The following is a 57,671-nucleotide window of genomic DNA, read 5'->3' as shown; positions in this document are numbered from 1 at the left end:
CAGCAACACTTGTTATGTTACTTGGAGCTGCTGTTGCTGAAACATCAGGGATTTTCTCACTTGTTATTGCCATTATCATGTTATTTGCCAATCCGCTTATTAACAAAGGCGGTATAGCAATCGTTCTTGCAGCATCAGCAATTGGTGCAGGTTTTGCAATGATTGCAGGTATTGGACCTGGTATTGGACAAGGTTATGCAGCTGGTAAGGCTGCGGAAGCAGTAGGTAAAAGACCTAAGCTTCAAAGTGCTATAGTAAGAACCATGCTTCTTGGTCAAGCAGTTGCTCAAACAACAGGTATTTACGCACTTATTATTGCATTACTATTATTATTTGTAAACTTATTCGCATAGGAATATAAGGAGGAATTTAAAATGGAAAACCAAATCGATGGAAGAGCTTTAATTTTAGCATGTTCAGCAATTGGTGCTGGTCTTGCAATGATCGCAGGTATTGGACCTGGTATTGGACAAGGTTATGCAGCTGGTAAAGGTGCAGAAGCAGTAGGTCGTCAACCAGAAGCACAATCAGACGTAGTACGTACAATGTTACTTGGTGCAGCCGTAGCTGAAACAACAGGTATCTATGGTCTTATCGTAGCTATCATTCTTTTATTTGCTAACCCACTTATCTCAACATACATGAACTTAATTGGTTAATTAAATAAAAGGCGCTATAAAGACTATAGAAAGGAGGGACTTTCCCTTTGAGCTCAAAAATTATTGAATTCTCCATGCAAACAGGATGGGAATGGTTTGTACAGCTTCTCGCGTTAGGCTTAATTATCTTTATTCTTGCTAAATTATTATTTAAGCCAGTAAGTGAATTTTTAGAAAAACGTCAAGCGATGATTGCTGCTGAAGTTAATGATGCAACAAATGCTAAAAAAGATGCAGAAGGTCTTAAAAAGGATTATCAGGCAAAACTTACTAACATTGAGGCTGAAGCAAACGAAATATTAAAAGAAGCCAGAGCTAAAGCTCTAGCACGTGAAGAAGAAATCATCAGAGCAGCTAGAGAAGAAGCCGAAGTCATTAAAACTAAAGCATTTAAAGATATCGAACTTGAAAAAGAGCGTGTACAAGCTGAAATGAAAGCTGAAATGATCGAAGTAGCTAGCCTTATGGCAAGCAAGTTTGTAGCAGCTTCTATGGATGAAAATAAACAAAATGAATTAGTAGATGAAATGATTAAAGAGATGGGGGATGTACAGTGGCTGAGATAATCGTAAACCGCTATGCTACTGCCCTCTTTGATATTGCTTTTGAAAAAGGAGCAATGCTTAAATTTGAAGAAGAGGCTAGGATGATTCTTAAAGTACTTGCTGATGAAGCAGATTACCTTAAATTACTTAGTCATCCAAGTATTACAGAGGAACAAAAAATTGAGCTTGTAGAGAAAGCTTTTGCAGGTCAAGTATCTGAAGAGTTTGTAGGTCTTATAGCTCTTGTTATTAAAAAAGCAAGAACTGAGTATCTTGTACGTATTCTTGAAAAATTTATTTCTATGGCAGAAGAAGCAGCAGGAGTTTTAAAGGCAACTGTTATTTCAGCTAAGCCATTAACAAATCAGCAATTAGCGCAAATTAAAGCACATATTGAAAACAATACAGGTAAAACAGTCGTTATAGAAGAGCAAATAGATGCTTCTATTATTGGAGGTCTTATCGTACGTGTTGGTGATAAAGTGGTAGATGGTAGCATCAAAGGTCAAATGGATGCACTTAAAGCTGAGCTTAATAGTTTGCGACTTGCATAATAAAAGGGGTGTAATGATTTAATGAACCTTAGACCAGAGGAAATCAGCAGCGTTATTAAAAGTCAAATTAATAACTATAAAACACGCCTTGAAGTATCAGAAGTAGGAACTGTTATTACAGTAGGGGACGGTATCGCTCGTGTACACGGACTCGAAAAAGCAATGGCAGGGGAACTTCTTGAATTCACTGGCGGCGTATACGGAATGGTTCTTAACTTAGAAGAAGACAACATTGGGGTTGTTCTTTTAGGTTCAGACCAACATATTAAAGAAGGTAGCGACGTTAAATCAACAGGACGTGTAGTAGAAGTTCCAGTTGGTGACGCACTTTGCGGACGTGTTGTTAACCCTCTTGGCCAACCTATCGATGGTAAAGGCCCAATCAATACTACAAATTTCCGTCCTGTAGAGCGTATTGCTCCAGGGGTTATCGAAAGAAAATCAGTAGATACACCACTTCAAACAGGTGAAAAAGCTATCGATGCCATGGTTCCAATCGGACGTGGACAACGTGAGCTTATTATCGGAGACCGTCAAACAGGTAAAACTGCAATTGCTATCGATACAATCATTAACCAAAAAGGTCAAAATGTAAAATGTATCTACGTTGCAATCGGACAAAAAGCATCAACAATTGCTCAACTTGTTAAAACACTTGAGAAACATGATGCAATGAGCTACACAACAGTAGTAGCCTCAACAGCAAGTGATTCATCACCACTTCAATACCTTGCTCCTTATGCAGGTGCTGCTATTGGTGAAGAATGGATGGAAAACGGTGGAGATGTACTTATCATTTATGATGATTTATCTAAACACGCTGTTGCTTACCGTACAATGGCATTACTTCTTCATAGACCACCAGGTCGTGAGGCTTATCCAGGGGACGTATTCTACCTTCACTCAAGACTTCTTGAGAGAGCAGCTAAACTTTCAGATGAAAGAGGCGGCGGTTCTATGACTGCTCTTCCAATCATTGAAACACAAGCTGGGGATATTTCAGCATACATCCCAACAAACGTAATTTCTATCACAGATGGTCAGATTTTCCTTGAAACTGAACTTTTCAACGCAGGTGTAAGACCAGCGGTTAACCCAGGTCTTTCAGTATCACGTGTTGGTGGTGCAGCTCAAATTAAAGCGATGAAACAAATCGCAGGTCCAGTCCGTGTGGAACTTGCTCAGTACCGTTCTCTTGCAGCATTCGCTCAGTTCGGTTCAGACCTTGATGCAGCTACTCAAAATGCATTAGCACAAGGTGAACGTATTATGGAAGTTTTAAAACAACCACAGTACAAGCCAATGAGTGTAGCAGAGCAAGTAATCGTACTCTTTGCAGCTACAAGAAAATATCTTCTTGATATTCCAGTATCAGCAGTAAAACAATTCGAGAGAGAACTTCTTGAAACAGTAAACACTAAATACCCAGAACTTCTTACTGAAGTAACAGGCAAAGCTGGTATTACAAACGAACTAGATGAAAAACTTAAAAAAGTTATTAGTGAATTTAAAGCTGGCTTTAAAGCTGAATAATTTAGAAAGAAGAGGTGCGGTAAATGGCGTCTTTACAAGCTATCAAAGGACGAATTAAAAGCGTAAGCAGCACCAAACAAATTACTAATGCCATGAACCTTGTAGCAACAGCTAAGCTCACTAAAGCTAAAGAATCGGCTCTTAAATCAAGACCGTTCTTTACTGAAGTACAAAAGGTTATTAAATCTATTGCTAAAAACTCAGAAAACCTTAACTCACCACTTCTTAAACAGAATGGGTCAAGTAATAAAGGTTATGTTATTTTAGCAGCAGATAGAGGTCTTGCTGGTGGTTACAATGCCAACGTTGGTAAATTAGTAATGAATCATATAACAAATAAAGACGAAGCTCGTCTTATTACAGTAGGTAAAAAATCAAGAGAGTTCTTCAGAGCAAGACATTTTGATATCCAAAAAGAAATCACAGGTATTTCTGCTGACCCTACTTACAATGATGCAAAAGAGATTGCACATTATGTTATTGATTTATTTAATAAAGGTGAAGTTGGAGAAGTTTATTTAGCTTATACAGCATTTAAATCTACTATCCAACAAGAGCCTACTATGATTCGTCTTTTACCAGTAGATATATCAGAAATTGAAGAACCAGAAACAGAAGGACCAAAAGATTTATTAATCTATGATCCTTCTCCAGAAGCTGTATTAGATTATCTCATGCCTCGTTATGTAACAGATGTTATCTTCGGAGGCCTTGTAGAGTCTAGTGCAAGTGAACAAGGTGCCAGAATGACAGCTATGGATTCTGCTACAGAAAATGCAAACGAAATGATTGCAAAACTTGAAATCGAATCTAATAGAGCACGTCAAGCAGCGATTACACAAGAATTAACTGAAATCGTAGCTGGAGCTGGAGCCCTTAAGTAATTAAATTAAAAGGAGTGAAGAGTTAATGGCACAAAACATAGGACATGTTGTTCAAATTATCGGTCCTGTTTTAGATATAAAATTTACGCCAAATAACCTTCCTGCACTTTACAACGCTATTGAAATCACAAGAGAAAATGGAGAAAAACTTGTAGTAGAAGTTGCTCAACATCTTGGTGATGATGTTGTAAGATGTATTGCTATGTCTGCAACAGATGGTTTAGTGCGTGGAATAGAAGCAGTTGACACAGGTGCACCAATTAGTGTACCAGTAGGTACAGCAACACTTGGACGTATCTTTAACGTAACAGGAGATGCAGTAGATGGTAAAGAAAATCCAGATGTAGAAAAATGGCCTATTCATAGAGCAGCACCTACATTTGAAGAATTAGCTACAGAATCAGAAATTCTTGAAACAGGGATTAAAGTAGTTGACCTTCTTTGTCCATACCTTAAAGGTGGTAAAATCGGTTTATTCGGTGGTGCTGGTGTAGGTAAAACTGTACTCATTCAAGAGCTTATCCGTAACATTGCTACAGAGCATGGTGGTTTCTCTGTATTCGCAGGTGTAGGTGAGCGTACTAGAGAAGGTAATGACCTTTTCCATGAGATGACAGATTCAGGCGTTATCTCAAAAACAACAATGGTGTTCGGACAAATGAACGAGCCACCTGGTGCCAGAATGCGTGTTGCACTTACTGGTCTTACTATGGCTGAATACTTCCGTGACCAATCAGGACAAGACGTACTTCTGTTCGTAGATAACATCTTCCGTCTTGTTCAAGCTGGTTCTGAGGTATCTGCCCTTCTTGGACGTACTCCAAGTGCCGTTGGTTACCAACCAACACTTGCAACTGAAATGGGTGCACTTCAAGAACGTATTACATCAACAAACACAGGGTCAATCACATCTGTTCAAGCGGTTTACGTTCCAGCCGATGACTTAACTGACCCAGCTCCAGCTACTACTTTCGCCCATCTTGATGCGAAAACAGTACTTTCACGTGCACAAGTAGAACAAGGTATCTACCCAGCAGTAGACCCACTTGAATCTACATCACGTATCCTTGACCCACAAATCGTAGGTGAAGATCACTACGAAGTAGCTCGTGGCGTTCAAGCTATTCTTCAAAGATACAAAGAACTTCAAGATATCATCGCTATCTTAGGTATGGATGAACTTTCTGAAGAAGATAGAGTAGTTGTAAACCGTGCTCGTCGTGTTCAGAAATTCCTTTCACAACCATTCTTCGTAGCAGAAGTCTTCACAGGTAGCCCTGGTAAATATGTACCAATTAAAGAAACTATCCGTGGCTTCAAAGAAATTCTTGAAGGTAAACATGATGACCTTCCAGAAAATGCATTCTTAATGGTTGGTTCTATTGAAGAAGCAGTAGAAAAAGCAAAAACATTGTAGGTGATAGCTATGGCAAAAAATAAATTACGCCTTCAAATTATTACACCAACTCGTTCAGTGTTGGATTCAGAAGTAGATTCAGTTGTACTTCGCACAGCAGAAGGCGATATGGGTGTGTACTACGACCACGAACCAGTCGTTACGCTATTAAGCTATGGCGTACTTCGCTACAAAGTAGAAGGCAAAACTTACAACGTAACAACGATGAGTGGTTTTGCAGAGGTAACAGAAGATAAAGTTGTGGTGCTTACAGATGCAGCAGAACTTGAAAATGAAATTGACTTTTCACGTGCACAGGCAGCAAAAGAACGTGCAGAAGGAAGAGTTTCAAATGCAGATTATGATGTGGCAAGAGCACAAGTTGCCCTTCGTAAAGCACTTGTACGCCTCAGCTTAAATAAATAAGAAAGAGGAGACTGCTTAAAAAGCAGTCTTCTTTTTTTGTACATTTCTAACAGGACAAGGCTAGACAAAGTACCCCACTTAACCGTTAAGGTCTTATGGTATATCCGATAAGAAAGGGGAGTAGGAGGGGTTAATTTGAAAAAGAAAAGGAATAAAGTATTTCCTGGGAATTATATGTCGAGATAGAGAGATTAGCTTAAGTAAACTGTTCGACATAATTATTGATGTCTTATAAGAGGTTATGATAGAATAGAGAGATATTTTATAAATAGATAAATTAGAAGTTGGAGTATACACTATGAAGATTAATGAAAGTAAAAAAACAAAACACAACCATACTTTGTTAATGATAGTATTGGGAGTTTATATTCTTATTTTATTTGCATATTTATTTTTAAAAGCAAGTTCGTTTCAATCTGTAAGTCTTATACCGTTCCATACTATAACAGAGTACTTATCTAATGGCGGCTTTTTGTCATTCATTAATGTATTAGGTAATATTGTTTTATTTATACCATTAGGTATCTATTTGATTTTCTTCAATCACAATAAAGGGATATACATTAACACTTTGTGGGTCGTTCTTATTAGTGTGGCAGTTGAAATCTTGCAGTACGTATTTAAAGTAGGTGCTACTGATATTGACGATATTATTTTAAATGGATTAGGTGGATTCCTTGGGATTATGATTTATAAAATTTTACATAAAATTTTTAAAGATAAAGTTGGATATGCTATTGAATTAGCTTCACTTATAGTAGGAATCACTTTCTTGATTTTGAATATTTGTCTTTCATCAGGTGTTTTCGGTATTAAAATTCGTATTCTTTAATTTGTAAGTATATATTATAAATATGTAGTTACTGAAAAGTAATTATAAGCTACAGGAATAAAAAGAGTAATAGGATAAGTCTTTGGCTAAAGATTTAAGATCTATTACTCTTTTTATTTTCTTGAATTTACAATCTAAGTGCAACACCTAAAAAAAATATGACTCATAAGAGAAAATCCTAGTAAAATAGTGTTTGCGAAGACTACTATTGAAAGGATTAATCTTATGAGCCATTACACACATTTTACCATAGCTGAGCGAGAAAAAATATTATTTTTCCTTGCTCAATCTAAATCTTTAGGTTTTATCTCAAAGGAACTTAATAGAAGCAAATCATCTATTTCTAGAGAAATTAAAAGAAATTCAGATGCTAACGGGATATATTCTCCATCTGATGCTCAAAGAAAATATCTAAAAAGACGTGAAAATTGTAGGGCTAAAAAGATGCTAGTGGATGAATTGATTCATGATAAAGTTCAGGAACTTTTTCTTCAGCACCAGTGGTCTCCTGAACAAATTTCAAATCGATTAAAGTTAGAGAACAATCCTATAGCCATTAGTTATTCAACTATCTACAGAGGCATATATGCTGGTCTTTTAGAGGAAAGTCCTCTGCTAAAAGGTCAACGAGGAGTTGCTCGTAAACTTAGGCATCGTGGAAAAACACGACATACAAAGGGGCATGTTGAAACACGTGGAAAAATTCGTATCAGCTATCCTATAGAAGAACGTCCTGAGATTGCAAATAATCGTGAACGTATAGGTGATTGGGAAGCTGATACTGTTGCTGGTCAAACAGGTAAAGCTTGTCTTGTAACCCTCACAGATAGAAAAAGTAGGTTTCTCTTATGTGAAAAAGTAGCTAAAAAAGCTTCTCATGAAGTATCTGATAAAATGATAAAAATGCTATCAAGTCAACCTAAAGAAACAATTACACCAGATCGAGGCAAGGAGTTTGCCCAACATAGCAAGATTACTAATGCGTTAGGAGGCATTCCTTTCTATTTTCCAGCACCACATCATCCATGGGAACGTGGTACAAATGAAAATACGAATGGACTTCTACGAGAGTATTTTCCTAAAAGTATGGATATAACGGATACTCCCGATAATGTCATTCAAGAAAAAGTATTAGAGTTAAATAAACGACCTCGTAAATGCTTAAACTGGAAAACACCCTATGAAGTATATTATGAAAAGGTGTTGCACTTAACTTGACAATTCGCCTTATAAAAAAACCTCCCTTTTCCTAGGTGAGGTGAATCATATTATAAGTTCTTTAAATTTAAAGTTTATTTTTCAAATCAAGAAAATAGCGCTCAATCTTTGGAAGGATAGTCTCTTTGAGAAATTTTATGGAGAAGTGGAGCAAGAAAGTAAAACTGTTGAAAAGAAAATGATAATAGACCTCCTGAAGCAAGATAATATGTTATAATTCAAGAAGTTTTTAGATATATGAAAATAATAGATAGGTCAAATAGGAGAGAAAAGTGTGACAGGGAACTTTGTTGGAAATTTACTTAGGATGGAACGGGTGAGACAAGGAAAGGGACAAAAGGAAATTTGTTATGGTATTTGTGTCACGAGTTATTTGTGTAAGATTGAAAAGGGGCAAGTCAGAGCAGATGAAGCAATCATTAAAAAATTATTTAAACAGTTAGGTATAGATTATTGTCAGGATGCGCAGCTATTAGAAGAAGCAAGTATACTTATAAAACAGTATTATGAGCAAGTTCATTATAACCTTCCAAGAACTGCTTTTGAAGGATTAAAGCAATTAGAAGATAGGCTTAAGTATAGTCCATTAGGTTTGGATTATAGGTTAATTTGTGGTATGCAGGGAGAAGCTGTTTATGAAATGGTGAAAAGTTGCGAAGGCTGTATGACAGATGAGCAGTTAGGAATATTTTACCTACTTACACCTACGGATAGGTCTTGGGAGGAGTTATTAGAGGCTTATGAAAAAGCCTATAAGCTTTTGGGGACAAGTGCAAGTTATTATAATATTATGATAGCACTGTTGCAGCTTGGACGTTATGCTGAAATACATAGAAGAGCTAAGATTTGTAGAGAACTTGCCATAGAAGAAGGCAATACTTATATATTAGCAGCTACTTTTTTGATGCAAGGACATGCTTATGCTGTTTTAGATTTAGATGAATTTATGATGGAATATTATGAAAGAGGCCTTAGACTTTTACAAAATACAAATTGGATAGAAGATAAGGAACTTGAGAGTGTTTATTATAATATGGGTTCTGTCTTTGTAACGACAAAAGACTATCAAAAAGCACTGGATTATCTAGATAAAGTGACTGTAGAAACCTTTATGCTATGTCAGAAAAAAGCACTTGTACATATTCGAACAGGTCATGTGGAAGAAGCACAAATTTACTTAGAAAAAATGAAAGATTATATGAATGAGGGAGAGGATGCCAAGGTCTATTCAGTCATGTATGAGGAAGCTGTGATGGAACAAAAGAAAGATTATCTGAAGGATCCAGCTTATTTGGAGATACTAGAAAGGCTTCAAAAAGTGATTAAAGAAGAAAGACATTTTGGTTATCTCTATTTTTATAGGGAACAAATAATAGAAGCTTATAGTGCACAAAAAAAATACAAGAAAGCTTTAGCATTCCAAAAAGAAATTTCTTCAAAAGTAGTTGTGATGTAAGTTAAAGTAGGAAATTTGCCTCTAAATTTCTCAGAAAATAGTATTGGATTTTGCGCAAATCGTATCGTATGCTTTTATTAAGAAGAAATAAAAGTATAAGGGGTAAAGAATGAGAAATAAAAAAGAAACGTTATGGACAAAGGATTTTTCGTGTATTACAGTGGCAACCATATTATCTACAATTGGTGGAGAAGCGATGAATTTGCCACTTAGCTTACTTGTTTTTGAGGAAACACAGTCCACTTTTCTTGCAGCACTTTTATTAATATGTGGTATGCTACCGGATGTGATCTTACCTATATTGGTAGCACCCGTTATCGATAGGGGGACTAAGAAAAAATGGATTGTAGGACTGGATGTACTCATGGCACTTTTATATGTAGCAATTGGAGCATGGGCGGGGCAATATGGATTTAATTATGGTATTTACATATTATTTGTATTCGTTGTAGGAACCATTTCTGTATTTTATAGGCTGAGCTTTTCGGCGTGGTACCCAGATTTGATTCCTGTAGGATTTGAGCAAAAAGGTTTTGCAGTAAGTGGGACAATTTATCCAATTATAACCATTTGCATGGCGCCTATTGCTACTTTTCTCTATGAGAAAATTTCTATAAGTATACTATTTTATCTAGTAGCAGGGCTTACCCTACTTTCAGTGTTAGTAGAGCTTTGTATTAGAGAAACTCAAAAGACAACATCTGAAACATATACCTTTTTTAGGTATGTGGCGGATATAAAAGAAGGCTTTATGTATCTTAAAAAGGAGCATGGAGTTAGGAATATTTATACCTATATGAGTATTACAAGTGGGGCCTCAGAAGGAGTAGCAGTTATGGCGCAGGCGTATTACCAGACACAGCCATGGCTATCTGTGACTATGTTAGGGTTTTTAAAGAGTGCTGAGATGATTGGTCGTGTTATTGGAGGAGCAGTACAGTATAAATGGGAAATAGCACCCAAGAAGCGTTATGCTTTTACCAAAATGGTCTACAGTGTGTATGATACAATGGATGCTTTTTTGCTGTTTATGCCTTATCCACTGATGCTATTGAATCGCTTTTTATGCGGGACATTAGGAAGTATGAGTGCGACTATTCGTTCTGTAGCTATACAGTCTTATTTGCCAGCTCATATGCGTGCAAGAGTACAAGCTTTATTTGGCGTTATCTTTGCTATTAGTGGAATCTTTTTTCAGTTAGTAGCAGGTATACTAGGGGAGATGATACCGTATCGAATGGTGGCCTTTCTACTTGGTATGCTTACCTTTACTAGTATGATTTTCCTTATTGTCATCCCAAAGAAAGACAATACGCCAATCTATGCTGCGCAGAGAATAACGGAAGAACAATAGACGTTAAAGAAATTATGGTAATAAACTTGTGAAATTCTTTTTTGATAACAAGTGTGTGAAAGTTGTGGCATGATCAAGAAAGAGCTAGATATAAGATGATGAAAGAAGAGGTGGAGCTAAAGTGACTATAAGAATAGCGAATAAAAGTGATCTAAGTATTCTAGTGCACTATGATAAGCATATTAGTGCAGATGAACTTGTCTATAGTATGATGAGGGAGCGCATATTAATTATAGAAGAGAATAATCATTTAATTGGGTGGCTGAGATATAATTTATTCTGGGATAATACGCCTTTTATGAATATGCTTTATATCTTAGAGGATTATAGGGGAAAAAGATATGGGAAAGTGCTCACTTTATTTTGGGAGGAGAAAATGAAGTGTTTAGGTTATGAACTTGTGATGACCTCTACATTATCTAATGAAGGTGCACAGCATTTTTATAGAAAGTTAGGGTATAGAGATGCAGGTTCATTACTTCTTCCACAGGAGCCTTTGGAAATTATCTTTATAAAGTCTATATAATTTAAAAATAAATTTTAGTTTTTTTACATATTAAAAATCAAAACGGATATAATAATAACATACACAGAATGCAGCGCATCCTTAAAAAGATATGTTACATTAAGTGTATAAAACGATCATGGAGGGGCTGATTCCCTTGGAGAAGTGTAGATTTATCTAAACAGAAACTAAGCGAAGAAACACCAAAGTGACCAAAGTCTAAGAAAGGCACTTTTTAAACGTTAAAAACTGAAGTTTTTAAAGAGAAAAAGTACGCCGCTTAGCAAAAGTAGTAAGGACAGCGAAAGTTGTTCTTACTACTTTTTTTGCCTTAAAATATAAGTCATAGTAAAAATTATAGTTGGATATTACGAGAAATAGAGAATGCGGTAGTGACTATACTGTAAGAGGTATGCCACTACCGCATATAGGAAGTAAAATTCTCTATATTATTTTTAATAGTACCTCACATTCATAGATCTCCTTTATAACGTAGCAGTGCGCTTGACTAATTAGACAGAACGCTGTAGTAGTCTAAGTCACCAGAAGCTTCTGTAATAAACCAATAGTCTTGTTCATCACATGTATATTTCTTGGTGGTAAGTGTCTGGTGGATTTGGGAGTTTTCATGAATGCCATTTCTTTCTTTAAAGGTGACTTTATAGATTACCGTAGAGTCATCAGGAGAGGAGATAGCATCAATAGCGGCTTGTTCTAATGAAGGGCTTGAGCTGCCCGTTACCCAGCCTTGTTTATGAAAAGAGGTAAGGGCTTTTACTTTAAGTTCTGGAGAAAGGGCAGCATATTGAAGCGCACCATTACGATTTTGCTGACCGTGAATCCATAGTGCTATGGCTTCTTCCGCTGAAAGGGGCATAGTAAGTTCTGATAAGGCAGCAATATCTTGGTCTAGCACTTCACTTGTAGGATAAGTAATAAGTAGGGAAGTAGGTGTTTGTTCAATTTGGGCTAAGAATAAGGTGTTGAGCCAATCTATACCTACATAAAGGGTGCCGTTTTGAACTTCATAGTCATACACGGACCAAGGCATGGTAAGTTCTCCAGAAACAATATTAAGACCAATAGGATTTGAGTGAAACATAGGGGGAGTCTTGTTATAAAGAGGATAGGTAGGTAGATTGAGATTTTGTAATCTAGGAGGAAGAGGATAGTCATTTTGAGCAGATTGTAAGCCACTTAAAAAAGATAAATATTCATGAGCTTTAAAAAAGTCGTCTACTACCACTGTAACTGTATGGTGAGAGTCATCCCAAGTAATAGAAGAAGCACCCATAGCACTAGCAAATTCTCTAAGGGGAATAAGAATATTACCTTTTTCTTCTATAAGAGGCATAGTAGATGTTACGTACTGCTCATTTAAAATGATTTCGTATCGAATAGATTTAGGTGAAGCTAGAACAGGGAGAGCAAGAGTAATTAAAGCGCATGAAAGTAGAAAAATTAAAGTTAGCTTTCGCATGGTGGACCTCCTTAAATGAATCATCTATAGGTAAAGGGTAACATAGGAGCTTAATAGCTCATAGATTACCCTTTTATTTTTATTGAAATTTCTAGACTAGTGATATTTGTCATAAAGTGCTAATAAGAGATTGACCATTTCGCCGTAGCTTTCTGTTCCTGATTCAACACCATTAGATTGTAAGTAAGCATTATTGATCTGCTCAGCAGTTTCTTTTACACCTCCTTTGTAACTATCCCAGAATTCATTAATATTGACTAGGTCTTTATACACTTTATCAGACATAGTGGCATTTATAGAGAGGAGAATCTCCCTATCTGCCTGAGCAAGCGCATTACTTGTATAGGAGATAGCCATAATATAGGCAGAGTACTGGAAGTCTAGATCAGGGTTAGCCATAGAGGTAATATAGGCAATAAAGTTACATTCACTTTCAAAACCGTAGCCACGTTGGTGAGCCATTTCGTGACAGGTAGTAGAAGGAATAGTAATAGGTGGTATAGCTATATTGATGTTAGGCTCACCTGTAAAAGGTGAATAAATACCGGTGATACCTGTATAGTTCATAAGTGGTGAAGCGAAGACTGCTTTAGCTTTGCCATAATGGCCATTAAGCGCTTCAAAAGCTTGCCCTGCTATATCATAGCCTGCTTGAGCTCTTCTAAAGATATCTTGATGGTCTCCATAAGGGATAGCATTACCATTCTCATCTTCGGGAAGCTCTTCACGTATTTTACCAGCTTGGTCTAGGAGATAGCTATAAAGTTCACCTAATTGCTCTGGTGTATAGTCAGCCATAACAATGCCGTATTTCTCACTAAAGTGTGGACGTTTATAGTTAGCTGCCCAGCCTACAATGAAAATAAAGAATAAAATAGAAGCAGTTACACCTAGATTAAGGAGATAGTTGAAAAAGATTTTAAGTCCCCTATCTAGATGTGTAAAAATCCTAAAAAAGGTATATAGGGTATAACCAATAAGAGTTATAACACCTATATAAATACCCCATTCAAAGAGTGAGAAGGGAAAAATTCCTGTAATAGAACTTAGAATCTTAATAAACCATTTATTAATACCTAAGGAATAAAAGCGCTCCCAGCTATCAGGAAATAAGCCATATAAATAAGAAACTAAAATAGCAATAGGAATAAGGAGTAAGGTTAATAATTTTGTACGTGTTTGCAAATAAAATCCTCCCTTAAATAAAGTAAAATACTACTAATGTTTAGTTTTACCGTACTTACTGTTTTTATTTATTATAGCCTTATAAAGTGGTGCAAATATAGAATAAAATCGTTATAAAATGCCTATAAAAATTTATAAGTATTAAACAGTGAAATAGAGAGTCATTGAATAAAGTAATCAAAAGTTCTCCATACTCTATAAAAAGAGCAGGAGGTTTTTTTATGAGGGATAGAAAAAATATTATTATTATTGTAACTACTTTAATGATTGGAGCAGTGTGTATTATGGGACTAGACCTGTTCTTCTAGGAGGCATAAACTTGTCTACTTTTCAATATAATGTATTAGGCATAGGCGTGAGCCGAAAAGATAAAGGAGGCAGGTATGAAACAACTAGGGATATGGTGTCTGATTATTTTAGGAATGTTATTGGTAGTCCCCATGGTAACGGTATTTGGGGGAGGCTTTTATGATGCATCCTTACTTGCTAATGTGCAAACTATGAATACAGGCGGGGAAGATATAGAGAGTAAGGAAGATGAGAAAGAACTCATCAGCGCACTTGCCAAAATGGTATCAGCAGATGAACAGGAAGAAGTGCTTAAAGCTCATGCAGTCATGATTCGAACTTATAGGATGAGAAGGAAGCTGGGCATAGTAAGTGAAGGTGAGCTAAGCTATATGACACAGGAAGAGATGAAGACGCTATGGCAAAAAGACTATGATAAGAATTACAAGCGTTTAGAGGATGCAGTCAAAGAGACATCAGGGCTTGTCATGTATTGTAATAATGAACTGATTGAGCCTATTTATCATAAGGCAAGTGCAGGTATGACAAGAGATGCTAAAGGCATATATAATATGGATATTCCTTATCTAAAGCCTGTAGTTAGCGAGGATGAGGCAGTAGAAGACATTATTGTCACAAAAGAAGAAGTTGTGACTACACTCCAAAGCGTATATCCTACACTTGTTGTGCAACCTAGCTTCTTAGAGCAGCAGATTCAAATTATTGCCAAAGATCAAGGGGGCTACATAGAAAGTTTACAAGTAGGGAACAGCATTATAGATGGTGAGAGCTTTAGAAAGCTTTTTAAGCTTCCTTCAGCTTGTTTTACTATGAGTTATGATGATACATCCATACAGTTTCGGGTAAAGGGGATTGGGCATGGTGTAGGACTTAGCCAAGAAGGGGCTATTCGAATGGCTAAAGCAGGTGCTACCTATGAGGAAATCTTAAAATATTACTATACAGGCATAGAGATTAAAAATTTTTAATTTTTACTGAATAATAACAAATTCCTCTGGCGATAATTTAGACGTCGGAGGTGTAAAGAATGAATAAACTTAAAGACTTTACAAAAAAATATGGTTTTTATTTAGCAGTAGGTGTCATCAGTGTAAGTGCTGTTGGAGCAGCTATCGTACTTTCTCAAAATACTACACAGGTAGATAATCCAAATGGTGCATACGTAGAAGATGTACTTGACCAGAATGTAGACGTAGAGGAAGATAATCTTGAAGATGTAGGTCTTACAGAAGATGAAGCTTCTGAAACTTTAGAGCCTTCTACATCAGATGAAATCATTGAAGTAGAAGAAGGAAATGTAGATGAGAGTGTAGATGTAGCTTCTAATCCAGCAGAAACTCCAAAAGAATCAGAAGATGACCTTGTAGCAGAAACCTTCAGTTCTACAACAGCAGACCCAGAAGAGACACCTTTCTTTGCAGAGGGAGATAATATGGTATGGCCAGTAGATGGTGAAGTTATTGTACCTTTCAAAGATGATAGTACAAGCCATTGGTATAGTACAGCTTTAGAACAAACGATGCGTACTTATGGTATTTGTATTTCTGCTGATGAAGGTGAAGCAATCAAAGCACCAGCTAAAGGTGTTGTTGTAGACATTATCGATGATGCTACCACACTTGATAGCATGAAACTTGTAGGTAATGTTGGACAGGTTATCGTTATTGACCATGGTAATGGTTATACAACAGAGCTTGGTATTCAAGAAGGTACAGCAGATATGGATTTATTAGGACAAACTGTAGATGCTATGCAGGTTCTTGGTGAAGCAGGTAAAGCTACAGGTCCATTTGCAGACTTAGGTACTAACGTATATATGCGTGTTAAACATGGTGATGACTATGTAGACCCAACAACAATCTTAGGAATGAGAGAAGAAGTTGCTGGTGTAGATATGGGGCATACAGCTGACTAAAATAGTCCATGTGAAGTTAATAAAGGGTGGTTGCAAAGGTAGATGTTGCAACCACCTTTACATATGGTAAGGGATAACTTACATTTTAAATTTCGACTTAGTCTTAGAGAAAAAATAAATTCCTTATTGGTTTCGATTGAGAGTTTCTATAGAGAGTAAGCTTATGGGGAAAAATGAACTTTAATCAAATTGGCTTGTCCCTCGTCAAGTTTTTCGGCATAAAAGAGGACTTCTTAGCATATTTATTAATCAAGAGTTGTGTTAAGGGGGGCCTTTTCTTGAAACCTTATATCGAAGAAAGAGCCATAGAAGCTGCAAAATTTATTATCAATTCTAACGCTACAGTAAGGGAAACGGCCAAGAAGTTTGGTATCAGTAAAAGTACAGTGCATAAAGATGTTACGGAACGATTAGAGAAAATTAATCCAAAACTTGCTATGGAAGCCAGAAGGGTGCTTGAACTTAATAAAGCTGAAAGGCATCTAAGAGGTGGATTAGCGACGAAAGAAAAGTACTCAGGATTAATGAAATAGATAAAAGAGAAGGGGCTACTGCAAAGTAGCCCCTTTTTACATGAGAAAAAACATTTTGCACTAGAAATTCTTTTCTAGTATAATGAAAGTAATTTTATGATGAAAAATAGCAGAAAAGTAGGAGAAATGAGAGATGTTTGGAAGCGGAGCAGATATAGGCATTGATTTAGGAACAGCATCTGTTCTTATCTACATAAAAGGTAAAGGCATCGTTTTGCAGGAACCTTCTATTGTAGCCGTTCATACTAAGACCGGCGAAGTCATTGCAGTAGGAGAGCAGGCACGTGCTATGCTTGGGCGTACACCACAGAGTATTACAGCTATTAGACCACTTAGACGTGGCGTTATTGATGATTATGAAGCAACAGAAAAAATGCTGAAATATTTTATTCATAAGGCAATTGGACCTAGGCTGATTAAACCTAGAATTGCTGTATGTGTACCGAGCGGGGTCACTGAAGTAGAAAAGCGTGCTGTAGAGGATGCTACAAGGCAAGCAGGTGCAAGAAAAGTAGATATTATAGAAGAGCCGATAGCAGCAGCTATTGGTGCGGGGATAGATATTAGTAGACCGTGTGGGAGCATGATTGTAGACATTGGGGGAGGAACAACGGATATTGCTGTTATTTCATTAGGTGGAACGGTTGTTAACAAGTCTATTAAAACGGCGGGAGACAATTTAGATGATGCTATTGCATATTATCTAAAACGTAAACATAATATTTTGATTGGGGAAAGAACTGCGGAAGAAGTTAAAAAGACAATAGGATGTGCTTTTAAACGAGAGGTACCTGTAGAGATGACAGCAAAGGGGCGTAACCTTGTTTCAGGTTTGCCTAAAAATGTTGTGCTATCTTCAGATGAAATATTAGAGGCGCTTCGTGAACCTATTGATGATATGGTTGAAGCTATTCGAGATGTGTTAGAAATGACACCACCAGAGCTTGCAGCCGATATATCTGATAGAGGAATTGTACTCACAGGTGGCGGTAGCTTAATCTATGGATTAGACAAACTTATTACAGAAAAAATAGGTATTAATGCAGTTATTGCAGATGAAGCTATTTCTTGTGTGGCTGTGGGAACAGGTTTATTTGTAGAGTATAAATATTCTAAAAATAAGAAAAGAAATCCTTATGTATAAAGCATTTAATAAAAATACTAAAAATTACGCTTGACAAATAATAAATCTTATTTATAATAATAAATTGTAAATTAAATATTGATGAGTAATTCTTATCCAGAGAGGTGGAGGGACAGGGCCCTATGAAACCCGGCAACCAGCGTATAGCGGGTGCCAATTCCCACAAGTACATAATGTACTTGTAAGATGAGGATGTATCACTTAGTGATTATGTAGACAGGGCCTCATTCGTGAGGCCTTTATTTTTTTATCTAGATCGCATTTATACATCTTTAAAACAACTTTATTTAAAACAATTTTAAGGAGGATTTTGAAATGGCAAGAAGACTATTCACATCAGAATCAGTAACAGAAGGACATCCAGATAAAATTGCTGACCAGATTTCAGATTCAGTATTAGATGCTATCTACGCACAAGATCCACAGGCGAGAGTTGCATGTGAAACAGCAGTTACAACAGGTCTCGTACTTGTAATGGGAGAGATTACTACAAGTTGCTATGTAGACATTAATAAAATCGCACGTGACACAATTAATGAAATTGGCTATAACAATCCAAACTTTGGTTTTGACGGTAATACATGTGGCGTAATTGTAGCACTTGATGAACAATCACCAGATATTGCTATGGGTGTTGATACAGCTCTTGAAAATAGAAAAGGGGATTTAACAGAAGAAGGTATTGAAGCTACAGGTGCTGGGGACCAAGGTATGATGTTTGGTTTTGCTTGTAATGAAACACCAGAGCTTATGCCAATGCCAATTTCTCTTGCACACAGACTTACACGTAGACTTACAGAAGTACGTAAAAATGGTACACTTCCTTACCTTCGTCCAGATGGTAAATCACAAGTAACAGTTGAGTATGATGGAGATAAAGTAGTAAGAGTAGATGCAGTTGTTATCTCAACTCAACATGCGGAAGAAATTTCACAAGAACAAATTCATGAAGATATTATGGAACATGTTATTAAACCAGTTATTCCAGCAGAACTTCTTGATGCAGAAACAAAATATTTCATCAACCCAACAGGCCGTTTCGTAATCGGTGGTCCAGTAGGGGATGCAGGTCTTACAGGCCGTAAAATCATCGTAGATACATACGGTGGATATGCAAGCCACGGCGGTGGAGCTTTCTCAGGAAAAGATCCAACAAAAGTAGACCGTTCAGCAGCATACGCAGCAAGATACGTTGCAAAAAATATTGTAGCAGCAGGACTTGCTACAAAATGTGAAATCGAAATTGCTTATGCAATCGGTGTAGCACATCCAGTATCTATCCTTGTAAATACACATGGTACAGGCGTTGTAAGTGATGAAAGACTTGTAGAAATCGTAAGAGAAAACTTCGACCTTCGTCCAGCAGGCATCATTAAAATGCTAGATCTTAGAAGACCAATCTACAAACAAACAGCTGCATACGGACATTTCGGTCGCACAGATGTATCTCTTCCATGGGAACAAACAGATAAAGCAGAAGCGCTTAAAGCTGCTATTCAATAAAGTTATTTCATAAAAGGCTTGCCCAAAAGGGCAAGTCTTTTTATCATAGAAGTATCATCATAATAAAAAGGAGAATACATGAAGACAGTCAAGATTACCAGAAGAAAAAAAGTTTCCAGTAGAGTCATGTACAGAGTACTGTATATTCTACCTTTGGCAATGTTGCTTTATGCATTTTTGACTACCAACTTAAGCGAGCTTTCGCAGGGGTTTCAAATCATTTTAAAATCAAATGATGTACTTCTTACAGATTATTTAGCTATAGCAGGAGTAGGACCTACCCTAGTCAATGCAGCTTTAGTATTACTTATTAATTTATGGTTAATAAAAAAGTTAGATTTAAAGCCTAATGGGATTATTATTGCAGCTTTATTCCTATTAGCAGGGTTTAGTTTTATGGGAAAAAATATCTTTAATATATGGCCTTTTTATTTTGGGGGCTTTATATATAGTAGGTATCATCAGATTCCTTATAAGAACGTTGTATTAATTAATATGTTCTCCACAGCCTTTAGTCCAATCAGTAGCCTTATTGCAGGGGCTATGTCTGACCATTTAATGCTTGTGATAGTGATGAATGCTGTAGTCGGTGGATTTATTGGATTTATTATGCCAACTATTTCTGCCCATATACTTACTCTCCATTCAGGTTACAATCTTTATAATATGGGTACAGCAGCAGGCTTGGTAGGGATGCTTGTTTATTCTATTTTAGATGTCTCTAAGGTGAATATTGAGGCAAATAGTCTTTTGTTGCAAGAAAACAATCCAGCTGTTATTATCTTTTTTGTTTTATATAGTATAACTTTAATTATACTGGGCTGGCGAATTAATGAACGAAGTTTTAAAGGCTACAGAGATGTTATGAAACATACGGGGCGTCTTGTTACAGATGTGATAAAACAGGATGGTTTTGGTTTAAGTATTATGAACATGGGCATATTAGGGCTTTTAAGTATTGCCTTTGTCCTTGTAGTAGGTGGCGTTATGAATGGACCAACCATAGCAGCTGTCCTAGCTGTAATGGGATTTGGAAGCTTTGGTAAGCATCCTAAAAATACATGGCCTATTGTATTAGGTGTATGTTTAGGGTGGGTCATGTTTGGGATTGATAAGCCTATCTCTACATTAGTCATGTCAGCTTTGTTTGGGACAACACTTGCACCTGTTGCCGGCGAATTTGGCGCGTTATGGGGTATTGTAGCAGGGATGCTCCATATGGCTTTTGTTGTTAATATAGGAGCTATGCATGGTGGACTTATGCTTTATAACAATGGATTATCTGGTGGTATTGTAGCAGCTGTTTTAATCCCTTTAATTGATGCATTTAAAAAGGAGAAGAAGAATGAGACATGAGATAAAAAAAATAGCTAAAATGGTGGATGAGTTAACAACATTTTTTATGGAGCATCATCCAAAGAGCTTGAATATAAAAATCAATGACTTGCCAGATCGAGAAGTCATTACAGTAGAGGCTGAGGCATTAGATTATATAGAAGAATGTATTAATGATTTAAAACAGTTTTTAAGCTATCCGAGAGAGCGTGAGATGGAAGAGTATTACTGGGAGTTAGCTGGTGAGACAGACAGCTCAGAAGAACTTGGACTAGTAGGAACAATGATAGATGAAGCTACGATTGGGTATGATGAAGAGAAGGTTGTGATTGAACTCATTCGTAATAAATGAAAAGGTGAGTAGAGATGGAAGAACAATTAGTAGTAGAGGGCATTGTAGAAGATATTATTTATCAAAATGAAGAAAATGGCTATACAGTTTGTACCATTGAATATGAAGGTGAAGAAGTATCTTGTGTAGGCATGATGCTAGGTGTTCATCCTGGTGAAGAGGTGCGTATTGTAGGGGAATGGACCACGCATCCTATATACGGCAGACAGCTTAAAGTAGATACCTTTGATAAAAGTATTCCAAAGACTGTACAGGGGATTGAAAGGTATTTGGCTTCAGGTGCCATTAAAGGGATTGGGCCCAAGACAGCACGTAAAATTGTTAAGCACTTTGGTTTAGATACTTTTAGAATTATAGAAAGTGAACCTACAGTGCTTTCTCAAATCCAAGGAATTAGCGAGAAAAAGGCAAAGGAAATTAGCGAAGTCTTTAGAGCGCAGCATGAGCTAAGGACAGCCATGATGGTTCTTCAAGAGTTTGGTATTACACCGACTTATGCTATTAAGATTTATAAACGCTATAAAGATCAGACAGTAGAAGTGATTAAGACTAATCCTTATCGATTAGCAGAGGATATCTTTGGTATAGGCTTTAAAAAGGCTGATGAAATTGCTATGCAGATTGGTATTGCGCGCAATGACCCACAACGTATTAAGACAGGTGTGTTATATCTCCTTAATAATGCTTCTTTAGAAGGGCATACTTATTTACCACGTGACCTACTTATTGGGCGGGCAAGAGAATTGCTTACGGTGCCAGAAGAAGCCATTATGCTTATCGAGAATGCTTTAGACGAGTTGAGTATACAACGTACGATTATTGTCAAGAATTATGATAATAGGATTTGTGTATTCCTTAAGTACTTATTTGACAGAGAGTTGCAGATCGCACGTAAGCTTATTGACTTAGCAGCTCTTTATGAAAAAGATATGCCTTTTGATTTTGAAAGAGAGCTGAAGCAGACAGAGAAAGAACTTGAAATTAAGCTAGTAGAAGAACAAAGAGAGGCAGTAAGACACGTCCTTCTTAATGGGGTAACGATCCTAACAGGGGGGCCGGGTACAGGTAAAACTACAACTATTAAAGCTATTTTGCATATGCTAGAGAAGGCTGGAGAGGATGTACTTCTTGCAGCACCTACAGGAAGAGCTGCAAAGCGTATGAGTGAAGCAACTAACATGCAGGCTCAAACTATCCACCGTTTACTTGAAATAGGCTACCTTAAAGAAGATGACCAAAGACAGATGTTTAATCGTAATGCAGAGAATCCTCTAGAAGCAGATGTTATTGTTATTGATGAGATGTCTATGGTAGATGTGAACCTTATGTATGCCTTAATGCAAGCAGTGCAAGAAGGGCAAAGAGTTATTCTTATTGGGGATGCTGATCAGCTCCCTTCAGTAGGAGCAGGAAATGTTCTTAAGGATATGATTCGTAGTGAACGCCTTCCAGTGGTAAGACTGACTCAGATTTTCAGGCAGGCACAAGAGAGTGCTATCGTTATGAATGCCCATCGTATCAATCAGGGAGATGAGCCTGTTTATAACGAGAAGAATACAGATTTCTTCTTTATGGCACGTAGCGTACAGCAGCAAGTACAAGATACCATTATTGAGCTCATTACAACACGTATTCCTAAGTTTCAGAAGGTAGACCCGCTAAAGGAAATACAAGTACTTGTACCGATGCGTAAAGGGCTCCTAGGTGTGAATGAGCTCAATAAGGTGCTTCAAAAAGCCCTTAATCCTCCAGCGCTTACAAAAGTAGAGAAGGAGTATCGTGACACCATCTTCCGTATAGGAGATAAAGTTATGCAGATTAAGAATAACTACAATACGCCTTGGAAAATTCTAGCACCTACAGGTTATCCTTTAGATGAAGGGATTGGCGTATTTAACGGCGACTGTGGTATGGTGAAAGCCATTGACTTACAGAGGGAAGTACTTACTGTACTGTTTGACGACCACAAGACGGCGGAGTATGAGTTTAATCAGCTTGATGAACTTGAGCTCGCTTATGCAGTTACCATCCATAAGTCACAAGGGAGTGAGTACCCGGTAGTCATCTTACCAATTCATAGTGGCCCACCGATGCTTTTAAGTCGTAATCTACTGTACACAGGAGTTACAAGAGCGAAGAAAATGGTTGTTGTAGTAGGGCTTAAAGATACAGTTTCGCGTATGATTGCAAATAACAGTGAACTTGAACGTTATACAAATTTAATGACACATCTTAGACAGTTAATTTAGCTTGGGATCATTTAGGCAAAGGGGTACAAAGGTGTTAAAGGCTATTTTAAAGGAAATGATATGTCCGGATAAGTGTATAATCTGCTCTAAGATTTTAGAATCACCTATAGAAAGCTTGACTTGTAATCAGTGTAAGGTACAGCTTTTAGAGAGGGATATATGTAATAGATGTGGGAAACCTTATGCATTTCATGAGGAAACATGCATTTACTGTAATGAGGAGCCTTTGCGTTTATTGCGCGTAAGGGCTCTTTTTCCTTACAGAGATTTATATAAGGAAAGTGTTCAAAGATGGAAGTACACAGGAATTAGAAAATATGCTAAGGGCTATAGTGAACTCATGATAGAAAGTTGGATGGAGGAATTAAAGAGGGAGCTAGATGTTTTAGTACCTATTCCAATTTCTAAGAAAAGGTATCAGAAAAGAGGTTTTAATCAGGCACTAGATTTGGCTAATGAGCTTAGTTATAAAACAGGTATCCCTGTATATGACGTATTAGAAAGATGCAAGGAAACTAAGCCGCAGTCATCTTGCAAGAAAGAAGAACGTGCTACCAATATTAAAGGAGCTATAAAAGTAAAAGAAGTAGTACCTTTTAATGAAGGTATTACTATTGCTTTTATAGATGATATTTATACAACAGGTAGCACTGTCCGTGAATGTATGCGTGTATTAGAGGAAGAAGCTGTGAAAATAAACAAAGCTTATATCCTAACAGTATGTCTAGCACTATAAATAAAGACAGCAAAAGCCCAGCTAAGCGCAGTTCCCCCTTAAAATAACTGCATTTAGCTGGGCTTTTATATGTGGCAAAATCACTTTGCCTTACTGTATACCAATATATAGGCTTTAGATTGGAAAGGGCAAGGAGATCCGTAAGCTAGCATAGGTACTAGGTGGGTGTTTGACGCTACTATAAGTGAAAGGGATGCTACTACATTTATCACGGCAAGTAGGACAGTAGCACTTAGAACATATGGATCTGCGGTAGGGATTGGCTTGCGCTTTCTACAAAGAAAGACTATAAATTTTGTATAAGTATAGCATTTATGTGATGGGTGCCTTAAAGTACTAGTGCCACATCTAGTATTTAAGGTTAGTAGGCAGGGTCTAAAAAATCTAGAAGGGGGAACTAGATTTTTTAGCTTGTCTACTAAGATGTAAGTAGTACACTACCTAGGATTTGTTTGACTACTTACATAAGATATATAGTCCTTTGTAGGTGAAATTCCCTGTTTTTATTGAGAAAAATTTTAGAAATTTTATTTTAGGTTAAAAAGGGGTATAATAAAAGGATAGATTATTGGCGAGGAGAAAAATATGTTAACGCTAGAAGAGATTAGAGATTTATGTCCTAACGTAGTTACCTTCAATAATGCAAAGCGTCTTTATGGGCTGGGGAGTATTAAGCATATGAGTGCCTTTAAGGAAAGGGATGGCTATGAGGTACATGGAACAATAGAAGAAGATAAATATCATCAAGTAGAGACAATAGTACGTATATTTGATGATGGACGTGTAAGAGTAAAGTGCGGCTGTCATCCGCCTTATGGCTATTGGTCTATTTGTGAGCATGGTGCAGCGCTGCTTATGGAATTTTGGGAAAGACTTCAGACAGGGACTATTAAAATTCAACCTATTGAGCAGATTTATGGCATGGAAATGCTAGCCTTTTATGAAGAGGAAGCTATACGTAAGATGCAAAAGAATAGAGAAGGGTATATAAGAGTACAGCCTAAACTTTATAAAGTTTGGGAGAATGTATATGGGGTAGGTCTACAAGTGGGGGAAGATCGCCTTTACATTGTAAAAGATATAATGGAGTTTGTAGATGCTATTTTAAAAGAAGAACAGCTAGGTTATGGAAAGAATTTGGCATTTATCCACCATGTAGGTGCATTTTGTGAACAAGATAGGCCACTTATTGAGTGGATTGTGGATGAAGCAGTGGCAAGGCAAGCTACATTAGACCAAATGTCAGGTAGACTTACTAAGTTAGACAAGAAATATATTGCACTGACTCCAGGCGGCTTTGATAAGTTTTTTGAACTTATGGAAGGTAGAACTATTTCTTATTACGATGATAGTAATGAAGAGATTACATTAGTAAAAGATAATCCAAAGCTTTACTTTGATGTAGCTAAGGAAGAGGAACAGTTTGTTCTTACTTCTAATTTGAATCAATATAGCCTTATTGAGTATCCTAAAAATAAGTACATTATAATAGAAGATAAACTTTATAAATGTAATAAAAATTTTGCAGATAACGTTATGCCTATACTAGATTATATGAATCAGATGCATACAAGACAGTTTTATTTTGATGAGAGAGGCTGGCAACGTTTTGTTCTCACAATCTTACCGCGTATTAAACGTTATGTAGAGCTTCATATAGAAGAAGGTTTATTAGCACGTTATACGCCACCTGAACTCGTTATTAAAACTTACTTAGATAAAGATGGGTCTAATAATATTGTAGAAAAAACGACCTTTACTTATGGCGTTACGACTTTTAATCCTTATGATACACATGGGGGAGAACCTGTAGACCTTGCTAGAGATATTACTAAGGAGCATGCTTACACCAATATACTGGAGAACTACCAGTTCAAAAATAATAAAGGACAACTTCACCTCGATGATGAAGAGAGCATTTACAACTTCCTTACTTATGGGATAGATGAACTTTTGCCTATAAGTGAAGTGCATATTACAGATGAGCTTAAGGCTATGAAATTTAGAAAACCGCTTATTGGTAGTGTGGGTATTAAGATAGAAAGTGATTTGCTTAAGGTGAATTTTGAGGAGATTAATTTAACACCGGAAGAAATTGATGCCATTATGGAGGCGTATCACCTTAAGAAGAAATACTATAGGTTACGTAGTGGTAGCTTTATAGATGTAGGAAATCGTGAGGTAGATCAGCTAGCTCAGATTATGGAAGGGTTAAGACTCGGTAGTGATGCAATCAGTAGTGGAGAAGTTACTTTGCCTAAATATAGAGCCTTATATCTAGACCAGATTACGAAGCAGAATGAAGACTTAAGTGTAGAACGCGATAAGTACTTTAAGCAGATTATTCGTGATGTAAAAAATGTGGCAGATGCAGATTTTGAAGTGCCAACTTTTTTAAAGAAGACTTTAAGAGGCTATCAGAAGGTAGGTTACAGATGGTTAAGGACTATGGCAGCATATGGATTTGGCGGTATACTAGCTGATGATATGGGACTTGGAAAGACCTTGCAGGTGATTACCCTATTAGCAGCGCAGCAGAATAGGGGCTATAAGCAGAACTTAGTTGTAGCACCTACGTCACTTGTACTGAATTGGCAGAAAGAAATCGAAAAGTTCACACCTCATCTTAAAGTATTAGTATTAAATGGTACTATAGAAGAGAGAAAAGAGAAGCTTAAACATATAGAAGGCTATGATATTCTTATTACTTCATATGATTTATTAAAGCGTGATATTGAGCTTTATGAATCTCTTCATTTTAAATATTGTATTGCAGATGAGGCCCATTATATTAAAAATCCCAACACACAAAATGCTAAGGCACTGAAATGTGTTAGAAGTGAAGTACGCTTTGCTTTAACAGGAACGCCTATAGAAAACACACTAGCAGAGTTATGGAGTATCTTTGATTTTATTATGCCGGGTTATTTATTTAGTTATCAGCAGTTTAAAGGTAGCTTTGAGACACCCATTTTAAAGTTTGAAAGTGAGCGTGCAACCAATCAGTTACGGACTATGGTAGCACCATTTATTTTACGACGACTAAAAAAAGATGTCTTAAAAGAGCTCCCAGAGAAAACCGAAACCATTCTCTATAATGAAATGACGCCAGAGCAGGAAAAAATTTATAAAGCTAACTTAGCGCTCTTACAGCAAGAATTCCAAAAGGAAATGAAATTAAATGGTATAAGTAGAAGTCATATTAAAATACTAGCTATGCTTACGAGACTTAGACAGTTATGCTGCCATCCAGGGTTATATCTTGATGAGTATGAAGGAGGAAGTAGTAAACTCGACCAATGTATAGAGCTTATTGAAGACAGTATTGAATCAGGACATAAGATTTTGCTCTTTTCACAGTTTACAACCATGCTTGATAAGATTGCTTATGAGCTACAAGTAAGAGGAATTTCTTATTATATGCTGACAGGTGCAACCAAGGCAGAAAGAAGAATTGAAATGGTAGAGCTTTTTAATAAAGATGCAACACCTATATTCTTGATTTCACTTAAAGCAGGAGGAACAGGGCTGAATCTTACAGGAGCAGATATTGTTATTCATTATGACCCTTGGTGGAATGTATCAAGTGAAAATCAGGCAACAGACAGGGCACACCGTATTGGGCAAAAGAACAATGTACAGGTCTTTAAGCTTATTACTCAAAATACGATAGAAGAAAAAATCAAGAAGCTTCAAGATAAGAAGATTGGTTTATCTGATCAGGTATTAACAGGGGAGCAGACCTTTATTAGTCATATGAGTGAAGAAGAAATAAAAGATTTATTTAAACTAGATTAAAAATCGATTTAACAGGCTTAGCTTATAGTCCATGGGCTAAGCCTTGATGATTTGGATGGATATTCCTATTGCTAACTTTATAAAGAAGTGCTAATCTATGACCATGCCGAAGGAAGTACAGACGCTTTTAGATTAACAAGAATTGATAAAATTTAACAAAGAAATCTTGTATAATTAGCTTGACGATAAGATTTCGGGTGTGATATATTAAACTTGTACCTAAATAGGTCTTTTTTTTATGGCAATTTTTAAGAGCTTTAACTCAAGTGGAGGTGTCGATCGTGAGAGTACAAATTACTTTAGCTTGTGAGGATTGCAAGCGTAGAAACTACACCATGACAAAGGATAAGAAAGCACATCCTGATCGCATGGAAACTAAAAAGTATTGCAAATTCTGCAAAACACATACACTTCACAAAGAAACTAAAAAATAAGAGTGTATGAATCGGTATACCCAGGGAGGAATATGAAGATGGTTGAATTTTTTAAAGACTTCATAGCAGAAAGTAAAAGAATAGTTTGGCCAAGCAAATCAGAACTTATGACAAAAACTACAGATGTCATTTTATTTTCACTTGTGGTAGCTGTTATAATTTTTGGTATGGACTTTGTATTTAGTTACGGAATGCAACTATTACATCAACTAGCATAATTGGAGGCACAACAATGGATGAAGCAAGATGGTATGTGGTACACACATATTCTGGATATGAAAACAAAGTAAAAGCTAATATTGAGAAAGCTATTAAAAATCGTAATATGCAAGACTTAATCCATGTGGTTGAAGTTCCTATGCAAGATGAAGTAGAGGAAAAGAACGGGACTAAAAGAACTGTTCAGAGAAAGACTTTCCCTGGATATGTACTAATTAAGATGGTTATGACTGATGATACTTGGTATGTTGTGCGTAACACACGTGGGGTTACAGGTTTCGTTGGTCCTGACTCTAAACCAGTATCTTTAACTGTCGATGAAATCAAAGGCATGGGAATTGATCTTGCAGCATTACGTCCACATGTAGAAATTGGCGACCCAGTTAGAATTCTAGCAGGAGCTTTCCAAGATTCTGAAGGGATTGTAAAAGAAATCCATGAAGCAAAAGGTGCAATTATTGTATCTGTTCAAGGATTTGGGCGTGAGTTCCCAGTAGAGGTAAGTTTCGAACAAGTTGAGAGTCTTATCTAAAATTTCAGCTTCGAGTGTGTAAATTACACACGGTATTTAGTAAAATATTTAAGCAACGCGCGAGTGGGAGGGAATTCCCCGCGAATACCACATTTTTTTAGGAGGTGCCTAACTATGGCTAAAAAAGTTACAGGAATGATTAAATTACAAATTCCAGCTGGAAAGGCAACACCAGCTCCACCAGTTGGTCCAGCACTTGGTCAACATGGTGTTAACATCGTTGGCTTCACAAAAGAATTCAACGAGAGAACAGCAAAAGATGCTGGTCTTATTATTCCAGTAGTTATCACTGTATATGCTGACAGAAGTTTTTCTTTCATCACAAAAACTCCACCAGCAGCTGTATTACTTAAAAAAGCAGCTAACATTCAATCTGGTTCAGCAGTACCAAACAAAACAAAAGTTGCAAAAATCACTGAAGCAAAAATCAGAGAAATTGCAGAACTTAAAATGCCAGACCTTAATGCATCAAGCATTGAAGCTGCTATGAGCATGATTGCTGGTACAGCACGTTCAATGGGTATTGTTATTGAAGGTTAATTCAAAACTAGTATTTTAAATTATTTGAGCGCGTATATAGTACGTGGGAGGGCGTAGTCCCCGATAATACCACAAGGAGGTAACGTTATGAAAAGAGGAAAAAAATATATCGAAGCTGCTAAACTAGTAGATCGTGCAAACTTATACGATGTTGCTGAAGCTTTTGATTTAGTAGTAAAAACATCTAGTGCAAAATTCGACGAAACAGTTGAAGCACACATCAAATTAGGTGTTGACAGCCGTCATGCTGATCAACAAGTACGTGGTGCGGTAGTATTACCACACGGTACTGGTAAAACTCATAAAGTACTTGTATTTGCTAAAGGTGCTAAAGCTGATGAAGCATTAGCTGCTGGTGCAGATTACGTAGGTGCTGAAGATTTAATCCCAAGAATTCAAAACGAAGGTTGGTTCGATTTTGATGTTGTAGTTGCTACACCAGATATGATGGGTGTTGTAGGTCGTCTTGGTCGTGTACTTGGACCAAAAGGCTTAATGCCAAACCCAAAAGCTGGTACAGTTACTATGGATGTTACTAAAGCAATCAATGATATCAAAGCTGGTAAAATTGAGTACCGTCTTGACAAAACAAACATTATCCACGTTCCAATTGGTAAAGTTTCATTCGGTCAAGAAAAATTACAAGACAACTTCTCCACATTAATGAGTGCAATCATAAAAGCTAAACCAGCTGCTGCTAAAGGTCAATACCTTCGTAGCATCTCTGTTTCTTCAACAATGGGTCCTGGCGTAAAAGTTAACCCAACAAAAGCTGAATAATTAACAGAAACTGGTAGCTAAATAAATGTTGACAATCTAAGGTGGACATGTTATCATCTTAGTTGTTGAAAATGAATACTGTACCGCAGACAGTAGGTGCCACAAGGCATAACGTATACAACCTACCGAGGTCTATATCATAGATGGACGGATGTATCACCACTTTGCCTGCGGAAAGAAGCAAAGTGGTATTTTTTTGACATAACCTGGAATTAGGAGGTGTAACAATGGCAAAAGTTGAACAAAAACAAGTTGTTGTTGATCAAATTAAAGCAAAATTAGAAGGCGCAAGTTCTGTTCTTTTAGTAGACTATCGTGGTCTTACAGTAGAACAAGATACAACTCTTCGTAAAGAACTTCGTGAAGCAGGTGTTGAGTACAGAGTATACAAAAACACTATGGTAAACTTCGCAGTTCAAGGTACAGAGTTCGAAGCTATTTCTAAACATCTTGAAGGACCTACAGCTATCGCAATCAGCTACGAAGATGCAACTGCTGGTCCTAGAGTATTAGCAAAAGTTGCAAAAGCTAACGAGAAGTTAGAATTCAAAGGCGGCGTTGTTGAAGGTACTTACTATGATGCAAATGGTATGTTAGCTATCGGTAATATCGCTCCAAGAGAAGAATTACTTGGTCGTTTACTTGGAAGCTTCAAATCACCTATTGCAAGCTTTGCACGTGTTATTAAACAAGTTGCAGAAAAAGACGCAGAATAATCTAAAGAACGTACAGTTCGCTATTTAAATTAAAATTTACGGAGGTGCTTATCATGGCAAAATTATCAATCCAAGAAATCATGGAAGCTATTAAAGAATTAACAATTTTAGAATTAAACGATTTAGTAACAGCTTGTGAAGAAGAATTCGGTGTATCAGCAGCAGCAGGCGTTATGGTAGCAGCAGCACCAGGTGCAGCAGCAGAAGAAAAAACAGAATTCGACGTTGAATTAACAGATGCTGGTTCAGAAAAAATCAAAGTAATCAAAGTGGTTCGTGAAATCACAGGTCTTGGCTTAAAAGAAGCTAAAGAAGTAACAGAAGGAACTCCAAAAGTTCTTAAAGAAGGCGTAGCTAAAGAAGAAGCTGAAGCAATCAAAGCTAAATTAGAAGAAGTTGGCGCTAAAGTTACATTAAAATAATTTCGGTTATGTTTAAAAGGCAGCTCATAAGGCTGTCTTTTATTTTTCCTAAAAAGGGTAAAAAAATAAGTAGTTCCCCTTGAAAGAAACTACCATGAATGCTATATTTAAAATGCTTATCCATAAAATAAGAAAAAAGGGTTGACTTACCCTTTTTTTTCTGATAGCATATTAGAATGTGTCAATATGTAAATAATTATGCTAGTATTATAGCATATGCCTATCAGCTTGACAATACATAATCTTACTTTAATGTATGACAATGCAAAATTTTAATATTATTAAAGTAGATTATGATTATTATTCAACTCGAAATAATGCAGCTTTTGTTGCATGATTTATAAATTTTGCAAGGGGTGAGAGAACACATGCAAAAATCTAAAATTCGTCCTATTAATGTGGGCAAACAAATTCGTATGAGCTATGCAAGCACAGACGAAATCTTTGAAATTCCAAACCTTATCGAAGTACAAAAAGATTCTTACAACTGGTTCCTTAAAGAGGGACTAAAAGAAGTATTCCAAGACATTTCACCAATTACAGATTTCAATGGTAACCTTAGTCTTGAATTTGTAGACTTTGTTCTAGACAGCAAACCTAAATATTCAGTAGAAGAAGCGAAAGAAAGAGACACTAACTATAGTGCGGCTCTTAAAGTAAAAGCGCGTCTTCATAACAAAGAAACAGGAGAAACAATCGATAACGATGTGTTCATGGGTGATTTCCCACTTATGACAGAAAACGGTACTTTCATTATTAATGGTGCTGAACGTGTTATTGTTAGCCAGTTAGTACGTTCTCCTGGTATTTATTATGCTATTGATTTTGATAAAATCGGTAAAAAACTCTTCTCAGCAACAGTTATTCCTAACCGTGGTGCATGGCTTGAGTATGAAACTGATTCAAACGATATTTTCTATGTAAGAGTAGACCGTACACGTAAAGTTCCTGTAACTGTATTATTACGTGCATTAGGTCTTGGTAGTGATGCAGAAATTCTTGAAACATTTGGGGAAGAACCAAAAATTCTTCAAACAATCGAGAAAGATACTACTAAAACTTACGAAGAAGGTCTTTTAGAGATTTATAAACGTATTCGCCCGGGTGAACCACCAACTGTAGAAAGTGCTCAAACACTTTTAGGCAATATGTTCTTTGACCCTCGTAGATATGACCTTGCTAAAGTAGGTCGCTATAAATTCAACAAAAAACTTGCGCTTAGAAACCGTATCACAGGTGCTAAACTTGCTGAGGACGTTGTGGATATGTTCACAGGTGAAGTTGTTGCAAGTGCAGGAGAGAAAGTATCTCTTTCTTTAGCAGATAAGATCCAAAATACTGGTGTAGCATATGTATATGTTTCAGTACCAGAGACAGATCGTCCTGTTAAAGTACTTACTAACCAAACAGTAGAACTTTCACACTTCTTCCCTACTATTGATGCTGATGAAGTAGGTATCAAAGATACTGTATATTATCCAGCATTAGTACGTATTATTGAAGAATTTGATGATGAAGAGGATATCAAGAAAGCATTAATCGAAAGACATAATGAACTTGTACCAAAACACATTACATTAGAAGATATCTTAGCTTCTATCAACTATAATATTCACTTAGAATATGAATTAGGACATAAAGATGACATTGACCACCTTGGTAACCGTCGTATTCGTGCCGTAGGAGAACTCCTTCAAAACCAATTCCGTATCGGTCTTGCTCGTATGGAAAGAGTAGTGCGTGAAAGAATGACAGTTCAAGATTCAGAAGCTATCAGTCCACAAACATTCATTAATATTAGACCTGTAACAGCTGCAATCAAAGAATTCTTTGGTAGTTCACAGCTTTCACAGTTCATGGATCAAAATAACCCTCTTGCTGAACTTACTCACAAACGTAGATTATCTGCGTTAGGACCAGGTGGTCTTTCAAGAGAACGTGCAGGGTTCGAGGTACGTGACGTTCACCATTCACACTATGGTCGTATGTGTCCTATCGAAACTCCTGAGGGTCCAAACATCGGTCTTATTAACTCACTTGCTACATTCGCACGTATTAACGAATATGGCTTTATTGAAGCACCATACCGTATCATTGATAAGAGCACAGGTGTGCCACGTGTAACAGATGACTACATCTATATTACAGCAGATGAGGAAGATAACTACACAGTATGTCAAGCTACAGAAGAGCTTAATGAAAATAGAGAATTTGTAAATAAAAAGGTAAGAGCACGTCGTCGTGAAGAAATCCTTGAATTTGATTATAAAGAAATCGATCTTATGGATATTTCTCCAAAACAGATTGTATCTGTTGCGACAGCAATGATTCCTTTCCTTGAAAATGATGATGCTAACCGTGCCCTAATGGGTGCCAACATGCAACGTCAGGCAGTACCACTTATCCGTACAAATAGCCCAATTGTAGGTACAGGTATGGAACATAAGGCTGCAGTAGACTCAGGTGTACTTGTAATTGCTAGAGAAGACGGTATTGCAGAAAAAGTAACATCAGATGAAATTATCATCAAATCAGAAGATGGTAAAAAACACGTTTATAAATTAACTAAATTCTCAAGAAGTAACCAAGGTACATGTATCAACCAAAGACCAATCATCAACAAAGGTGATGTGATCAAAAAAGGTGATGTACTTGCAGATGGTCCTTCAACAGATCATGGTGAACTTGCTCTTGGTCAAAACCCACTTATTGGTTTCATGACTTGGGAAGGTTACAACTACGAGGATGCTATCCTTTTAAGTGAAAGACTTATTAAAGAAGATATCTACACATCTGTTCATATTGAAGAATATGAAGTAGAAGCGCGTGATACTAAAGTAGGTCCAGAAGAAATTACAAGAGATATTCCAAACGTAGGTGAAGATGCACTTAAAGACCTTGATGAAAGAGGTATTATCCGTATTGGTGCTGAAGTACGTTCAGGCGATATCTTAGTAGGTCGTGTAACACCAAAAGGTGAGACAGAACTTACAGCAGAAGAAAGACTTCTTCGTGCAATCTTCGGTGAGAAAGTACGTGAAGTAAGAGATACATCTTTACGCGTACCTCATGGTGAAGCTGGTATCATTGTAGATGTTAAAGTATTTACACGTGAAAATGGTGATGAATTATCTCCAGGTGTAAACAAAATGGTTCGTTGTTATATCGCTCAGAAGAGAAAAATCTCTGTTGGGGATAAAATGGCGGGTCGACATGGTAACAAAGGGGTTATCTCAAGAGTACTTCCAGTAGAAGATATGCCATTCCTTCCAAACGGTAGACCTCTTGATATTGTACTTAACCCACTAGGCGTACCATCTCGTATGAACATCGGTCAGGTACTTGAAGTCCATTTAGGTCTTGCATCAAAAGCTCTTGGCTTTAAGATTGCAACACCAGTATTCGATGGTGCTAACGAATATGACATCATGGATACACTTGAAATGGCAAATGACTATGTAAACCGCACATGGGAAGAATTCACAGAAAAATGGAAAGATCGCATTGATGAAAGTGTGTATAACTATCTTGAAGAAAACTTAGACCACCGTAGTGAATGGGAGGGCGTTCCTATCGATCGTACAGGTAAAGTACAACTTCGTGACGGTAGAACGGGCGAACCATTTGATAACCCTGTAACAGTAGGGTACATGCATTACCTTAAACTTCACCACTTAGTTGATGATAAGATGCATGCGCGTTCTACAGGACCATATGCAACAATTACACAACAACCTCTTGGTGGTAAAGCACAATTTGGTGGTCAGCGTTTCGGTGAGATGGAGGTTTGGGCACTTGAAGCTTATGGTGCTGCGTACACATTACAAGAAATTCTTACTATCAAATCTGACGACGTTGTTGGACGTGTTAAAACTTACGAAGCGATCGTTAAAGGTGAAAATATACCTGAACCAGGTATTCCAGAATCATTCAAAGTTCTTCTTAAAGAACTTCAATCTTTAGCACTTGATGTACGTGTATTAACTAGCGATATGACTGAACTTCAAATCAAAGAAAGTGTTGAAGAGGGAGAAGGTCTTGCTGTTAACATTGAAGGCGTTGAAGGTGCACCACAAAATCCAGAATTCATTGATGAAGATGTTGAATTAACTGAAACAGATTTATTAGAATCAGAGTCTGACCTTGAAGAAGAAGCATTAGACTTTGACTTTGATGATGCAGTTGTAGAAGATTTATTTGAAGATTCATTAGATGATTTGGATTTATAAAAGCTTAGAAGGGAGTAAAGGTCATGACTAATATGGATCAATCAATCCTATTTGAAGCAATAAGAATTGGATTAGCTTCCCCAGATAAAATCCGTGAATGGTCTAGAGGAGAAGTAAAAAAACCAGAAACAATTAACTACCGTACACAAAGACCTGAACGTGATGGGCTATTTTGTGAAAAAATATTTGGACCTAGCAAAGACTGGGAATGTCATTGTGGTAAATACAAACGTATCAGATATAAAGGTGTAGTTTGTGATCGTTGTGGCGTTGAAGTTACAAAAGCAAAAGTACGCCGTGAAAGAATGGGACACATTGAGCTTGCAGCTCCTGTGTCTCACATCTGGTACTTTAAAGGTATACCAAGTAGAATGGGACTTATCTTAAATCTTTCACCAAGATTATTAGAGAAAATCCTTTATTTTGCATGCTATATTGTGACAGACCCTAAAGATACAGGTTTATCATATAAAGAAGTACTTACAGAAAAAGAATTTAGAGAAGCAGAAGAAAAATATGGTTGGGGCTCATTTACAGCTGAAATGGGTGCTGAAGCTATTAAAAAACTTCTTCAAGATATCGATCTTGAGGCTGAAAGTATTGAACTTAAAGCTGCTCTTAAAGATACTACAGGACAAAAACGTATTCGTATCATTAAACGCTTAGAAGTAATTGAAGCGTTTAGAATTTCTGGCAATAAACCAGAATGGATGATTCTTGACGTTGTTCCAGTATTACCACCAGATTTAAGACCTATGATCCAGCTTGATGGTGGACGTTTTGCAACATCAGACTTAAACGACCTTTACAGAAGAGTAATCAACCGTAATAACCGTTTAAAACGTCTTCTTGATCTTGGTGCTCCTAATATTATTGTTCGTAACGAAAAACGTATGCTTCAAGAAGCTGTTGATGCGCTTATCGACAATGGTAGACGTGGTAGACCAGTAACAGGTCCTGGTAACCGTGCACTTAAATCTTTATCAGACATGCTTAAAGGTAAAGCAGGTCGTTTCCGTCAAAACTTACTTGGTAAACGTGTTGACTACTCTGGACGTTCAGTTATCGTAGTAGGACCATCACTTAAACTTTACCAATGTGGTTTACCAAAAGAAATGGCTATCGAGTTATTCAAACCATTCGTTATGAAAAAACTCGTTTCTGATGGATTAGCACATAACATTAAAAATGCCAAACACATGATTGAAAGACTTCACCCAGAAGTTTGGGATGTACTCGAAGAAGTTATTCGTGAGCATCCAGTTATGCTTAACCGTGCCCCTACACTTCACCGTTTAGGTATTCAGGCATTCGAACCTGTATTAGTTGAAGGTCGTGCACTTAAACTTCACCCACTTGTATGTACAGCTTACAATGCTGACTTCGATGGTGACCAGATGGCGGTTCACGTACCATTATCTGTAGAGGCACAAACAGAATGTCGTTTCCTTCTTTTAGCTCCAAATAACTTACTTAAACCTTCAGATGGTGGCCCAGTAGCAGTTCCATCTCAGGATATGGTTCTTGGTACTTACTACTTAACACTTGATAAAGAAGGCGAAGAAGGCGAAGGTAAATACTTCAAAGATGAAGCTGAAGCGATTTTAGCTTACACAAATGGTGTTATTACACTTCATGCTCGTATTAAAGTGCGTCGTACAATCGAAATCAATGGAGAAATGAAAACAGGTATTACAGAAACAACAGTTGGACGTATTATCTATAATGAAGTAATTCCTCAAGATCTTGGTTTCGTAGATCGCAGTAAACCAGAGAATGAATTCAAATATGAAATTGATTTCTTAGTTGGTAAAAAAGAACTAGGTAAATTAATTAAAAAATGCATTAATACACATGGTGCAACTGATACAGCTATCCTGCTTGACAACATTAAAGACTTAGGCTTTAAGTTCTCAACTCGTGGATCTCTTACAGTATCAGTATCTGATATGGTTATTCCAGAGAAAAAAGGTGAATATTTAGCTGAAGCAGATAAAGCAGTAGACCATGTAACAAAACTGTTCAAACGTGGTCTTATGACAGATGAAGAACGTTATAATAAAGTAATCCAAGCATGGAATACAGCCAACGATAAGATTACTAAAGCTCTTCTTGATGGACTTGGAAGATACAACCCTATCTACATGATGGCTCACTCTGGTGCCCGTGGTTCTAACAACCAGATTAAACAGCTTGCAGGTATGCGTGGTCTTATGGCATCTCCATCAGGACGTATCATCGAGCTTCCAATCAAAGCTAACTTCCGTGAAGGTTTATCTGTACTTGAATACTTTATTTCTGCCCATGGTGCTCGTAAAGGTCTTGCCGATACAGCGCTTCGTACAGCCGATTCAGGATACCTTACACGTCGTCTGGTAGACGTATCTCAAGATGTTATCATCAGAGAGAGAGACTGTCGTCATGATGATGATGCAGCGATTCCAGGTATGTGGGTAAAAGCATTCAAAGATGGTGCAGAAGTAATTGAACCATTAAGTGAAAGAATTACAGGTCGTTTTGCAGCAGAGCCAGTTGTACATCCAGAAACTGGTGAAGTAATCATTGAAGCAAATAAAATGATTAGACCAAATGTTGCAGAATACATTGATGATCTTGGTATTGAAAAAGTTAAAATTAGAACAGCACTTACATGTAAATCTAAGATTGGTGTATGTGCAAGATGTTACGGTGCAAACATGGCATCTGGCAACGAAGTAAGAGTAGGGGAATCAGTTGGTATTATCGCTGCTCAGTCTATCGGTGAGCCAGGTACACAGCTTACAATGCGTACATTCCATACAGGAGGTATCGCTGGAGATGATATCACACAAGGTCTTCCACGTATCGAAGAGTTATTCGAAGCACGTAAACCAAAAGGTCTTGCAATCATCGCAGAGTTTGGTGGTGTTGTAACAATTACTGAAACTAAGAAAAAACGTGAAGTAACAATTACTGATAACGAGAGTGGTCAGTCAAAAACTTACCTTATTCCTTATGGATCACGTATTAAAGTATTAGATGGTACTTATATTGAAGCGGGTGATGAGCTTACAGAAGGTAGTGTAAATCCACATGATATCCTTAAAATTAAAGGTGTTCGTGGCGTACAAGACTATATGCTTCAAGAAGTTCAACGCGTTTACCGTCTTCAAGGGGTAGACATCAACGATAAACACGTTGAGGTTATCGTTAGACAAATGCTTAAAAAAGTTAAGATTGAAGAAAATGGAGATACAGATCTTCTTCCAGGTAGCTTAGTAGATATCCTTGAATTTGAGGATGTAAACAATCAAATGGAGGCAGAGGGCTTAGAACCAGCTACAGGTAAAACAACTTTACTTGGTATTACTAAAGCATCTCTTGCTACAGAATCATTCCTTTCAGCAGCTTCATTCCAAGAAACAACAAGAGTTCTTACAGAAGCAGCAATTAAAGGAAAAATGGATCCACTTATCGGTCTTAAAGAGAATGTAATTATTGGTAAACTTATCCCTGCGGGAACAGGTATGGATAGATATCGTAAGATAAATATCGAAGTAGCTGATTTTTAAAGGGTTTTAGAAAGCCGCCTTACCTAAGGCGGCTTTTTTATTCCAAAAAATTTCAACCTTGACATTTGCATTGTAGAATGATAAAATCGTTCAGTGTGTGATATATTCCACAGTACAAACTGCAATAAGCAGTAATTATTCATTTAAGCGAGGAGGTGCCAGAATGCCTACATTTAATCAGTTAGTACGTAAAGGCAGAAAATCAATCGAGAAAAAATCTACTGCACCAGCGTTACAAAAAGGGTTCAACTCTTTACAAAAACGCGCTACAGATATCTCAGCTCCACAAAAAAGAGGTGTTTGTACAGCAGTAAAAACAGCTACACCTAAAAAACCTAACTCTGCTCTTCGTAAGATTGCCAGAGTACGTCTTACAAACGGGATCGAAGTAACAGCTTACATTCCAGGTGAAGGACACAACTTACAAGAACATAGCGTTGTTCTTATCCGTGGTGGTAGAGTAAAAGACTTACCAGGTACACGTTACCATATCGTACGTGGTACTTTAGATACAGCTGGTGTTGCTAAAAGAAACCAAGCTCGTTCTAAATACGGTGCAAAAAAACCAAAACAAAAATAATTTCAAGATAAGTGCTTAAACTTATCGGTGCCCGCTTATGAATATAAACTGCTAGAGAGCGTTTAATATAGATGAGATTAGGGCACGCACGATCCCCCAAAGGGGGGACGAGTACCGATGATTTATCACAATATTAGTTAAGGAGGGAAGACCGTGCCACGTAAAGGACATGTTGCAAAAAGAGACGTATTAGCAGATCCATTATACAACAGCAAGCTTGTTACTAAACTTATTAATAACATCATGCTTGATGGTAAAAGAGGAACTGCACAAAAAATCGTATATGGTGCGTTTGACATCATTGCAGAAAAAACAGGTAGAGATGCTTTAGAGGTTTTCCAAGAAGCTTTAGAAAACATCATGCCAGTATTAGAAGTAAAAGCACGCCGCGTAGGGGGTGCTACTTACCAAGTACCTATGGAAGTTCGTCCAGAAAGACGTCAAACATTAGGACTTCGTTGGTTAACAACTTACACACGTAACCGTGGTGAGAGAACAACAACAGAAGCATTAGCTGCTGAAATCTTAGATGCACTTAATAATACAGGTGGATCAGTTAAGAAAAAAGAAGATACACACAAAATGGCAGAAGCAAACAAAGCATTTGCTCATTACAGATTCTAGGTTTTATAACCTTAAGGAGGCATTACCTTGGCAGGAAGAGAATATCCACTTGAGCGTACCAGAAATATTGGTATCATGGCTCATATCGACGCTGGTAAAACAACTCTTACAGAACGTATCCTTTTCTATACAGGTAGAAATCACAAGATTGGTGAAAGCCATGAAGGTACAGCTACTATGGACTGGATGGAACAAGAGCAAGAACGTGGTATCACTATCACATCTGCTGCAACAACTTGTTTCTGGAATAACAACCGTATCAACATCATTGATACTCCTGGGCACGTAGACTTCACAGTTGAAGTTGAACGTTCACTTCGTGTACTTGATGCTGCTATCGGTGTATTCTGTGCTAAAGGTGGGGTTGAACCACAATCAGAGACTGTTTGGCGTCAAGCTGACAAATATCACGTACCACGTATGGCGTTCGTTAACAAAATGGACATCATGGGAGCTGATTTCTACAATGCAGTAAGCATGATGAGATCACGTCTTGGTGCAAATGCTGTTCCAATGCAATTACCAATTGGTGCAGAAGATGATTTCGTTGGGATCATCGACTTATTAGAAAATAAAGCTTATATCTACAAAGATGACTTAGGTAAAGACATCGAATGTACAGATATTCCAGCTGATATGGCTGATAAAGCTGAAGAATATAGAGCTGCAGCAATCGAAGCTATTTGTGAAACAGATGAAGAGCTTATGATGAAATACTTCGAGGGTGAAGAAATCACTCTTGATGAATTAAAAGCTGCACTTCGTAATGCGGTAATCAATGTACAAATCATTCCTGTATTCTGTGGTACAGCTTACAGAAATAAAGGTGTTCAAAGATTACTTGATGCTGTAGTAGCATACATGCCAGCACCAACAGATATCCCAGCTATCAAAGGTATTAACCCTGATACTGGTGAAGAAATGGAGAAACATTCTTCTGATGAAGAGCCATTTGCTGCTCTTGCATTCAAAATTATGACTGACCCATTCGTTGGTAAACTTGCATTCTTCCGTGTATACTCAGGTACACTTGATTCAGGTTCATATGTATACAACTCAGTAAAAGGTAAAAAAGAGCGTGTAGGCCGTATCGTACAGATGCATGCTAACGCACGTCAAGATATCGACAGAGTATACTCAGGAGATATCGCTGCTGCTGTAGGTCTTAAAGGAACTACAACAGGGGATACACTTTGTGATGAAGATCATCCAGTTATCCTTGAGTCAATGGAATTCCCAGAGCCAGTTATCTCTGTTGCCATTGAACCAAAAACAAAAGCAGGTCAAGAAAAAATGGGTATTGCTCTTGCAAAACTTGCAGAGGAAGATCCAACATTCAAAACTTACACAGATACTGATACAGGACAAACAATCATCGCTGGTATGGGTGAACTTCACCTTGAAATCATCGTTGACCGTCTACTTCGTGAATTCAAAGTAGAAGCTAACGTTGGTGCACCACAAGTAGCATACAAAGAAACTCTTGCTTCTGATGTTGATATTGATTCTAAATTCGTTCGTCAGTCTGGTGGTAGTGGACAATACGGTCACTGTAAAGTTCGATTCACAAGACTTGATCCTAACTCTGAACATACTTACGAATTCGTAAACTCAGTAGTTGGTGGATCAATTCCTAAAGAATACATCCCAGCTGTTGACAAAGGTATCCAAGAAGCACTTTCAAGTGGTCCTCTTGCAGGTTACCCAGTACTTGGTATCAAAGCGGATTGTTATGATGGTTCATACCATGATGTCGATTCATCAGAAATGGCATTCAAAGTTGCAGGTTCTCTTGCAGTTAAAGATGCTATGAAAAAAGCTGGTGGATTACTTCTTGAACCAATCATGAAAGTAATCGTAACTGTTCCAGATGATTACATGGGTGATGTTATTGGTAACATTAACTCACGTCGTGGTCGTATGGAAGGTATGGAAGCTAGAAATGGTGCTCAAGAAATTAGAGCTTACGTTCCACTTTCAGAAATGTTTGGATATGCTACAGATCTTCGTTCAAGAACTCAAGGTCGTGGTAACTACTCAATGGAATTTGATCACTACGAACAATGTCCAAAAAATATCCAAGATAAAGTTATTGCTGACAGAAAAGCATAATTTTATACAAGATTTACCTTTGCAGCTACTTGCAAAGTAGCTGCAAATTAAATATAATGAAACTAATCTGAGTAAAACTCAGCCAAATAAAAGGAGGAAATTCAAAATGGCTAAAGCTAAATTTGAAAGAAGTAAGCCACACGTTAACATCGGTACAATCGGACACGTTGACCATGGTAAAACAACTTTAACAGCTGCAATCACAAAAACTCTTCATGAAAGATATGGCTTCGGTGAAGCTGTAGACTTCGCGAACATTGATAAAGCTCCAGAAGAAAGAGAACGTGGTATCACAATCTCTACTGCTCACGTTGAGTACGAAACTCCAGCTCGTCACTACGCACACGTTGACTGTCCAGGACATGCTGACTACGTTAAAAACATGATCACTGGTGCTGCTCAAATGGATGGTACAATCCTTGTATGTGCTGCTACAGACGGTCCTATGGCTCAAACTCGTGAACATATCTTATTATCACGCCAAGTTGGTGTACCATACATCGTTGTTTTCTTAAACAAATGTGATATGGTAGATGACGAAGAATTATTAGAATTAGTTGAAATGGAAATTCGTGAATTATTAAATGAATACGAATTCCCAGGCGATGACACACCAGTTATCCGTGGTTCAGCTCTTCAAGCTCTTAACGATCCAATGGGTCCATGGGGAGATAAAATCGTTGAATTATTCGAAATCATCGATGAATACATCCCAACTCCAGAACGTGACGTTGACAAACCATTCCTTATGCCAGTAGAAGACGTATTCTCAATCACAGGTCGTGGTACAGTTGCTACAGGTAGAGTAGAATCAGGTGTTCTTAAAGTTCAAGACGAAATCGAAATCGTTGGTATCCAAGAAGAAACTCGTAAAGTTGTTTGTACAGGAGTAGAAATGTTCCGTAAACTTCTTGAACAAGCTGAAGCTGGTGATAACATCGGTGCACTTCTTCGTGGTGTTCAAAGAACAGATATCGAACGTGGTCAAGTACTTTGTAAACCAGGTTCAATTACACCTCATAAAAAATTCAAAGCTCAAGTATACGTTCTTAAAAAAGAAGAAGGTGGCCGTCATAAACCATTCTTCTCAAACTACAGACCTCAGTTCTACTTCCGTACAACTGACGTAACAGGTGTAATCACATTACCAGAAGGTACAGAAATGTGCATGCCTGGCGATAACGTTGAAATGACAATCGAGTTAATTCACCCAATCGCTATGGCTCAAGGTTTACGTTTCGCTATCCGTGAAGGTGGACGTACAGTTGGTTCTGGTGCTGTTGCATCAATCATCGAATAATTTATACCTTGAGTATAAAAAGCACATCCCTAGGGATGTGCTTTTTTAATATCTATTTTTATTTATATTTCATATTCGCCTATAATGTCTATAAAGCTTATAAAGGAAATGTGTTGGATTGAAGTATAGAGCGATAGGAGTAGGTTAAGAGATAAATCAGCTGTAAATTGTTCTATAAGTTATTTTATAAGTTGCTAATAGGATATTATAGAGATCTTTTTTAGTGAAGATTTAAAAGTGTGATTTATATTAATAGTCTTTATAAAAGGGAATTTCTTCTATATGAAGAAAGGGAAATGAATTGTACTAATAGAGGATAGAGTTAAAGGGCATTCCCCTTGAAGAAGAGTTAAGAAGAAGAAGAGAGCCAATACTAAACGAGTTGTATCATCTGTAAAGGATAATATGTAATAGACACTTTAAGTGTCTAATAAGAATAAGAAAATTACCAGATGATTACACTTTAAAAATCTAAAATAAGTACTATAATATACAGTATGACTCGCAAAAAAGTAGTCTGAACAAGTTGGAAAAAATTATCTTATAAAAAAACAAAAAAAACCTTGTAATACCAAAAAATATCATGTATAATCAACTTGTTGTGACATTGAGAACGATGATCCAGAAGGTTGTTGCTTAGTAATAAGCAGATTTCTGAGGAGCGAATGTCCGGTTCATGAAACCAGACGACAAGTCACTGTATCATTTATATTAGGTCGACAAATTTATAAGTATGTAGGGGTTATCTCTATGTGCAAAAATAAGTTTGTGAAACACCTGGATGAGTGTACAGTCACCACTAGTCGTGCTGCTTCAAATAAAGTACGAAAAGGAGGGGACTTTTTTTATGGCAAGCCCAAAAATCCGTATCACATTAAAAGCTTATGATCACAAATTAATCGATCAAACTGCAGCGCAAATCGTTGATATTGCGAAAAAAACTGGAGCTACAGTAAGTGGACCAATCCCACTTCCAACTAAAAAGGAAGTAGTAACAATCTTACGTGCGGTACACAAATATAAAGACTCTAGAGAGCAGTTCGAAATGAGAACTCATAAGAGATTAATCGACGTAGAAGCTACACCAAAAACTGGTGATGCATTAATGCGTCTTGACTTACCAGCTGGTGTTGATATCAAAGTTGACGCTAGATAGTAAGTAAGAAACACACACTAGGACGGTTATTAATCGTCTAGTATGATTACCCTAAGTTGGTAATCCGCTGTAGATATTAGGAGGTGTAAAGGATGAAAAAAGCAATTTTAGCTAAAAAAATTGGTATGACACAAATTTTTGATGAAGCTAACAACTTAATCCCAGTTACAGTATTAGAAGCTGGTCCATGTACAGTAGTACAAAAGAAAACAGTTGAAAACGATGGATACGAAGCGATCCAAGTAGGTTTCATCGATGCTAAAGAAAAACAACTTATTAAACCAGAAAAAGGTCACTTTGCAAAAGCTGGTGTTACTGCTAAAAAACACTTAAAAGAATTCCGTTTAGAAGATACTGCTGCTTACGAAGTAGGCGCTGAAATCAAAGCTGACGTATTCGTAGCTGGTGACAAAATTGACGTTGTAGGTATCTCTAAAGGTAAAGGTTACCAAGGCGCAATTAAAAAGTATGGTCAAAGTCGTGGACCAATGGGTCACGGTTCTAAATCACACAGAGTTGCAGGTTCTATGGGAGCTGCTACAAGCCCAGGTCGTGTAATGAAAGGTAAAGGTCTTCCATCACATATGGGTAGCGTTCAAATTACAGTTCAAAACCTTGAAGTTGTAAGAGTAGATGCAGATAAAAACTTAATCCTTGTAAAAGGAGCTGTTCCAGGTTCAAAAGGAACAATCATCACAATCAAAGACAGCGTTAAAGCTTAAGGCTGCTTGAGAAAGGAGGAACAAAGATGGCAAACGTATCTGTTTTAAATATGAACGGACAACAAGTTGGTGAAGTTGAATTAAAAGATTCAATCTTTGCTGTAGATGTAAAAGAAAATTTAGTTCACTCTGCTGTATTAGCATACCTTGCTAACAGAAGACAAGGAACTCAAAGTGCTAAAACACGTGCTGAAGTACGTGGCGGTGGTAGAAAACCATGGAAACAAAAAGGTACAGGTAGAGCTAGACAAGGTTCTATTCGTTCACCACAATGGACAGGTGGTGGGGTAGTATTTGCTCCAAAACCACGTGATTACTCATTCAAAATGAACAGAACAGAAAAATTACTTGCTCTTAAATCAGCTCTTACAACAAGAGTAAATGAAAGCAAATTTATCGTATTAGATGAATTAACATTAGCTGAAGCTAAGACTAAAGCAATGGTAAATGTATTAAATGCATTAAACCTTAACAAAGCTTTAATCGTAACTGAAGATAAAGTATCTGAAGGTAGAGCTACAGATAATAGTAAAAACGTTATGTTAGCAGCTCGTAACATCCAAAATGTTAAAACTGCAAACGTAAACAACATTAACGTATACGACATCTTAAAATACGATACAGTTGTAGTAACAAAAGAAGCATTAGCTAAAATTGAGGAGGTGTACGCATAATGGCAGATTTAAAATTTTATGACGTCATTTTAAAACCAGTCGTTACTGAAAAAAGTATGAACGATATGGCAGAAAAGAAATATACATTCCTAGTACACCCAACTGCTACAAAATCTCAAGTTAAAGATGCAGTAGAAAAAATGTTTGACGGCGTTAAAGTAGACAAAGTAAACACTATGAATTACGATGGAAAAACAAAACGTCGTGGAAGAACAGTTGGAAAAACTAACAAATACAAAAAAGCAATCGTAAAACTTACAGAAGCAAGTAAAGACATTGACTTTTTCCAAGGAATGTAGTTAAATAGAAAAAGATGAAACACACGGCTATGTGTAACGTAAACGATTGAAAGGAGTGAAACAGTATGGGTATCAAAAAGTACAGACCTTATACCCCTTCTAGAAGACATATGACTTCTTCAACATTTGAAGAAATCACTAAAACAACTCCTGAGAAATCTTTAATTGTAACATTAAAGAAAAATTCAGGGAGAAACAACCAAGGTAAAATCACTGTTCGTCACCGTGGTGGCGGTTACAAGTTAAAATACAGAGTAATCGACTTCAAACGTAATAAAGATGGCATTCCAGCTACAGTAGTAGGTGTTGAATACGATCCAAACAGAACAGCAAACATCGCATTACTTAGCTATGCAGATGGTGAAAAACGCTACATTTTAGCTCCTCTTGGATTACAAGTTGGACAAAAAGTAATGAGCGGTGAAACAGCAGAGATCCGTGTAGGTAATGCTCTTAGAATGAGAGATATTCCAGTGGGTCAAACAATCCATAACATTGAAATGAAACCAGGTAAAGGTGGACAATTAGTTCGTTCTGCTGGTATGTCAGCTCAACTTATGGCTAAAGAAGGTAAATACGCAACAGTTAAACTTCCATCAGGAGAAATGCGTTTATTACCAATCGATTGTAAAGCTACAATTGGACAAGTTGGTAACATTGATCACGAACTTATCACAATTGGTAAAGCTGGACGTAAACGTCACATGGGTATCCGCCCAACAGTTCGTGGTTCTGTAATGAACCCTAACGATCACCCTCATGGTGGTGGGGAAGGTAGATCTCCAATTGGACGTCCAAATCCATGTACTCCTTGGGGTAAACCTGCTCTTGGATACAAAACAAGAAAGAAAAACAAACATTCAAATAAATATATTGTACGTTCACGTAATAAATAAATTTAAGTATTTGAAAGGAGGCATCTATAATGGCTCGTTCAGTTAAAAAAGGACCATTCGCAGATCAACACTTACTTAAAAAAATCGATGCAATGAATGCTGCAGATGAGAAAAAAGTAATTAAATCTTGGTCACGTCGTTCAACAATCTTCCCAACAATGGTAGGACATACAATTGCCCTTCATGATGGTAGAAAACATGTTCCTGTATTCATTACAGAAGATATGGTAGGACACAAACTTGGTGAATTCGCGTTAACAAGAACTTACCGTGGACATGGTAAAGACGCAGAGAAAAAATCAAGAGTTCGCTAATAAATAATATCGGAAGGAGGTCTTACGATGGCAAAAGGACATAGAACCCAGATAAAAAGAGAAAGAAATCAAAATAACGATAGAAGACCAAGCGCTAAAGTAACATTCGTACGTGTTTCTAGCACAAAAGCTAAAATCGTGCTTGATCAAATCAAAGGTAAAGACGTGCAAACAGCACTCGCTATCTTAGCATACACTCCAAGATATGCTGCTGATGTTATCGAAAAAGTATTAAAATCAGCTATCGCTAATGCAGAGCACAACAATTCTATGGATGTAAGCAAATTATTTGTTGAAGAAGCATACGCAACACAAGGACCAACACTTAAAAGAATCCGTCCTCGTGCTCAAGGCCGTGCTTACAGAATCGACAAACAAACAAGCCACATTACAGTGGTATTAAATGAGAGATAAGGAGGTTAGGTATGGGCCAAAAAGTAAATCCTCATGGATTAAGAGTAGGCGTTATTAAAGACTGGAGCGCAAAATGGTACGCTGATAAAACAGACTTTGCTAACTACCTAGTAGAAGATAACAAAATTAGAAATTATATCAAAAAGAAACTTTACAGTGCTGGCATCGATAAAATTGATATCGAAAGAATGTCAAAACGTGTAAGAGTTCATGTTCACACATCAAAACCAGGTATTGTAATTGGTAAAGGTGGAGCATCTATCGATGCACTTCGTAAAGAAGTAGAGAAACTTACAACTGCAAAAGTTTCTATCAACATCGTTGAAGTTAAACGTCCAGAAACTTCTGCTCAATTAACAGCAGAAAACATTGCACTTCAATTAGAAAACCGTGTATCTTTCCGTAGAGCTATGAAACAATCTATCGGTAAAGCTCAAAAATTCGGTGTTAAAGGTATTAAAGTTGCATGTTCAGGCCGTTTAGGTGGTGCTGAAATGGCACGTACAGAACAATATTCAGAAGGTACAATTCCACTTCAAACATTAAGAGCTGATATTGAGTATGGATTTGCTGAAGCAGATACAACATACGGTAAAATCGGTGTTAAAGTATGGATGTATAAAGGAGAAGTACTTCCTCAAAAAGCTAAAAAGGAAGGGAGCGATAACTAATGTTAATGCCTAAAAGAGTTAAACGTCGTAAACAGTTCCGTGGACGTATGAAAGGCCAAGCTACCCGTGGAAATAAAATCACTTACGGTGAATACGGTATTGTTGCTTTAGAGCCAAGCTGGGTTACATCAAACCAAATCGAAGCTGCCCGTATCGCGATGACACGTTACATCAAACGTGGTGGTAAAGTATGGATCAAAATCTTCCCAGATAAACCAGTAACAGCTAAACCAGCTGAAACACGCATGGGTTCTGGTAAAGGTTCTCCAGAGTACTGGGTAGCAGTAGTTAAACCAGGACGCGTTATGTTCGAATTATCAGGTGTAGCAGAAGAAATAGCAAGAGAAGCGTTAAGACTTGCAGTTCACAAATTACCTATGAAATGTAAGATCGTATCTCGTGCTGAACAAGAAATGGCAGGTGATGGTAGTGAAAACTAAAGCATTCTTAGAAGATTTAAGAGCAAAATCAGCTGAAGAATTAAATATCGAATTGGTGAATGCGAAAAAAGAACTTTTCAACTTAAGATTCCAAAACGCTACCAACCAATTAGATAATACAGCAAGAATCAAAGAAGTAAGAAAAAATATTGCGCGTATTCAAACTATTATTACACAAAAACAAGCAGTGTAATAGAGAGGAGGAGAAATCGTGGCAGAAAGAAATTTACGTAAAACATTAGTAGGTAACGTAGTTAGCAACAAAATGGACAAAACAATTACTGTTGCCGTAGTTAACAATGTAAAACATCCTCTTTACGGTAAAATCATCAAAAAAACATACAAACTTCATGCACATGATGAAAACAATGAATGTGAAATCGGTGACCGTGTAAGAGTTATGGAAACAAGACCTTTATCCAAGTCAAAACGTTTTAGACTTGTTGAAATCGTAGAAAAAGTAAAATAGTATTAGTAATCTTGAAAGGAGGGCACTTCTCATGATCCAACAAGAAAGTAGATTAAGAGTAGCAGATAATACAGGAGCTAAAGAAATCCTTTGCATCCGTGTGTTAGGTGGCTCTACAAGAAGATATGCAAGTGTTGGCGACATTATTGTAGCTACTGTTAAAGATGCAACACCAGGCGGCGTTGTTAAAAAAGGTGACGTTGTAAAAGCTGTTGTAGTTCGTACTGTAAAAGAAATTAGAAGACCAGATGGATCTTACATTAAATTTGATGAAAACGCTGCTGTTATCATCAAAGAAGATAAAAACCCAAGAGGAACTCGTATTTTCGGACCAGTTGCGAGAGAATTAAGAGATAAGAAATTTACAAAAATCTTATCACTTGCTCCAGAAGTTCTATAAGGAGGTGTAAGACGTGAAAACTAAATTAAGAAAAGGCGATAGAGTAATCGTTATTGCTGGTAAAGACAAAGGTAAAGAAGGCAATATTACTTTCATTGATCGTAAACATGGACGCGTTTTAGTTGATGGTGTTAACCAAGGGTTCAAACATCAAAAACCTAACGCTATGGGTCAAGGTGGACGTGTTGAAAAAGAATTCCCAATTCATATTTCAAACGTTGCGTACTCTTTAAACGGAGCTCCTGCTCGTTTAGGTGTAGAAATTAAAGATGACAAAAAAGTTCGTGTAGCAATTACTAAAAACGGTCGTACAGTAATTGACTAATTGGCGAAAGGAGGACGTTAGACAATGAGTAGATTAAAAGATATTTACAATGAACAAATCATCGATGCAATGGTAGAAAAGTTTGGTTACAAAAATAAACTTCAAGCTCCAAAAATCGAAAAAATCGTTATCAACATGGGTGTTGGTGAAGCGAAAGATAATGCTAAAGTATTAGAAAACGCTATCGGAGATATGGAAAAAATCTCTGGTCAAAAACCAGTTGTAACTAGAGCTAAAAAATCTGTTGCTGCTTTCAAACTTCGTGAAGGTATGCCAATCGGATGTAAAGTAACTCTTCGTGGAGAAAAAATGTATGAATTCCTTGATCGTTTAGTGAATTTAGCACTTCCACGCGTACGTGACTTCCGTGGGGTAGATGCTACAGCTTTCGATGGCCGTGGTAACTACGCTTTAGGTCTTAAAGAACAAATCATTTTCCCAGAGATCGAGTACGATAAAATCGATAAAGTTCGTGGTATGGACGTAATTATTGTTACGACAGCACACACAGATGAAGAATCTCGTGAGCTTCTTAGACAATTCGGAATGCCATTCCAAAAATAAGGAGGGTTCAAAATGGCAAAAACATCTATGAAAGTAAAGCAAGCTAGACCTGCTAAATTTTCAACACAAGCATATAGTAGATGCCGTATTTGTGGACGTCCACATGCATACATTAGAAAATTTGGTATTTGTCGTATTTGCTTTAGAGAATTAGCATATAAAGGTCAAATCCCAGGCGTTAAAAAAGCAAGCTGGTAATACCAGAAAGGAGGTAACTAAAAATGATGATGAGCGATCCAATTGCAGATATGTTAACAAGAATCAGAAACGCGAATGTTGCAAAACATGATACAGTAGAAGTTCCTGCTTCTAAAATGAAAAAAGCGATTGCTGAGATCTTATTAAATGAAGGATACATCAAAGCTTTCGATGTAACAGCTGACGGTGTTAAAGAAAATATCCGTATCACTCTTAAATACGGTAAAGATAAAAACGAAAAAGTTATTTCAGGAATTAAAAGAATTTCTAAACCAGGTCTTCGTGTATACGCAGATACAGAAAACCTTCCAAAAGTTTTAGGTGGTCTTGGTACAGCAATTATTTCTACAAACAAAGGTGTAATTGCAGACAGAGATGCTAGAAAACTTGGTGTTGGTGGAGAAGTTATAGCATTTATTTGGTAATAACAGCAAAAGTTTAAGGAGGTGCGAGCATGTCACGTATTGGTAGACTACCAATTACTGTTCCAGCAGGCGTAACTATTACTGTTAGTGAAGCTAATGTAGTAGAAGTTAAGGGACCAAAAGGAACATTAACAAAAGCATTCGATAGTGCAATGAACATTGCACTTGAAGAAAATCAAGTGGTTGTAACAAGACCAAATGATTTAAAAAGAAATAGAGCTCTTCACGGTTTAACTAGAACACTTATTGCGAACATGATCGAAGGTGTAACAAATGGTTACGCTAAAGTATTAGAAATCAATGGTGTTGGTTACAGAGCACAAAAACAAGGTAAAAAATTAGTTCTTTCATTAGGTTACTCTCACCCAGTAGAAATGGAAGATCCAGAAGGTATCACAACAACAGTTGATGGTAACAGAATCACAGTTGCTGGTATCAATAAAGAACAAGTAGGCCAATTTGCTGCTGATATCCGTTCTAAACGTGAACCAGAACCTTACAAAGGTAAAGGTATTAAATACGTTGATGAAGTAATCAGACGTAAAGTAGGTAAAACAGGTAAAAAATAATAGCAAAGGGGTGAATTAAATGATCAATAAACAATCACGTAGTAAAGTTCGTGTTCAAAAACATAGAAGACTTCGTAACAAGATTCAAGGTACAGCTCAAAGACCAAGACTTGCAGTTTTCAGAAGTGAAAAACACATCTATGCTCAAATTATTGATGACGTAAAAGCTGTAACATTAGTATCAGCATCTACAGTTCAAAAAGATCTTGGTATTAAAGTTGGTTCTAACGTAGAAGCAGCAGCAGCTGTTGGTACTGCAATTGCTAAAAAAGCACTTGCTAACGGTATTGAAGAAGTAGTATTTGACCGTGGTGGTTTCTTATATCATGGTAGAGTAAAAGCATTAGCAGACGCAGCTCGTGAAGCTGGGTTACAATTCTAGTAAAGGAGGGACAGACGGTGGCTAAAAAACTCAATATTAATCCAAATACTTTGGAATTAAAAGAAAAAGTTGTTACTATTAAACGTGTAACAAAAGTAGTTAAAGGTGGTCGTACATTCCGTTTCTCTGCTTTAGTAGTAGTAGGAGATGGAAACGGACACGTAGGTGTAGGTTTAGGTAAAGCTATGGAAATTCCTGATGCAATCAGAAAAGGAATTGAAGATGCTAAGAAAAACCTTATCTTCGTAGAAAGAAACGATGCAGATAGTATCTACCATGAATTTGTAGGTACATTCGGTAGTGCAAACGTTCTTCTTAAACCAGCTAAAGAAGGTACTGGAGTTATCGCAGGTGGTCCAGCTCGTGCTGTACTTGAACTTGCAGGTATCCGTAACATCAGAACTAAATCTTTAGGTTCAAATAACAAGAAAAACGTTGTTCACGCAACAATCGAAGGTCTTGCAGCATTAAAAACTCCAGCAGAAGTTGCTAAACTTCGTGGAAAAACTGTTGAAGAGCTTCTAGGATAGGAGGAATAGTCAGTGGCTAATTTAAAAGTAACTTTAGTAAGATCCACAATCGGGGCAATTCCAAAACATAAAAAAACTATCGAAGCGCTCGGATTAAGAAAAACAAATAGTTCAAACATTCACCAAGATAACGCAGCTATCCGTGGTATGGTTGAACAAGTTAAACATTTAGTTAAAGTTGAAGAAATCAACGAATAATTGTAGATTTAGCAAAAGGAGGTGCGACGCATGAATTTAAGCTCATTAAGACCAGCTGAAGGTTCAAAAAGAGACTCTTTCCGTACAGGTAGAGGTCATGGTTCAGGTAACGGTAAAACAGCCGGTAAAGGACATAAAGGACAAAAAGCAAGAAGTGGTGGCGGTGTAAGACCAGGTTTTGAAGGGGGACAAATGCCTCTTTACAGAAGACTTCCAAAACGTGGTTTCACAAATCGTAACAGCAAAGATATCGTAGGTATCAATGTTGATATGTTAAACCGTTTCGAAGATGGAGCTGTTGTTACAGTAGACGCTATGGTTGAAGCAGGTATTGTTAAAAACACTAGAGATGGTGTTAAAATCCTTGCTAAAGGCGATCTTACTAAAAAATTAACAGTACAAGCAAATGCATTTAGTGCAGGTGCAATCGAAAAAATTGAAGCTGTGGGTGGAAAAGCAGAGGTGATGTAGGTTGTTTAAGACTCTTAAAAATGCATGGAGTGTACCAGAACTGCGAAAAAAGATAATTTTTACCCTATGGATGTTTGCCTTAATTAGAATAGGAGCTCATATTCCTGTTCCAGGCATCAATCCGGATGCTGTACAGCAAATGTTAGGAGCGAATTCTAACAACATGTTAGGACTTATGAATGCAATCACAGGTGGTGCATTCAGCCAAATGGCACTTTTTGCCTTTGGTGTAGGTCCTTACATCACAGCGTCAATCATTATCCAACTCCTCACTATCGCTATTACTAGACTAGAAGAGATATCAAAAGAAGGCGAAGATGGACGTAAAAAAATCAACAAGTATACTAGATATTTAACATTAGTAATTGCCATGATGCAATCAGGTGCAACAACACTTATGTTATATAGAAGTAATGTATTAGTTGAAAAAAGCGTAATAGTATTTGCCCTTGCATTTATTTCATTTATTGCAGGCTCTATGTTAGTAATGTGGATAGGTGAACAGATCACACAAAAAGGTATTGGAAATGGTATTTCATTAATTATCTTTATTAATATCGTATCTAGACTTCCACAAGCAGCTACAAGCCTACTAGCATATGATAATTATGTAAAAGTTGCTATTCTATTATTATTATTTATTGTTATTATTGGTTTCACTGTGGCTATGTCACTTGGTGAAAGAAGAATTTCAGTTCAATATGCAAAACGTGTAGCAGGTAGAAAGGTATATGGTGGTCAATCACAAAATATACCAATCAAAGTAAATTTAGCTGGTGTACTTCCAGTTATCTTTGCAATGTCACTTATCCAATTCCCTGAGATTATAACAGGTTTATTTGTTAAAAATCCAAGTGAATTCTGGACTAATGCTATTGAGTGGCTTAGATGGACTCATCCATTTGGAGGAACACTTTATGTCATTTTAATCTTTGCATTTGCATTCTTCTATTCAACAATAGCATTTAATCCAATAGATATAGCATCTAACCTCAAAAAAGGTGGTGGTTTTATCCCAGGTATTAGACCAGGAAAACCAACATCTGACTACCTTTCAAAGGTTGCAACACACATTACATTAATGGGAGCAATATTCTTAGCAATATTAGCTTTAACTCCTCTCTTACTTGGTGCTATCTTTGGTATGCCAATTCAGTTTGGAGGAACATCATTACTTATCGTAGTTGGTGTTGCACTTGAAACAATTAAGCAATTAGAATCACAAATGCTAATGCGCCATTATAAAGGATTTCTATAAGAATTAGATTAGGGGGTTGCCGTAATGAGATTAATATTATTAGGTGCACCTGGAGCAGGTAAAGGCACACAAGCAGAAATGCTTATGAAACTATACAATATACCAACGATCTCAACAGGAAATATTTTTAGAGAACATATTTCTAAAAATACTCAGTTAGGTCAAGAAGCAAAAAAATACATGGATGAAGGCAAATTGGTACCAGATGAGCTCGTAATTGAACTTGTCAAAGATCGTATAGTTCAAGAAGATTGTGATAATGGCATGATCATGGATGGTTTCCCAAGAACTATACCACAAGCAGAAGCATTCGATGCTATGCTTAAAGAGATCAATAGACCAATTGATGCAGTAGTTGATGTAGAAGTACCAGACGAAGCGATCATTGAGCGTATGGCTGGTAGAACTGTTTGTCCTAGCTGCGGCGCTTCTTATCACAAATTATTCAAAGTAGAAACAGTACCAGGTATTTGTAATGAATGTTCTACTCATCTTGTTCAAAGAGAAGATGATAAAGAAGATACAGTTAAGAAAAGATTAGAAGTTTATCATGCACAAACTAAACCTCTTATCAATCATTACGAAGCGCAAGGGAAAGTCCTTGTAATTGACGGTGTTGGTACAGTAGAAGAAGTTAGTGCAAGGGTAAAGAAAGCATTAGGAGTGAACTAAAATGCCAATTCCCATTAAATCCGACGCGGAAATTAAGTTAATGCAAGAGTCAGCTCAAATACTCATTGAGGCACATGAACTGGTGGCAAAGCATATTAGACCCGGTGTAACAACAAAAGAATTAGACCAGGTGGCTTATAAGTTCATAACAAGTAAACACGCTATACCTTCTTTTAAAGGTTACTGTGGTTACCCAGCATCAGCGTGTATATCCATTAATGAGGAAGTTGTACATGGTATTCCAGGTGCAAGGAAAATCAAACAAGGCGACATAGTAAGTGTTGATCTTGGGGTATACTATAAAGGATACCATTCTGATGCAGCTAGAACGTATCCAGTCGGAGATGTATCACCTGATGTTTTGAAGCTAATTGAAGTTACAAAGCAGTGTTTCTTTGAAGGACTAAAATATGCAAAAGCTGGCAATCATTTAGGACAAATATCCCAAGCTATCGAGGACTATGCAAAATCCTTCGGATATGGTGTAGTACGCGATTTAGTGGGTCATGGAATTGGGAAAGAATTACATGAGGAGCCACAGGTACCTAACTATAAGGCACCTGGGCGCGGTGTAAAACTTGAAAAAGGCATGGCACTGGCTATTGAACCTATGATTAACTTAGGAACATGTCAAGTAAGATGTTTAGACGATGATTGGACTTTTGTCACTAGAGATGGACTGCCATCTGCGCATTATGAAAATACTATAGTAATTACAGATGATGAGCCACTCATTTTAACGCTCAGATCGGAAGAAGAGGGCGAGAAATGATTGGAATGTTAGAAGTAGGTCAAATAGTGTTTTCAAAAAGCGGAAGAGACAAAGGCAGATCTTTTATAGTGGTTAGTGTAGAAGAAGAATATGTGTACCTTGCTGATGGAGATTTGCGTAAAGTAGAGAACCCAAAACGTAAGAAAAATAAACATATTCAAAGAACCAATGATGTTATCGATTGGATCAAACAAAAAATAATCGAAGAAAACGTATCAAATGCGGATATCCGTAAGGGGATTAAAGAGTATTTGATAAAGACTTCTATATAGAGGAGGTTTGTAACTTGGCAAAAGGTGATGTTTTTGAAGTAGAGGGAACAGTGATAGAAAAGTTACCAAATGCGATGTTTCAAGTAGAGATTGAAGGCGGACATAAGATCTTAGCTCATATCTCAGGTAAACTTCGTATGAATTTTATCCGTGTTTTACCGGGTGATAAAGTAACTGTGGAACTTTCTCCATATGATTTAACCAAGGGACGAATTATTTGGCGTTCTAAATAAATGGTAAACGGAAAGGAGAGCAGAAAATGAAAGTACGCCCATCTGTTAAAAAGATATGTGAAAAATGTAAAGTAATCAAAAGAAAAGGCCGTGTTTGCGTTATCTGTGAAAATCCAAAACACAAACAAAAACAAGGTTAATGCTTTACAAATGCATTGATTTATGTCACAAAATCATATATAATATGATTTTGTGAGTTAACTAAAAAGCGGCTGCGGCATTTCATGGTAAAATGCTGTATTATATATATATCAACCAATAGGAGGTGCAATCTGAATGGCACGTATTGCAGGTGTAGACTTACCAAAAAATAAACGTGTTGAAATTGGTCTTACTTATATCTATGGTATAGGTCGTCCAAGTTCTCGTAGAATCCTTACAGAAGCAGGTATCAATCCAGATACACG

The 57,671-nt window shown here is 37.0% G+C and carries 66 protein-coding genes, 1 pseudogene, 1 riboswitch and 1 other annotated feature (2 of these 69 cut by a window edge); of the genes and pseudogenes, 65 read left to right on the top strand and 2 right to left on the bottom strand.

Going from position 1 to position 57,671, the window contains the following annotated elements; all coding sequences use genetic code 11:
• From ACLTBU_RS03320 to ACLTBU_RS03255, 14 genes and pseudogenes are all read left to right on the top strand, one after another.
• Window positions 1-107 (top strand): annotated as a pseudogene (locus ACLTBU_RS03320) (ATP synthase Fo subunit C); its annotated part reaches 157 nt to the left of the window's first position; the annotation flags it as partial.
• The gene (atpE, locus tag ACLTBU_RS03315; RefSeq protein ID WP_334299074.1) at window positions 99-353 is read left to right on the top strand and encodes an ATP synthase F0 subunit C; all 255 of its coding nucleotides are present in this window, start codon (window positions 99-101) and stop codon (window positions 351-353) included. The pseudogene ACLTBU_RS03320 and the gene atpE (ACLTBU_RS03315), both read left to right, overlap by 9 nt.
• 21 nt (window positions 354-374) lie before the next feature.
• Window positions 375-659, top strand: a complete 285-nt coding sequence (gene atpE, locus ACLTBU_RS03310) for an ATP synthase F0 subunit C (protein ID WP_177670628.1) — start codon at window positions 375-377, stop codon at window positions 657-659.
• Between the two features lie 47 nt (window positions 660-706).
• Entirely contained in the window at window positions 707-1,225 is a 519-nt protein-coding gene (gene atpF, locus ACLTBU_RS03305; RefSeq protein ID WP_177670630.1) for a F0F1 ATP synthase subunit B, read from the top strand.
• Window positions 1,213-1,758 (top strand): F0F1 ATP synthase subunit delta, encoded by a 546-nt coding sequence (locus ACLTBU_RS03300; protein WP_177670632.1) that lies wholly within the window; start codon window positions 1,213-1,215, stop codon window positions 1,756-1,758. The genes atpF and ACLTBU_RS03300 overlap by 13 nt, the downstream gene beginning before the upstream one ends.
• 21 nt (window positions 1,759-1,779) lie before the next feature.
• Window positions 1,780-3,291 carry a F0F1 ATP synthase subunit alpha gene (gene atpA, locus ACLTBU_RS03295; RefSeq protein ID WP_177670634.1) on the top strand — a complete coding sequence of 504 codons (1,512 nt, stop codon included), beginning with the start codon at window positions 1,780-1,782 and terminating at the stop codon, window positions 3,289-3,291.
• A 23-nt stretch (window positions 3,292-3,314) separates the two neighbouring features.
• The gene (gene atpG, locus ACLTBU_RS03290) at window positions 3,315-4,175 is read left to right on the top strand and encodes an ATP synthase F1 subunit gamma (RefSeq protein ID WP_177670636.1); all 861 of its coding nucleotides are present in this window, start codon (window positions 3,315-3,317) and stop codon (window positions 4,173-4,175) included.
• Between the two features lie 25 nt (window positions 4,176-4,200).
• Window positions 4,201-5,592: a F0F1 ATP synthase subunit beta gene (gene atpD / locus ACLTBU_RS03285; RefSeq protein ID WP_177670638.1), complete on the top strand. Its 1,392-nt coding sequence runs from the start codon at window positions 4,201-4,203 to the stop codon at window positions 5,590-5,592.
• A 9-nt stretch (window positions 5,593-5,601) separates the two neighbouring features.
• Window positions 5,602-5,997: a F0F1 ATP synthase subunit epsilon gene (locus ACLTBU_RS03280; protein ID WP_412182273.1), complete on the top strand. Its 396-nt coding sequence runs from the start codon at window positions 5,602-5,604 to the stop codon at window positions 5,995-5,997.
• Between the two features lie 298 nt (window positions 5,998-6,295).
• Window positions 6,296-6,829: a VanZ family protein gene (locus ACLTBU_RS03275; RefSeq protein ID WP_412217514.1), complete on the top strand. Its 534-nt coding sequence runs from the start codon at window positions 6,296-6,298 to the stop codon at window positions 6,827-6,829.
• 225 nt (window positions 6,830-7,054) lie between these two features.
• Window positions 7,055-8,047 (top strand): IS30 family transposase, encoded by a 993-nt coding sequence (locus ACLTBU_RS03270; RefSeq protein ID WP_337528535.1) that lies wholly within the window; start codon window positions 7,055-7,057, stop codon window positions 8,045-8,047.
• Window positions 8,048-8,363: 316 nt separating this feature from the next.
• On the top strand, window positions 8,364-9,503 hold the full coding sequence (locus ACLTBU_RS03265) for a hypothetical protein (protein ID WP_412217513.1): 1,140 nt from the start codon (window positions 8,364-8,366) through the stop codon (window positions 9,501-9,503).
• A gap of 109 nt (window positions 9,504-9,612) precedes the next feature.
• Window positions 9,613-10,857, top strand: a complete 1,245-nt coding sequence (locus ACLTBU_RS03260) for an MFS transporter (protein WP_412217512.1) — start codon at window positions 9,613-9,615, stop codon at window positions 10,855-10,857.
• A 121-nt stretch (window positions 10,858-10,978) separates the two neighbouring features.
• Complete coding sequence (locus tag ACLTBU_RS03255; RefSeq protein ID WP_412217510.1) at window positions 10,979-11,383, top strand: GNAT family N-acetyltransferase; 405 nt, start codon at window positions 10,979-10,981, stop codon at window positions 11,381-11,383.
• Window positions 11,384-11,870: 487 nt separating this feature from the next.
• Here the strand turns inward: ACLTBU_RS03255 and ACLTBU_RS03250 are convergent, their stop codons facing one another.
• Together ACLTBU_RS03250 and ACLTBU_RS03245 are read right to left on the bottom strand one after the other, a co-directional pair.
• Complete coding sequence (locus ACLTBU_RS03250; protein ID WP_412217508.1) at window positions 11,871-12,842, bottom strand: stalk domain-containing protein; 972 nt, start codon at window positions 12,840-12,842, stop codon at window positions 11,871-11,873.
• 96 nt (window positions 12,843-12,938) lie between these two features.
• The gene (locus tag ACLTBU_RS03245; protein ID WP_412217505.1) at window positions 12,939-14,027 is read right to left on the bottom strand and encodes a DUF3810 domain-containing protein; all 1,089 of its coding nucleotides are present in this window, start codon (window positions 14,025-14,027) and stop codon (window positions 12,939-12,941) included.
• 383 nt (window positions 14,028-14,410) lie between these two features.
• Here ACLTBU_RS03245 and ACLTBU_RS03240 point away from each other — a divergent pair, with 383 nt between their 5' ends.
• The 51 genes from ACLTBU_RS03240 to rpsM all read left to right on the top strand — a co-directional run.
• Window positions 14,411-15,304, top strand: coding sequence for a SpoIID/LytB domain-containing protein (locus tag ACLTBU_RS03240; RefSeq protein ID WP_177670653.1), 894 nt, complete (start codon window positions 14,411-14,413; stop codon window positions 15,302-15,304).
• Between the two features lie 59 nt (window positions 15,305-15,363).
• Window positions 15,364-16,251, top strand: coding sequence for a peptidoglycan DD-metalloendopeptidase family protein (locus tag ACLTBU_RS03235; RefSeq protein WP_177670655.1), 888 nt, complete (start codon window positions 15,364-15,366; stop codon window positions 16,249-16,251).
• A 278-nt stretch (window positions 16,252-16,529) separates the two neighbouring features.
• A complete protein-coding gene (gene spoIIID, locus ACLTBU_RS03230; protein ID WP_177670656.1) occupies window positions 16,530-16,784 on the top strand; it encodes a sporulation transcriptional regulator SpoIIID in 255 nt (84 codons plus the stop codon).
• 133 nt (window positions 16,785-16,917) lie between these two features.
• Window positions 16,918-17,928, top strand: a complete 1,011-nt coding sequence (locus ACLTBU_RS03225; protein WP_412217502.1) for a rod shape-determining protein — start codon at window positions 16,918-16,920, stop codon at window positions 17,926-17,928.
• Between the two features lie 89 nt (window positions 17,929-18,017).
• Window positions 18,018-18,121: riboswitch (SAM riboswitch) on the top strand.
• Between the two features lie 122 nt (window positions 18,122-18,243).
• Window positions 18,244-19,431 carry a methionine adenosyltransferase gene (metK, locus tag ACLTBU_RS03220; protein ID WP_249332648.1) on the top strand — a complete coding sequence of 396 codons (1,188 nt, stop codon included), beginning with the start codon at window positions 18,244-18,246 and terminating at the stop codon, window positions 19,429-19,431.
• A 78-nt stretch (window positions 19,432-19,509) separates the two neighbouring features.
• Window positions 19,510-20,787, top strand: coding sequence for a DUF1576 domain-containing protein (locus ACLTBU_RS03215; RefSeq protein ID WP_249332647.1), 1,278 nt, complete (start codon window positions 19,510-19,512; stop codon window positions 20,785-20,787).
• Window positions 20,777-21,118: a hypothetical protein gene (locus tag ACLTBU_RS03210; RefSeq protein ID WP_177670665.1), complete on the top strand. Its 342-nt coding sequence runs from the start codon at window positions 20,777-20,779 to the stop codon at window positions 21,116-21,118. The genes ACLTBU_RS03215 and ACLTBU_RS03210 overlap by 11 nt, the downstream gene beginning before the upstream one ends.
• A 14-nt stretch (window positions 21,119-21,132) precedes the next feature.
• The gene (locus ACLTBU_RS03205) at window positions 21,133-23,367 is read left to right on the top strand and encodes an ATP-dependent RecD-like DNA helicase (protein WP_177670667.1); all 2,235 of its coding nucleotides are present in this window, start codon (window positions 21,133-21,135) and stop codon (window positions 23,365-23,367) included.
• 31 nt (window positions 23,368-23,398) lie between these two features.
• Complete coding sequence (locus ACLTBU_RS03200; protein WP_320650002.1) at window positions 23,399-24,103, top strand: ComF family protein; 705 nt, start codon at window positions 23,399-23,401, stop codon at window positions 24,101-24,103.
• A 585-nt stretch (window positions 24,104-24,688) separates the two neighbouring features.
• Window positions 24,689-27,901 (top strand): SNF2 helicase associated domain-containing protein, encoded by a 3,213-nt coding sequence (locus ACLTBU_RS03195; protein WP_412217497.1) that lies wholly within the window; start codon window positions 24,689-24,691, stop codon window positions 27,899-27,901.
• 281 nt (window positions 27,902-28,182) lie between these two features.
• On the top strand, window positions 28,183-28,335 hold the full coding sequence (gene rpmG / locus ACLTBU_RS03190; RefSeq protein ID WP_053983214.1) for a 50S ribosomal protein L33: 153 nt from the start codon (window positions 28,183-28,185) through the stop codon (window positions 28,333-28,335).
• A gap of 38 nt (window positions 28,336-28,373) precedes the next feature.
• Window positions 28,374-28,553 (top strand): preprotein translocase subunit SecE, encoded by a 180-nt coding sequence (gene secE / locus ACLTBU_RS03185; RefSeq protein ID WP_177670673.1) that lies wholly within the window; start codon window positions 28,374-28,376, stop codon window positions 28,551-28,553.
• A 14-nt stretch (window positions 28,554-28,567) separates the two neighbouring features.
• Window positions 28,568-29,086, top strand: coding sequence for a transcription termination/antitermination protein NusG (gene nusG / locus ACLTBU_RS03180; RefSeq protein ID WP_177670675.1), 519 nt, complete (start codon window positions 28,568-28,570; stop codon window positions 29,084-29,086).
• Between the two features lie 114 nt (window positions 29,087-29,200).
• Window positions 29,201-29,626, top strand: a complete 426-nt coding sequence (gene rplK / locus ACLTBU_RS03175; RefSeq protein ID WP_177670676.1) for a 50S ribosomal protein L11 — start codon at window positions 29,201-29,203, stop codon at window positions 29,624-29,626.
• Between the two features lie 87 nt (window positions 29,627-29,713).
• Window positions 29,714-30,406, top strand: a complete 693-nt coding sequence (gene rplA, locus ACLTBU_RS03170; RefSeq protein WP_177670678.1) for a 50S ribosomal protein L1 — start codon at window positions 29,714-29,716, stop codon at window positions 30,404-30,406.
• A gap of 65 nt (window positions 30,407-30,471) precedes the next feature.
• Window positions 30,472-30,610, top strand: a sequence feature (ribosomal protein L10 leader region).
• Window positions 30,611-30,633: 23 nt separating this feature from the next.
• Window positions 30,634-31,122 (top strand): 50S ribosomal protein L10, encoded by a 489-nt coding sequence (gene rplJ / locus ACLTBU_RS03165; RefSeq protein WP_177670680.1) that lies wholly within the window; start codon window positions 30,634-30,636, stop codon window positions 31,120-31,122.
• A gap of 53 nt (window positions 31,123-31,175) precedes the next feature.
• Entirely contained in the window at window positions 31,176-31,544 is a 369-nt protein-coding gene (gene rplL / locus ACLTBU_RS03160) for a 50S ribosomal protein L7/L12 (RefSeq protein ID WP_177670682.1), read from the top strand.
• Between the two features lie 368 nt (window positions 31,545-31,912).
• On the top strand, window positions 31,913-35,773 hold the full coding sequence (locus tag ACLTBU_RS03155; protein WP_177670684.1) for a DNA-directed RNA polymerase subunit beta: 3,861 nt from the start codon (window positions 31,913-31,915) through the stop codon (window positions 35,771-35,773).
• Window positions 35,774-35,796: 23 nt separating this feature from the next.
• On the top strand, window positions 35,797-39,324 hold the full coding sequence (gene rpoC, locus ACLTBU_RS03150) for a DNA-directed RNA polymerase subunit beta' (RefSeq protein WP_249332644.1): 3,528 nt from the start codon (window positions 35,797-35,799) through the stop codon (window positions 39,322-39,324).
• Window positions 39,325-39,487: 163 nt separating this feature from the next.
• The gene (rpsL, locus tag ACLTBU_RS03145; RefSeq protein ID WP_177670688.1) at window positions 39,488-39,904 is read left to right on the top strand and encodes a 30S ribosomal protein S12; all 417 of its coding nucleotides are present in this window, start codon (window positions 39,488-39,490) and stop codon (window positions 39,902-39,904) included.
• Between the two features lie 153 nt (window positions 39,905-40,057).
• Window positions 40,058-40,528, top strand: a complete 471-nt coding sequence (gene rpsG / locus ACLTBU_RS03140; RefSeq protein WP_177670690.1) for a 30S ribosomal protein S7 — start codon at window positions 40,058-40,060, stop codon at window positions 40,526-40,528.
• A 27-nt stretch (window positions 40,529-40,555) separates the two neighbouring features.
• Complete coding sequence (gene fusA, locus ACLTBU_RS03135; protein ID WP_177670692.1) at window positions 40,556-42,640, top strand: elongation factor G; 2,085 nt, start codon at window positions 40,556-40,558, stop codon at window positions 42,638-42,640.
• Between the two features lie 106 nt (window positions 42,641-42,746).
• Window positions 42,747-43,940 (top strand): elongation factor Tu, encoded by a 1,194-nt coding sequence (gene tuf, locus ACLTBU_RS03130; protein WP_177670694.1) that lies wholly within the window; start codon window positions 42,747-42,749, stop codon window positions 43,938-43,940.
• An 847-nt stretch (window positions 43,941-44,787) separates the two neighbouring features.
• Window positions 44,788-45,096, top strand: a complete 309-nt coding sequence (gene rpsJ / locus ACLTBU_RS03125; RefSeq protein WP_053983227.1) for a 30S ribosomal protein S10 — start codon at window positions 44,788-44,790, stop codon at window positions 45,094-45,096.
• A gap of 92 nt (window positions 45,097-45,188) precedes the next feature.
• Window positions 45,189-45,818, top strand: coding sequence for a 50S ribosomal protein L3 (gene rplC / locus ACLTBU_RS03120; protein WP_177670695.1), 630 nt, complete (start codon window positions 45,189-45,191; stop codon window positions 45,816-45,818).
• Between the two features lie 26 nt (window positions 45,819-45,844).
• Window positions 45,845-46,492, top strand: coding sequence for a 50S ribosomal protein L4 (rplD, locus tag ACLTBU_RS03115; protein WP_177670697.1), 648 nt, complete (start codon window positions 45,845-45,847; stop codon window positions 46,490-46,492).
• Entirely contained in the window at window positions 46,492-46,791 is a 300-nt protein-coding gene (gene rplW, locus ACLTBU_RS03110; RefSeq protein WP_177670699.1) for a 50S ribosomal protein L23, read from the top strand. The genes rplD and rplW overlap by 1 nt, the downstream gene beginning before the upstream one ends.
• A gap of 65 nt (window positions 46,792-46,856) precedes the next feature.
• Window positions 46,857-47,687, top strand: coding sequence for a 50S ribosomal protein L2 (rplB, locus tag ACLTBU_RS03105; protein WP_177670701.1), 831 nt, complete (start codon window positions 46,857-46,859; stop codon window positions 47,685-47,687).
• A 29-nt stretch (window positions 47,688-47,716) separates the two neighbouring features.
• Window positions 47,717-48,001 carry a 30S ribosomal protein S19 gene (gene rpsS / locus ACLTBU_RS03100; RefSeq protein WP_177670703.1) on the top strand — a complete coding sequence of 95 codons (285 nt, stop codon included), beginning with the start codon at window positions 47,717-47,719 and terminating at the stop codon, window positions 47,999-48,001.
• Window positions 48,002-48,028: 27 nt separating this feature from the next.
• Complete coding sequence (rplV, locus tag ACLTBU_RS03095; protein WP_177670705.1) at window positions 48,029-48,415, top strand: 50S ribosomal protein L22; 387 nt, start codon at window positions 48,029-48,031, stop codon at window positions 48,413-48,415.
• Window positions 48,416-48,426: 11 nt separating this feature from the next.
• On the top strand, window positions 48,427-49,086 hold the full coding sequence (rpsC, locus tag ACLTBU_RS03090; protein ID WP_177670707.1) for a 30S ribosomal protein S3: 660 nt from the start codon (window positions 48,427-48,429) through the stop codon (window positions 49,084-49,086).
• Complete coding sequence (gene rplP, locus ACLTBU_RS03085) at window positions 49,086-49,526, top strand: 50S ribosomal protein L16 (protein WP_177670708.1); 441 nt, start codon at window positions 49,086-49,088, stop codon at window positions 49,524-49,526. The genes rpsC and rplP overlap by 1 nt, the downstream gene beginning before the upstream one ends.
• The gene (gene rpmC / locus ACLTBU_RS03080; protein WP_249332643.1) at window positions 49,516-49,719 is read left to right on the top strand and encodes a 50S ribosomal protein L29; all 204 of its coding nucleotides are present in this window, start codon (window positions 49,516-49,518) and stop codon (window positions 49,717-49,719) included. The genes rplP and rpmC overlap by 11 nt, the downstream gene beginning before the upstream one ends.
• A gap of 18 nt (window positions 49,720-49,737) precedes the next feature.
• On the top strand, window positions 49,738-49,995 hold the full coding sequence (rpsQ, locus tag ACLTBU_RS03075; RefSeq protein WP_177670710.1) for a 30S ribosomal protein S17: 258 nt from the start codon (window positions 49,738-49,740) through the stop codon (window positions 49,993-49,995).
• Between the two features lie 31 nt (window positions 49,996-50,026).
• Complete coding sequence (gene rplN, locus ACLTBU_RS03070) at window positions 50,027-50,395, top strand: 50S ribosomal protein L14 (protein ID WP_177670712.1); 369 nt, start codon at window positions 50,027-50,029, stop codon at window positions 50,393-50,395.
• A gap of 13 nt (window positions 50,396-50,408) precedes the next feature.
• Window positions 50,409-50,720, top strand: coding sequence for a 50S ribosomal protein L24 (gene rplX, locus ACLTBU_RS03065; RefSeq protein WP_177670714.1), 312 nt, complete (start codon window positions 50,409-50,411; stop codon window positions 50,718-50,720).
• Between the two features lie 24 nt (window positions 50,721-50,744).
• Entirely contained in the window at window positions 50,745-51,284 is a 540-nt protein-coding gene (gene rplE / locus ACLTBU_RS03060) for a 50S ribosomal protein L5 (protein ID WP_177670716.1), read from the top strand.
• A 12-nt stretch (window positions 51,285-51,296) separates the two neighbouring features.
• Window positions 51,297-51,482, top strand: coding sequence for a type Z 30S ribosomal protein S14 (locus ACLTBU_RS03055; protein ID WP_177670718.1), 186 nt, complete (start codon window positions 51,297-51,299; stop codon window positions 51,480-51,482).
• Between the two features lie 23 nt (window positions 51,483-51,505).
• Window positions 51,506-51,907, top strand: coding sequence for a 30S ribosomal protein S8 (rpsH, locus tag ACLTBU_RS03050; RefSeq protein WP_412217492.1), 402 nt, complete (start codon window positions 51,506-51,508; stop codon window positions 51,905-51,907).
• A gap of 29 nt (window positions 51,908-51,936) precedes the next feature.
• A complete protein-coding gene (rplF, locus tag ACLTBU_RS03045) occupies window positions 51,937-52,476 on the top strand; it encodes a 50S ribosomal protein L6 (protein ID WP_249332642.1) in 540 nt (179 codons plus the stop codon).
• Window positions 52,477-52,495: 19 nt separating this feature from the next.
• Window positions 52,496-52,858 carry a 50S ribosomal protein L18 gene (rplR, locus tag ACLTBU_RS03040; RefSeq protein ID WP_177670725.1) on the top strand — a complete coding sequence of 121 codons (363 nt, stop codon included), beginning with the start codon at window positions 52,496-52,498 and terminating at the stop codon, window positions 52,856-52,858.
• A 17-nt stretch (window positions 52,859-52,875) separates the two neighbouring features.
• The gene (gene rpsE / locus ACLTBU_RS03035; protein ID WP_177670727.1) at window positions 52,876-53,388 is read left to right on the top strand and encodes a 30S ribosomal protein S5; all 513 of its coding nucleotides are present in this window, start codon (window positions 52,876-52,878) and stop codon (window positions 53,386-53,388) included.
• A gap of 12 nt (window positions 53,389-53,400) precedes the next feature.
• Window positions 53,401-53,586, top strand: coding sequence for a 50S ribosomal protein L30 (gene rpmD / locus ACLTBU_RS03030; RefSeq protein WP_177670729.1), 186 nt, complete (start codon window positions 53,401-53,403; stop codon window positions 53,584-53,586).
• A 30-nt stretch (window positions 53,587-53,616) separates the two neighbouring features.
• Entirely contained in the window at window positions 53,617-54,057 is a 441-nt protein-coding gene (gene rplO / locus ACLTBU_RS03025; protein ID WP_177670731.1) for a 50S ribosomal protein L15, read from the top strand.
• Between the two features lies 1 nt (window position 54,058).
• A complete protein-coding gene (secY, locus tag ACLTBU_RS03020) occupies window positions 54,059-55,315 on the top strand; it encodes a preprotein translocase subunit SecY (protein ID WP_177670733.1) in 1,257 nt (418 codons plus the stop codon).
• Between the two features lie 24 nt (window positions 55,316-55,339).
• Entirely contained in the window at window positions 55,340-55,987 is a 648-nt protein-coding gene (locus ACLTBU_RS03015) for an adenylate kinase (protein ID WP_177670735.1), read from the top strand.
• A 1-nt stretch (window position 55,988) separates the two neighbouring features.
• Window positions 55,989-56,759: a type I methionyl aminopeptidase gene (gene map / locus ACLTBU_RS03010; RefSeq protein WP_249332639.1), complete on the top strand. Its 771-nt coding sequence runs from the start codon at window positions 55,989-55,991 to the stop codon at window positions 56,757-56,759.
• The gene (locus ACLTBU_RS03005) at window positions 56,756-57,031 is read left to right on the top strand and encodes a KOW domain-containing RNA-binding protein (protein WP_249332638.1); all 276 of its coding nucleotides are present in this window, start codon (window positions 56,756-56,758) and stop codon (window positions 57,029-57,031) included. Before map ends, ACLTBU_RS03005 begins: the two co-directional genes overlap by 4 nt.
• Before the next feature lie 14 nt (window positions 57,032-57,045).
• Complete coding sequence (infA, locus tag ACLTBU_RS03000) at window positions 57,046-57,264, top strand: translation initiation factor IF-1 (RefSeq protein WP_177670739.1); 219 nt, start codon at window positions 57,046-57,048, stop codon at window positions 57,262-57,264.
• Between the two features lie 26 nt (window positions 57,265-57,290).
• Complete coding sequence (rpmJ, locus tag ACLTBU_RS02995; protein ID WP_010167328.1) at window positions 57,291-57,404, top strand: 50S ribosomal protein L36; 114 nt, start codon at window positions 57,291-57,293, stop codon at window positions 57,402-57,404.
• Window positions 57,405-57,540: 136 nt separating this feature from the next.
• Window positions 57,541-57,671, top strand: partial view of a 30S ribosomal protein S13 gene (rpsM, locus tag ACLTBU_RS02990; RefSeq protein WP_177670741.1) — the 5' end (the start) only. It continues 238 nt past the right edge of the window; the window shows 131 of its 369 coding nt (coding positions 1-131); the start codon lies at window positions 57,541-57,543; its stop codon lies beyond the right edge, outside the window.

The sequence above is a fragment of the Zhenhengia sp. genome, assembly GCF_046966505.1.
Classification (GTDB): domain Bacteria; phylum Bacillota; class Clostridia; order Lachnospirales; family Cellulosilyticaceae; genus Zhenhengia; species Zhenhengia yiwuensis.
This window is presented reverse-complemented; position numbering and strand designations above follow the sequence as displayed.

Bases quoted from the DNA above. Each gene is read 5' to 3' on its own strand.
- atpE (WP_177670628.1), top strand. From the start codon at position 375: ATGGAAAACCAAATCGATGGAAGAGCTTTAATTTTAGCATGTTCAGCA.
- atpA (WP_177670634.1), top strand. From the start codon at position 1,780: ATGAACCTTAGACCAGAGGAAATCAGCAGCGTTATTAAAAGTCAAATT.
- atpG (WP_177670636.1), top strand. From the start codon at position 3,315: ATGGCGTCTTTACAAGCTATCAAAGGACGAATTAAAAGCGTAAGCAGC.
- atpD (WP_177670638.1), top strand. From the start codon at position 4,201: ATGGCACAAAACATAGGACATGTTGTTCAAATTATCGGTCCTGTTTTA.
- ACLTBU_RS03280 (WP_412182273.1), top strand. From the start codon at position 5,602: ATGGCAAAAAATAAATTACGCCTTCAAATTATTACACCAACTCGTTCA.
- ACLTBU_RS03275 (WP_412217514.1), top strand. From the start codon at position 6,296: ATGAAGATTAATGAAAGTAAAAAAACAAAACACAACCATACTTTGTTA.
- ACLTBU_RS03270 (WP_337528535.1), top strand. From the start codon at position 7,055: ATGAGCCATTACACACATTTTACCATAGCTGAGCGAGAAAAAATATTA.
- ACLTBU_RS03260 (WP_412217512.1), top strand. From the start codon at position 9,613: ATGAGAAATAAAAAAGAAACGTTATGGACAAAGGATTTTTCGTGTATT.
- ACLTBU_RS03250 (WP_412217508.1), bottom strand. From the start codon at position 12,842: ATGCGAAAGCTAACTTTAATTTTTCTACTTTCATGCGCTTTAATTACT.
- ACLTBU_RS03240 (WP_177670653.1), top strand. From the start codon at position 14,411: ATGAAACAACTAGGGATATGGTGTCTGATTATTTTAGGAATGTTATTG.
- ACLTBU_RS03235 (WP_177670655.1), top strand. From the start codon at position 15,364: ATGAATAAACTTAAAGACTTTACAAAAAAATATGGTTTTTATTTAGCA.
- ACLTBU_RS03225 (WP_412217502.1), top strand. From the start codon at position 16,918: ATGTTTGGAAGCGGAGCAGATATAGGCATTGATTTAGGAACAGCATCT.
- metK (WP_249332648.1), top strand. From the start codon at position 18,244: ATGGCAAGAAGACTATTCACATCAGAATCAGTAACAGAAGGACATCCA.
- ACLTBU_RS03215 (WP_249332647.1), top strand. From the start codon at position 19,510: ATGAAGACAGTCAAGATTACCAGAAGAAAAAAAGTTTCCAGTAGAGTC.
- ACLTBU_RS03210 (WP_177670665.1), top strand. From the start codon at position 20,777: ATGAGACATGAGATAAAAAAAATAGCTAAAATGGTGGATGAGTTAACA.
- ACLTBU_RS03205 (WP_177670667.1), top strand. From the start codon at position 21,133: ATGGAAGAACAATTAGTAGTAGAGGGCATTGTAGAAGATATTATTTAT.
- ACLTBU_RS03195 (WP_412217497.1), top strand. From the start codon at position 24,689: ATGTTAACGCTAGAAGAGATTAGAGATTTATGTCCTAACGTAGTTACC.
- secE (WP_177670673.1), top strand. From the start codon at position 28,374: ATGGTTGAATTTTTTAAAGACTTCATAGCAGAAAGTAAAAGAATAGTT.
- nusG (WP_177670675.1), top strand. From the start codon at position 28,568: ATGGATGAAGCAAGATGGTATGTGGTACACACATATTCTGGATATGAA.
- rplK (WP_177670676.1), top strand. From the start codon at position 29,201: ATGGCTAAAAAAGTTACAGGAATGATTAAATTACAAATTCCAGCTGGA.
- rplA (WP_177670678.1), top strand. From the start codon at position 29,714: ATGAAAAGAGGAAAAAAATATATCGAAGCTGCTAAACTAGTAGATCGT.
- rplJ (WP_177670680.1), top strand. From the start codon at position 30,634: ATGGCAAAAGTTGAACAAAAACAAGTTGTTGTTGATCAAATTAAAGCA.
- rplL (WP_177670682.1), top strand. From the start codon at position 31,176: ATGGCAAAATTATCAATCCAAGAAATCATGGAAGCTATTAAAGAATTA.
- ACLTBU_RS03155 (WP_177670684.1), top strand. From the start codon at position 31,913: ATGCAAAAATCTAAAATTCGTCCTATTAATGTGGGCAAACAAATTCGT.
- rpoC (WP_249332644.1), top strand. From the start codon at position 35,797: ATGACTAATATGGATCAATCAATCCTATTTGAAGCAATAAGAATTGGA.
- rpsL (WP_177670688.1), top strand. From the start codon at position 39,488: ATGCCTACATTTAATCAGTTAGTACGTAAAGGCAGAAAATCAATCGAG.
- tuf (WP_177670694.1), top strand. From the start codon at position 42,747: ATGGCTAAAGCTAAATTTGAAAGAAGTAAGCCACACGTTAACATCGGT.
- rpsJ (WP_053983227.1), top strand. From the start codon at position 44,788: ATGGCAAGCCCAAAAATCCGTATCACATTAAAAGCTTATGATCACAAA.
- rplC (WP_177670695.1), top strand. From the start codon at position 45,189: ATGAAAAAAGCAATTTTAGCTAAAAAAATTGGTATGACACAAATTTTT.
- rplD (WP_177670697.1), top strand. From the start codon at position 45,845: ATGGCAAACGTATCTGTTTTAAATATGAACGGACAACAAGTTGGTGAA.
- rplW (WP_177670699.1), top strand. From the start codon at position 46,492: ATGGCAGATTTAAAATTTTATGACGTCATTTTAAAACCAGTCGTTACT.
- rplB (WP_177670701.1), top strand. From the start codon at position 46,857: ATGGGTATCAAAAAGTACAGACCTTATACCCCTTCTAGAAGACATATG.
- rpsS (WP_177670703.1), top strand. From the start codon at position 47,717: ATGGCTCGTTCAGTTAAAAAAGGACCATTCGCAGATCAACACTTACTT.
- rplV (WP_177670705.1), top strand. From the start codon at position 48,029: ATGGCAAAAGGACATAGAACCCAGATAAAAAGAGAAAGAAATCAAAAT.
- rpsC (WP_177670707.1), top strand. From the start codon at position 48,427: ATGGGCCAAAAAGTAAATCCTCATGGATTAAGAGTAGGCGTTATTAAA.
- rplP (WP_177670708.1), top strand. From the start codon at position 49,086: ATGTTAATGCCTAAAAGAGTTAAACGTCGTAAACAGTTCCGTGGACGT.
- rplN (WP_177670712.1), top strand. From the start codon at position 50,027: ATGATCCAACAAGAAAGTAGATTAAGAGTAGCAGATAATACAGGAGCT.
- rplE (WP_177670716.1), top strand. From the start codon at position 50,745: ATGAGTAGATTAAAAGATATTTACAATGAACAAATCATCGATGCAATG.
- ACLTBU_RS03055 (WP_177670718.1), top strand. From the start codon at position 51,297: ATGGCAAAAACATCTATGAAAGTAAAGCAAGCTAGACCTGCTAAATTT.
- rpsH (WP_412217492.1), top strand. From the start codon at position 51,506: ATGATGATGAGCGATCCAATTGCAGATATGTTAACAAGAATCAGAAAC.
- rplF (WP_249332642.1), top strand. From the start codon at position 51,937: ATGTCACGTATTGGTAGACTACCAATTACTGTTCCAGCAGGCGTAACT.
- rplR (WP_177670725.1), top strand. From the start codon at position 52,496: ATGATCAATAAACAATCACGTAGTAAAGTTCGTGTTCAAAAACATAGA.
- rplO (WP_177670731.1), top strand. From the start codon at position 53,617: ATGAATTTAAGCTCATTAAGACCAGCTGAAGGTTCAAAAAGAGACTCT.
- ACLTBU_RS03015 (WP_177670735.1), top strand. From the start codon at position 55,340: ATGAGATTAATATTATTAGGTGCACCTGGAGCAGGTAAAGGCACACAA.
- map (WP_249332639.1), top strand. From the start codon at position 55,989: ATGCCAATTCCCATTAAATCCGACGCGGAAATTAAGTTAATGCAAGAG.
- ACLTBU_RS03005 (WP_249332638.1), top strand. From the start codon at position 56,756: ATGATTGGAATGTTAGAAGTAGGTCAAATAGTGTTTTCAAAAAGCGGA.
- rpmJ (WP_010167328.1), top strand. From the start codon at position 57,291: ATGAAAGTACGCCCATCTGTTAAAAAGATATGTGAAAAATGTAAAGTA.